The following is a 57,671-nucleotide window of genomic DNA, read 5'->3' as shown; positions in this document are numbered from 1 at the left end:
GCATTCCCCGAGAACCTCGGCGCGCTCAAGCGGCTGCGCCGGGCGGGGCTGCCGCTGGGCATCCTGTCGAATGGCAACCCCGAGATGCTCGACATCTCGGTCAAGAGCGCGGGCATGCACGGGTTGTTCGACCATGTGCTGTCGGTGGATGCGGTGCGCCAGTACAAGACCGCGCCGGCCGCCTACGCGCTGGGGCCACAGGCTTTCGACCTGCCCGCCGGGGACATCGTGTTCGTGTCCTCGAACGGCTGGGACGCGTGCGGCGCCACCTGGTATGGCTACAAGACTTTCTGGATCAATCGTGCCGGCCACCCGGCGGAGCGCCTGGACGTGGCGCCCACCGGCACCGGGCACGACCTGAACGACCTGCTGGCCTTCCTCGCCGCCTCCGGCGTCGCGGTCTGACGGACAGGTCCACCCGACAACACACCATCGCACACACAGGAGAAGACTGATGGCTATCACGCTGCCCGCGGGCATGAAGATTACCGGCGACATCCTGCCGGCCTACGAAGACATCCTCACGCCGGAAGCCCTGGCCCTGGTAGACAAGCTGCATCGCGCCTTCGAGCCGCGCCGCCAGGAACTGCTGGCTGCCCGCGTCGCGCGCGCCAAGCGCCTGGACGCCGGCGAGATCCCCGACTTCCTGCCGGAGACCAAGAGCGTCCGCGAGGGCGAATGGAAGGTGGCACCGGTGCCGCAGGCGCTGGAATGCCGTCGCGTGGAGATCACCGGTCCGGTGGAAGCCAAGATGGTCATCAACGCCTTCAACTCGGGCGCTGACAGCTACATGACGGACTTCGAGGACTCCAACACCCCGAACTGGCACAACCAGATGCAGGGCCAGGTGAACCTGAAGGCCGCCGTGCGCCGCACGCTGACGCTGGATTCCAACGGCAAGCACTACAAGCTCAACGACAAGATCGCCACGCTGCAGGTGCGCCCGCGCGGCTGGCACCTGGATGAAAAGCACGTCACCATCGACGGCAAGCGCATCTCGGGCGGCATCTTCGACTTCGCGCTGTTCCTGTTCCATAACGCCCGCGAGCAGATCGCACGCGGCGCCGGCCCGTTCTTCTATCTGCCGAAGATGGAAAGCCATCTGGAAGCCCGCCTCTGGAACGACATCTTCGTGATGGCGCAGAAGGAGATCGGCCTGCCGCAGGGCACGGTCAAGGCCACGGTGCTGATCGAGACCATCCTGGCCGCGTTCGAGATGGAAGAAATCCTCTATGAACTGCGCGACCACAGCGCTGGCCTGAACGCCGGCCGCTGGGACTACATCTTCTCGTGCATCAAGAAGTTCAAGGTGGACAAGGACTTCTGCCTGGCAGACCGCGCCAAGGTGACGATGATCGCGCCGTTCATGCGCGCCTACGCGCTGCTGCTGCTGAAGACCTGCCACAAGCGCGGCGCGCCCGCGATTGGCGGCATGAGCGCCCTGATCCCGATCAAGAACGATCCGGAAAAGAACGCGATTGCCATGGAAGGCATCATCAGCGACAAGCGCCGCGACGCCACCGATGGCTACGACGGCGGCTGGGTGGCCCACCCGGGTCTGGTCGAGCCGGCGATGAAGGAATTCGTGGCGGTGCTCGGCGACAAGCCGAACCAGTTCGAGAAGCAGCGTCCGGACGTGAACGTGAAGGGCGCCGACCTGCTCGATTTCAAGCCCGAGGCCCCGATCACCGAGCACGGCCTGCGCATGAACATCAACGTGGGCATCCATTACCTGGGCGCCTGGCTGGCCGGCAACGGCTGCGTGCCGATCCACAACCTGATGGAAGACGCCGCCACGGCCGAGATCTCGCGCTCGCAGGTCTGGCAATGGATCCGCTCGCCGAAGGGCAAGCTGGAAGATGGCCGCAAGGTGACCGCCGAGCTGGTGCGCGCGCTGATTCCGGAAGAGCTGGCCAAGGTGAAGACGCTCGTGGGTGGCGATACCAGCACTTACGACCGCGCCGCGCAGATCTTCGAGGAAATGTCGACGTCGGAAGACTTCGCCGAATTCCTGACGCTGCCGCTGTACGAGGAAGTCTGAGCCTTTTCAGGCTTGCCATGAAAAACCCCACGGTTCGCGCCGTGGGGTTTTTTGTTTGTGGCTGGGGTTGGCCACGAGGTTGGCCGGGCCGGGGAGGTCAGGCGCCCGCCACCGCGCCGTAGCCCTGGCCCCGCCATTCGATGAAGCAGAGACCATGGCCGAACGGGTCGGACAGGCGGGCCTGCCGGCCCCAGTCGAAGTCCTGCGGCCAGTCTTCGATCTCGGCGCCGGCGCCGAGCGCGCGCTCGATGGCGGCTTCAAGGTCTTCCACCACGAAGTCCAGGTGCACCGGGGTCCAGTGCCGCGCGTAGTCGCGCCGCACATCGGCCCGCGCCGTGGCCACCGTGCCGGCCTCCTTGGCCAGCAGGTAGATCGGCGCGCAGGCGCCGTGCATTTCCGCCACGCTGTTGTCGAACAGCCGGCGGCCCAGCCGCAATCCCAGTCCTGCTTCGTAGAAGCCGATGCCGTGTTCGAGGTCATCGACGTCGATATTGATCAGCAACTCCATGCCAGCCTCCTGCTTTGTGAGCGTTCTCGGGCGTGGCGGCGGCCAGTGTGCTTTTCGCTCCTGTCCGCTCCTGATGGCTGTTGATGGCTCCTGATGGTTCCTGACGCCTTCTGACGCCCTCTGACGCCTTCCTTGCCCGGGCCAGCATTGTGCGCCGGCGCTCCTGACAACAGCTGTCAGGAGTGATGCCGCCGGGACAGGATCATCGATGCGCTGCATGGCGGCTATGAGATGACTCTGAAAATGAAAGCGCGGACCGGCGCGGCGCCCAAGGAGCCTTCATAATATGGACATTCAACGAGATTGGAGAGTCAAGTTGCGTTTTGAACACCTGGTGGAGATCAATGACCCAGGCAATCCCACGCTGGAGCCGCTGACCGCCGAACAGCTGTGGCAGGGCCTGGTGCTGCGGGCCGAGTCGCCCGAGCTGTTCGTCCTGGGGCTGGAGCGCGCCGAGGTACTGGCACGGGGCGATGGCTGGCTGGACCGCGTGCTGCATTTTGGCCAGGCGACGATACAGGACCGCGTGGTATTCGAGCCACGCCGTGCAGTGCGCTACGAGACCGCGGCCACGGCCGAGCATGCAGGCGGCACGCTGTCGATGAGCATCGAGACCCCTGCGCCGGGCGCGCTGCTGGTGCGTTTCATCTATGAAACGACCCTGCCCGAGACGGATGCCAGCGGCGACGACCGCTATTCGGAGATCGTCAAGTCGGCGTACCACGAGGCAGACCTCGATACGGTGCGCAAGATCCGGGAGATCGCTCACAGCGGGCGGCTCGGGTGACGGGCGCCCAGCCGGCCGGCGGGCCGACGCGTGCCGTACTGCGCGCCCGCTACGGCGAGCGCCTGCGCTGGCTGATCCTGCTCACGCTGATGCTGGGCACGATGTCGTCCATCGTGTCATCGACCATCGTCAACGTGGCCGTGCCGGACCTGAGCCGGCATTTCCAGCTGGGTCAGGAGCGCGCGCAGTGGGTCGCGGCCAGTTTCATGATCGCCATGACGCTGTCGATGCTGCTCACGCCGTGGCTGCTGAACCGCTTCGGGCTGCGCCGCACCTTCGTCGGTAGCCTGCTGCTGCTGGGCACCGGCGGGCTGATTGGCGGGTTTTCGCCCACCTTCGGCGTGATGCTGGCCATGCGCGTGGCCGAGGGCATTGCGGCCGGCATCATGCAGCCGCTGCCCAATATCTTCATTCTGCGCGTGTTCGAAGAGCGCGAGCAGGGCAAGGCGTTGAGCCTGTTCGGCTTCGGCGTGGTGCTGGCACCGGCCATCGGGCCGAGCGTGGGCGGCTTCCTGGTGGAGACCTTCGGCTGGCGCTCGATCTTCTTCGTGGTGGTGCCGCTGACGCTGATCGGCCTGTGGATGGCGCGCCGCTACATGGCCGTGGACTCCGCGATGATCGGCGAGCGCCGCGCGCTGGACTGGCGCGGGCTGGCGCTGGCCGGCGTGGCCACGGTGACGCTGCTCAATGGTCTGGTGGAAATGCGCGAGAACGTGCCGGCCGGACTGGCGCTGGCCGGGCTGGGGGTCTTGCTGCTGGCGGGCTTCGTGGTCTGGCAGCTGCGCGCGCCCGAGCCGCTGATGGACATGCGGCTCTACAGCTATCGCCAGTTCTCGGCCGGGGCCGTGGTGGCGTTCATCTATGGCGCCGGGCTGTTCGGCTCCACCTACCTGCTGCCGGTCTATATGCAGATGGCGCTGGCCTATACGCCGTCGCAGGCGGGCATCGTGCTGATGCCGGCCGGGATAGTGCTGGCGGTGACGATTGCGGTGGCGGGGCGGATGACTAATTACATCCTGCCGCACCGGCAGGTGTCGTTCGGGCTGGCGCTGCTGGCGGCGTCGTTCCTGCTGATGGCCACCGGGTCGATGGCAACGCCCTACCTGCTGCTGGTGCTCTATGCGGTGATCGGGCGGATCGGGCTTGGCTCCATCCTGCCGTCGCTGACGCTCGGGTCGATGCGCGGGGTCGATTTCTCGCTGATCGCACAGGGGTCGAGCTGCATCAACTTCCTGCGGCAGCTTGGCGGGGCGATCGGGGTGAGTCTGGCCGGGGTGGGGCTGCAGTGGCGGCTGGCGGAGCACGGCGCGGTGCTCGGGCCGGGTGGCGATCCGGTCGCCCGGATCGCGGCATTCGACGAAACCTTCCTGGCCGTGGGCGTGGTGATTGCCACGGCGATCCTGGCCGCGTGGCGCATCCGGCCGAAGCCGCTGCCGGCCGCGGCGGGCACTTAGCTGGCGGTGCCGGCGAGCAGTTCGCCGACCAGTTCCACGTACTTCTGCTTGGCGTCGTCCTGGCTGGTGCCCTTGAGGGCTTCCCAGGCTTCGAACTTGTAGCGGCCGACGAAGTCGGTCATGCCGGGCTTGTCGCCGTGGGCGTCGCCCTCGGCACCTTGCTTGTAGAGCGCGTAGAGGCGCAGCAGCGTCATATTGTTGGGACGCTCGCTCAGGGTCTTGACGTCGATTTGGGCCTGGTCAAAGCGGGCCTGCAGGTCGCTCATGGTGTCTCCGGGTAATGAGTGGGCGTAGAAGTGCGATGATAGCCGCCGCACCGCGCCGTTTGCGGCGGAAAAAACCGAAGAAGCCTTCGGTCCGCGCGCGGCGGCGCGGTCTGCCGACGCACGCTGCCGGGTTGCCTGCCAATACAGCTTTGGCCGCGCTCCGGATACAATCGCGCCATGTCCTGGATTCTTGCTGTCGAGACCTCCACCGAGTGGTGCTCCGTCGCACTGGGGCGCGCCGCCACCGACGGCGCCCTCGAGTGTTTCTCCCGCCATGAGCATACGGGCGCGCGGTCGTCTGCGCGCGTGCTGCCGGCCGTGGCCGAAGTGCTGGCCGAGGCCGGTATCACGCTGGCCGACTGTGCCGCCATCGCGTTTGGCGCCGGCCCCGGCTCGTTCACCGGCCTGCGTACCGCCTGCGGCGTGGCGCAAGGGCTCGCCTTCGGCGCCGATCTGCCCGTGATTCCCATCAATGTGCTGACGATGTGCGCCGAAAGCGTCCGATCCGGCACTTCGCCATTGCCAGCGGACACGCGCGTGCTGGTGGCGCTCGACGCCCGCATGGACGAGACCTATGCCGCCACGTTCCGCTGGGACGCTGCCGCGATGGAATGGTCGATGGAAGGCCCGGTGCAGGTGGGGCCGCCCGAAGCCGTGGCGCGGCCCGAGGGCGCGTTCTGGCTCGCCGGCAATGGCTCGGCCGTCTTTGGCGAGCGGCTCCAGGTGGCCGCGCAGGCCAGCCGCGTGATGCCCGAGGCCATGCCCGACGCCCGTGCGGCCGTGGCGATCGGCCTCCGCGCGCTGGCGCGCGGCGAGACCATCGACGCCGCCGATGCCATGCCGATCTATGTGCGCGACAAGGTCGCCCAGACCATCGTCGAGCGCGAGGCGATTGCCGCCGAGAAAGCCGCCAAGGCTGCGGAGGCCGCCAAGGCCGCGAATGCTGCAGAAGGGGAGGCCGCGTGAGCGCCGCGCTGCTGCCCGAGTCGCCCCAATGGCCGGCCGTGCCGGTCATGCCCGAGCTTGGCGATGGCTGGGCACTGGGCCGCATGACCGCGCTGGACCTGCACGCCGTGGCCGATATCGAGCAGCGCGCCTACAGCCATCCCTGGACGCGCGGCAATTTTGAGAATTCCCTGAAATCGGGCCATATCGGCCTGACGCTCCGTGATCCAGCCAATACGCTGGTCGGCTACGCCGTGCTGATGCCGGTGGTCGACGAAATGCATCTGCTCAATATCACCGTGGACCCGCGCCGGCAGCGGCAGGGCCATGGCCGGCTGCTGCTGGCCGTGGCGCTGGCCACCGCCCATGCCCACAACCTCGGCACGATGCTGCTGGAAGTGCGCCCGTCCAATGTGGGCGCGCTGGCGCTGTACGAGGAAGCCGGGTTTGCCGAGATCGGCCGCCGCAAGGGCTACTATCCGGCCACGGCCAACGGGCGCGAGGACGCGCTTGTGCTGCGCCGGACCTGGCACGATGGCAAGGAGTCCGCATGAATCGCCGCGCGCAGTTTCTCGAAGTGCTCGGTATCCCCGCGGAATGGGTGCCGCGCCGGTTGGCCGGGGCGCCGGTAGAGGCCGCAACCCTAGTCGAAGTCGAAGTCGATATCGAGGTCGCCACGGTAGCCGTGGCTGCAGTCGGCGCTGAAGCCGCAGCCGAAATCGAGGCGTCGCTACCCACCCCGACCGCCCCCCCGCGCGTCGTGATGGTCGAAGCCCTGTCCCCGGCGCCGCAACCCGCCGTGCAGGATGAGGCCGCTCTGGCCCGGGACGCCGCCATCGCCGCCATGGACTGGGCCGCGCTGGAGGCCGCCGTGGCCGAGTGCACCGCCTGCGGCCTGAGCGACACCCGCACCAATACGGTCCTCGGCGTGGGTGACCGCCGCGCCGAATGGATGCTCGTGGGCGAGGCCCCGGGCGAGAACGAAGACCTCCAGGGCGAGCCGTTCGTCGGGCAGGCCGGCAAGCTGCTCGACAACATGCTTGGCGCGCTGGGCCTGGCGCGCGACCGCAATGTCTTTATCGCCAATGTGCTGAAGTGCCGCCCGCCCGGCAACCGCAATCCGGAGCCGGAGGAGGTGGCGCACTGCGAGCCGTTCCTGCGCCGGCAGATCGCGCTGATCCGGCCGAAGGTGATCGTGGTGCTGGGGCGCTTCGCGGCGCAGTCGCTGCTGCGCTCCACCACGCCCATCGGCAAGCTGCGCGGCACCGTGCACCAGTACGAGGGGATTCCCGTGGTGGTGACCTATCACCCGGCTTACCTGCTGCGCACGCTGACCGACAAGGCGCGCGCATGGGAAGACCTGTGTCTGGCCCGCGAGGTACACGACCGTGCGGGAGCTGAAGCCTGATCCCGCGCAGGCCATCCGCCCGGGCGGGCCGGTAGCAGCCGGCGCCGACGGGCCCGCGCCCCTGTGGCGCACCGCCGCGTCCCAGCGCGTGCGCGATCTGGCGTGGTGCTCGCTCTCGCCGCCGCTGCTCTCGCACCTGCCGGCCGGCTACGGCGCTGGCGCCGCGCTTGCCCACTGGCCGCCCGGCGCGCAGGCCGCGTGGCAGCGCTGGCTGGAGCGCGCTGACCCCGCCACACTCCCCGAAACCATCGCCGAACTGAGCGGCCACCCGGACCCGACCGGCAGCCGCAGCCTGCGTCTGGGCCGTCATGCCGAGCGTCTGCTCCATTTCGCGTTGCATCGGGCCGACGGGATCGAACTCGTCGCCGCCAATGTGCCGATCCGGCGCGCCAATGGCCATGGCATCCAGACGCTGGGCGAACTGGACGTGATCTGGCGCGATCCGGCCAGCGCGCAGACCGTGCACTGGGAAATGGCGGCCAAGTTCTACCTGATGGTGGATGGGCAGCCGGGAACGCCGCCCGACCGCCGCAACTTCGTCGGCCCCAATCTCGTCGATCGGCTAGGAGACAAGCTCGACCACATCGTCAGTCGGCAGCTGCCGCTGGGTCGCGCCGCCGAAGCGCAGGCGGTGCTCACGCATCCCATCGACCGCAGCGAGGTCTACCTGCTCGGCTGGCTGTTCTATCACGATGGCCGCCTGCCGGCCGGGCTCGATGCGCTGGGCATCGCGCCCGATCACCTGCATGGCTGGTGGTCCACGCTGGACGACTGGGCCGCACGGGCACAGGCGCACCCGGCGGCAGCCACCACGCGCTGGTGCCGGCTGCCGCGCGCGGACTGGCTCTCGGGCGCGCGCGTGCCCGAGGCGCAGACCGAGTCCGCCGCCGCGTTGCACGCAGCGCTGGCGCAACGCTTTGCCGATCCGCACCAGGCGCATAGCTGGCGGCGCGAAGCCCCGGTGATGGTCTGCGAACTGGCGCCCGCCGGGCCCGAGCAGCCCGGCATCTGGCAGGAGCGCTCGCGCGGCTTCGTGGTGCCGCCGGGCTGGCAGGCACGCGCCGTCGAGCGCGCCACGATCGACAGATCCCCTCCCGCCGCCGGCTCTCGCTAATCCATTCCGGCCGCCGCACGGCATCGCGATACTTCCCTCACGCTGTATCGGAACGTTCGCCCTGGACGTTGCGACGATGGGGGATGGAAGATGCCGGACATCGAGAAAGTCAAGACGCTCCACTGGCTCACGGATCCCGAATGGTTCCGCAAGGCTGGGCTCGAAAAGGGCGTCGGTCATGACCGACAGCACCTCGGCGTCGTCCTGGCGGCGGGCGGCGAGTTGACCATCAGCCAGATCGACATGGATTTCATGGGCGAGCTGACGCTGCGCCTGCTCAACAGCGACGGCCGCACCGAGCGCGTGTTCGCTTTCGGCGAAATGCCCCTCACGATCACGGCGCCCGCCGCCTCGGTGCCATTCATCGATACGCCGTACCTCGGTGGCGGCACGCCGCCTACGGTCTGGTACACCTGCTCGCCGACCAGCAAGACGCTCCCGGTGCTCGAAGCCGGCGGTGCGGAATCCGCGTTTTTCGGGGCGTGGGACCAGCAGGCAGCCGAATTCGCGCTGATCCAGTCACGCTACGTGCGGATGCTGGTGCCCGAGGCCGACAAAGCCACGCTCAGGACCCTGCCGGGCGGCCTCGCCGCGCTGACTGCGTACTACGACAACGTGGTTTCCACGTACAACGCCTTGTGCGGCGTGGGGTTCGATCCCCAACTGGCGACGGATCTCAACATCCACAACCTGTTCTTTATCAAGGCCGACGCGGGGGGCAGCGGCGGCGCCTACTACAGCCCGCTGTGGGCCGCATCGACCGTGGCGTCCATGTCGGCCGACTGGTTCGACAACCTGCGCACCAACTGGACCCCGCTGGAAACGCTGGGCCATGCCTACCTCGGCACCTTCATGGCGGCCGGTTCGGTCAGCTTTCTTGAGGTCTGGAACAAGCTTTATGCCGCCAGCTGGCAGGACATCACGCTGGGTGCTGCGGTGCACACGGAAGGCTGGCTCTACCAGGACGAGGCGGCCCTGTTCAGTGGCGTGATGGGACGGATCGCGAGCGGTACGCCGCTGCAGGACTGGAGCCTGCGCGAGAAGCTCTATTTCCTGATGCTGCTCAAGTACAAGGCGGGCAACACAGCATTTGCCAGCTTCAACCGGCAATACCGGACCTATGCCAACGCGCTGCCGGTGCCGCCGATCGCGCCGCCCGTGATCGACATGATGGCCGAGGTCTATGCCAGCGAGGCTGCGGTCGATGTGGCGCCATTTATCGGCATGGTGGGCGCTTCCATTACGCCGATGCGGGAGCTGCTCAATATGTTCAGCGACGCGCGGGCGTCCTATCCGCTCTACGCGCTGGTCAGCGAGGCCAGCCTGGTCCAGGCGCAGGAGACGCTCCATGCCGCGTCGCCGCTGCAACTGGTGGACTCGGTGGAGCTGCACCGCACCGGCCTGCGCGGCAGCGTGACCGTGCAATTTGCCATCGACCAGTTCGTGCAGATCTACGACGAACCGATGCTCGTGATGGAGGGGCCGAGGGAGGTGGCCTCGGTACGCGTGGTCAACACCACGATGACGTTTGCCGACATGCCGGTCGGCGTGTACACGCTGCGTGCGCCCACCGGTAAAAATCGGAAATATTCGATCGATCCGTACTACCTGATCGTCAAGGAAGGGGCGAGCACGCATGCGCTGGCGTACGCCTACAAGCAGGGGTCTGCCATCGTCACGCAGACCTTCCTGCTGCTGGGCACGGACGACGGGCTGTATGGCTCGGTCCGCGTGGACGCGCCCACGCGCCGGATCACCGTGGACCTCATGAGCAATCCCAATGTCGAGTTCATGGACGCGGTCTACATCGCCATCTCGATCCGGACAGCCGGCGGCGAGTGGGTCTACCACAAGGAGTTCTACGGCAACAGCCCGACCGCGGAATACGTCGATGTGCCGTTCGAGATCGGCTATCGGATCGAGATCCGCCATGAGGAGCCGGCGCGGCTGCGCACGCTGCCACCTGCCCCGGGACTGATTCTCCCGCAGCCGAGCAACGAATTCCTGATCACGACGCACGGGCTCGAGAACATGATGGCGACGAACAACCCGGTGGCGGACCTGCTGACGCGCATCGCCGCGGGCGCGGGGCTGGTACGCGAGCACCCGCCGATTGCCGCGGCGCCCTATGCCACGGTCAAGGACGACATCTACCTGGCCGTGATGGCGCTGCCGGAGCCGGAGCGCGCCCAGGCGTTGGTGGAGTACGCCGACGTGATGTCCCTGCAGAACACCGCGCCGGGCACCAACATTGGCAATAGCTTCCTTGTTTCGCTGAAGGGCATCAGCAACTGGACGTTCTTCACCATGACGATCGATCTGGTCCGTCTCGAGGTGCGCTTCCAGATCAACAGCGGCTCGCCGCACAGCTACTTTTCGAATACCTACGGCTATGTCAGCTTTCGCGATGCGGACAGCCGGGAGCTGTTCTCCTATGACTTCATCGGCTCCGTTTCCTCGACCGCCATGGTCCGCACCTTCCCGCTGTCCCGCTACGGTGGCGAGCAGTACTACGCGTTCAAGGAGGAACTGGGGGCGCGCAATACCATCGAGAACAAGATGCAGGGCGTCACGTGGAGCGGGTTGGCCAGCATGACGCTGGATCTGCCCGGCAACGGCGTGGTGATGAACGCCGCGCCATCAGAAATTTCCGAGGTTCCCGCTGCGCGGGGCAACCTGTTCACGTGGACGCTGCTGGGCAGCGCGGATCAGCCGGTGGCCACGCTGAACCTGGACCTGGTGGTCAATGTGCTGAGGGTGACGCTGCACGCTACCGTGCCGAATCCCGGGGAGCCGGCGCTCTATATCAGTATCGCCGTGGTTAGCCGCTACGGCGATGCCGTCTATGACATCGCCATACCGGGGAACGTGACCGTGGCGGCCGATGCCCGGACCTTCCCGCTGCAAAAGGGCTATACGGTCACGGTCTTCCACCAGGACCCTACACGCTCCCGACTGGTCAACACGGAGACGCAGGCGCGGACCACCGTGGCGGCCACGGCGCGTTACCAGACCATGCCGCGTGGGCTGCGGGCGGTGGCGTGACGCGGCCCCGAGTCCGATTGCATCCTTCCCGAGGTATCCAAGATGGCCGAAATCCTACAGACGAAATCCGTGTACACGCTTCAGGATCCGGTATGGATTCGCAACGCGGGGCTGCCGAAGGGGCTCGATCACGACAAGCAGCCGCTCGGCATCATCCTGGCGCCCGGCACCACGATCCGGCTCCGGCAAATATCGCCCGGATTCGCCTCGCCGCTGAGGCTGGGATGCTTCGGCGACGGTACGGCCCCAGTGCAGTGGGCGACGGTGGGCAGCACCTGGGTCGATCTCACCTTGAACGCGACGCTCGTCCCGTTTGTTGTGACGCCTTATGAGGCGGGCACTCCGGTGATCGAATTCGGCTACCCGTCGACGAGCAAGGTGCTGCCGATCCATCGGGCGGGCAATTCCCAGGACGCATTCTTTGCCGTCTGGGACGCGCAAGATGCCGAATTCGGGCTGATCGAGGGCGACTATCTGCGCATGCTGGTGCCCGCGCGAGACAAGGCCGTGCTCCGGGCTTATCCAGGCGGTCTCAGTGCGCTGGGCGCGTACTACCAGGACTTGCTGACCTCCTTCAATGCCCTGATGGGGGTGTCGTTCCAGCCCGAGCGCCCCACCGATCTCAACGTCAGGAGCCGCTACTACCTGGCCGCCGACGATGTGGCGTCGGACACCCAACCTGCCTACTATGGCCTGCGGACGGCAGCCACCACGTCGGCGTCGGTCGAGCCGGTGTGGCTCGACAGGCTGCCGACCAGCTGGAACGCGCCCAATGTCATCGCCGGTGGCTATCAGCGCCACTTCTCCGACAACCGTATCGCCGATCCGAACTCCGTATGGGGCAATGTGTTTGCGGCCACCTGGCAGGACTTCATGATGGGCGCCGAGGTCTACACCGAAGGATGGCTCTACCAGGGCGCGCCGGCGCTCTTCGCGAGCGTGATGGCGCTGCTCCGCAGCGATACACCGTATGAATCCTGGGATGTCCGGGCCCAGGTCTATTTTGTGATGCTGCTGAAGTACAAGGCCGGCGATGCCGCGATCAGCCGCCTGAACCAGCAGGACCGGATCCATATGAATACGCCGCCCTTCCCGGCGATCCGGCCGGCCGGATTCGACGAATTGGCCGCCGCCTGCGCCGAACGGTGTGATGTGGACATTACGCCATTTCTCGGCCTGGCCGGCGCGCCGGTGACGCCGCTGCGCGCGATGCTCAATGTGTTCAGTCACGCCCGGGCCGTCTATCCGCTCTGCGAACTGGTGACGGCGGATACGCTGCCGGCGGTGCAATCCGCGCTGCATCTGGACTCGCCCCTGCGCCTGGTCGATACCGTGGAATTGCAGGGGTCCGGTATCACCGGCAGTCTTTCCCTGCGGTTCCTGATCGACGAATTCAAGCAGATCTACGGCGAGCCACTGGTGCTGATGGAAGGCGCGCGGGAGGTGCTCCGCATTCCGGTCCGCGCGCCGGAAATGATCCTGGACAACCTGCCGATTGGCGCATATACGATCCGGCCGCCTACGGGCAAGAACCGCAAATACCTGTTGGATGCCGACTATCTGGTTGTCAAGGAGGGGGCGGCCAGCCAGTCGTTGACGTATATCTTCAAGCGGGCCTCGGGCACGATCACCCAGACGCTGGTGCTGCTCAGTGCCTACGCCGAGGTGAGCGGCAGGATTTGCGTCGATTTCACCACCATGCAGGTGCGCATCGATGTCACGGCCCAGCCGCTGCACGCCGGCGTCACGGGGATCTACGCCGCGATCGGGGTGAAGAACGGCACGGGAGACACCGTCTATACGCGGGAGATCAACAACCAGGAGGCGGCGCCAGTTCACGACGCCGTACCCTTCGAGATCGGCCACCGGCTCGAGGTGTTCGTGACGTATGCCAACCTGCTGGCCGTGGAGCCCCCTACGCCTGGGTTGCTGCCTGAGCAACAAAGCCACGCGCTGACGATCACGGCGCTGGGGCTGCAGAACGCGGCGGCCAGCAATAATCCCGAAGCGGACCTGCTGGCGCGCATCGCCGCCGGGGCGACCATCGTGCGCGAGCACCTGCCGATGGCCCATGCGCCCTACGCGCAATTGAAGGACGACCTCTACCTGGCGGTCATGGCGCTGCCGACGGTGGCGCGCACCGCGGCGCGGCGCCAGTATATGGACGTGATGTCCACGTTCAACTTCGAGCCGGACGACTACGTCGGCAACCTTTTCACCCTCACGATGAAGGGCATGTACAACATGACATTCATCACCGTGACCATCGACTTGCATGCTCGGGAGGTCCGCTTTCGCATCGTTGGAACCGACCCCCATCCATCGTTTTCGAACACGTACGGTTATGTCAGTTTCAGCGATGTATACGGCAACGAAATCTTCTCGTATGACTTTATCGGCACACGAGTGGCGACGGCCATGAACGTGGTGTTTCCGCTTTCCCCGTACGGCGGTGAGCGGTATTACTCGTTCAAGGAGGAGGCGTCCGTCGGCCGTTACCCGATCGAAAACGTGATGCAGGGGCAGGTCACGTCCGGGCTGAAGAACATGATGGCCGAGGTGCTCCCCGATGGCCTCATCACGTATGCGTCGCCATCCGAAATTTCGGCGACGCCCACCGTACGCGGGAACATGTTCCTGTGGTCATTGCTCGACGCTTCCGGTGCCCCGGTGGCAACGCTGAACCTCAGCCTGGTCTTCAATACGCTGACCGTGACAGTGCCTGCCGGGACGCACGAAGCGGGGCTGCGCGTCAGCGTGCATGTGGAGGATAAGTATCAGCAGGTGGTCTATGACCTGGATGTCCAGGGGAGCGCGCCCGTGGCTCCCGCGATGACCACCTTTGCGTTGCAGAAGGGCTATACGGTCACGGTGCTCCACAATGACCCGTCCCGTTCCCAGCTGGTCAATACGGAAACCAATGCACGGACCACGGTCGGCGAGCTCGCGCGCTATCAGACCATGCCACGCGGCCTGAAGGCCATGCCAGCATGAAAAACGCCCCGCCGGCACAGGCCGGCGGGGCGTTTTCCTGCCCGCTCGCGGGTCAGTGGTGCTTGTCCTCGCCGATCATCGCCAGCGAGTTGTGCATCTTCACATTGTGCTTGTGCAGGCGCATGACCAGCAGCATGGTGGCCGAGATGAACAGGCCCAGCGCCACGATCACGAAGCCGATTGGCGCGTTCAGCTTGATGAGCAGGGCGTAGAGGCACAGCATCAGCAGAACGGAAACATTTTCATTGAAGTTCTGCACGGCGATCGAGTGCCCGGCGGACAGCAGCACGTGCCCGCGATGCTGGAGCAGGGCGTTCATCGGCACCACGAAGTAGCCCGACATCGCCCCGACGATCATCAGGAACACATAGGCGATGGCCATGTACAGCGGCATGGGATAGCCGAGCACGTTGAGCACCACGTCCGGCATGGCGTCCTTGGTGTAGAAGGCCATGATCATGACGGTGATGCCCATCGCCACGCCGAACGGCAGCACCGACAGCGAGCGCCGCAGCGGGATCCGGGCGGCGGCCATGATCGCGCCGACGGCCACGCCCACCGCCACCACGGCCTGGAGCAGGGCGCCCTGGGACAGGTTCAGCCCCAGCGACTTCTCCGCCCACTTGAGCACGATGAACTGCAAGGTGGCGCCCACGCCCCAGAACAGGGTGGTCACGGCCAGCGAGATCTGGCCCAGCTTGTCGCGCCACAGGGCGATGAAGCAGTCGCCGAACTCGGCAATCAGCTTCACCGGGTTCTTTTCCTGTTGCGGGTAGCGCGCGCCGGTTTCCGGGATGAACACGTTGAACACCGATGCCACGAAGTAGAAGAACATGATCACCACCATGGCCGCCTCGGCCGGGGTGTTGATGCCAGTGTCCACATAGGGGATGTCGAAGCGGAGCAGGATGTCCGAGATATGGACCGAGATCAGCGCGCCGCCCACCACGGTGCCGAGGATGATCGAGCCCACCGTGAGGCCCTCGATCCAGCCGTTGGCCATCACCAGCTTCTCGGGCGGCAGCAGCTCGGTCAGGATGCCGTACTTGGCCGGCGAGTAGGCGGCGGCGCCAAAGCCCACCACGCCGTAGGCCAGCAGCGGGTGCAGGCCGAACATCATGATCGCGCAGCCAACTATCTTGATGGCGTTGGTGATCAGCATGACCTTGCCCTTGGGCATGGAGTCCGCGAAGGCCCCCACGAAGGCCGCCAGCACCACATAGGACAGCACGAAGAACAGCTTCAGCAGCGGGGTCATCCACTGCGGGGAATGCAATTCGGTGAGAAGGGCGATGGCGGCGATGAGCAGCGCATTGTCGGCCAGCGACGAAAAAAACTGCGCGGCCATGATCGTGTAGAAACCCTTCTTCATACCTTCGACTTTGTCTCCATCGCGGACGCCCGGTGCGGCGGGCAGGGGCACGCCGACCGGCAACATCGCGGCTTGCAGGGAACCTGGCGCGACGGCCTTGTCAAAGTGGGGCGGTTGCGCAACTTTCGCGCGCCTTTCGGCTTGCCTGACCGTCATTGACATATTGCTTCTCTTTTAAAACATGGCCGGAGCGTCCGGCTTTATATCACGAAACCACGACATTTCAGCACTCCGGCGGACCCGCGTTTTGACAGGAACCCGCCCTGCGGATTCCCTGAGGTGGGCGCCGGTTGTGTTCAAATATCGCCTGCGCGATGTTGCCCCGCATGTGCCGGCCGCTCCGTATTCCAGCGCACTTTCGCGCCACGCGCGTGGCGGTGCCGGCACAGTGTATGCAACATCAACGCCCGATTGCAGCGGGTTGCCGTCCGGGTCTTCCCTGATCCGGTGCATGCCGGGACGCAACCTGCACCCATAGCCAGACCATGCCAAGACCCATACACGCAGTCATCCACCAGCCCGCGCTGGCCAACAACCTCGACGTGGTGCGCCGCTACGCGCCCCAGTCCCGCATCTGGGCGGTGGTCAAGGCCAACGCCTACGGCCACGGCATCCGGCGCGCCTTTGCAGGCATGCGCGGCACTGACGGCTTCGGCCTGCTCGACCTCAACGAGGCCGTGCTGCTGCGCGACCTCGGCTGGCAGGGCCCGATCCTGTTGCTAGAGGGATTCTTCCAACCGCAGGATGTTCCCCTGCTGGAGCAATATCGCCTCACCACGGCCATTCATTGCGACGAGCAGTTGCGCATGCTCGAGGTCGCCCGGCCCCGGGGGCCGCTGGCCATCCAGCTCAAGCTCAACACCGGCATGAACCGGCTCGGCTTCCGCCCGGACGCTTATCGGGCCGCCTGGGAGCGCGCGCGGGGGCTGTCCTGCGTGGGCAGTATCGTGCACATGACGCACTTCTCGGATGCCGACAGCGCGCGCGGCATCGCGCACCAGATCGAGGCGTTCGACACCGCCACGGCCAACCTGCCGGGCGAAGCCAGCCTGTCCAACTCGGCCGCCGTGCTCTGGCACCCGCAGGCGCACCGCGCCTGGGTGCGGCCGGGGGTGATCCTGTACGGCGCGTCGCCCACGGGCGTGGCGGCGGACATCGCCGATACCGGCCTCCAGCCGGCCATGTCGCTGCACAGCGAACTGATCGCCGTCCAGGACCTGCAGCCGGGCGATACGGTCGGCTATGGCTCGATGTTCACGGCGGACCGCCCGATGCGCATCGGCATCGTGGCCTGCGGCTATGCCGACGGCTACCCGCGCCACGCGGCGGGCTGGGGCGAGCGCCCCGCGCCGGTGCTGGTGGATGGCACGCGCACCACGCTGGTCGGCCGGGTGTCGATGGATATGGTCTGCGTGGACCTTACCCCCTGCCCGAAGGCCCGCGTCGGCTCGCCGGTCACGCTGTGGGGCCAGGGCCTGCCGATCGACGAGGTGGCGGCGGCCAGCGGCACGGTCGGCTACGAGTTGATGTGCGCGCTGGCGATGCGCGTGCCCTGCACGGTGGCCACGCTGACCACGGCCGACGCCACGGCCTGACCTTTCGCCTGACCCCAGCCCGACCCCAGCCCTGACCCTTTCCCGAACCAAGGACGCCGTTTGGCCAAGACCAAGACTGTCTATTCCTGCACCGAGTGCGGCGGTACCACGCCGCGCTGGGCCGGCCAGTGCCCGCAGTGCAACGCCTGGAACACGCTCGTGGAATCCGTGGCGGATTCCGGTTCCAGCGCCGCGCGGCGCTTCCAGCCGCTGGCCAACTCGGCCGTGGTGCGCAAGCTGTCCGAGATCGATGCGGCCGATGTGCCGCGCTTCACCACCGGCATCGACGAGTTCGACCGCGTGCTCGGCGGCGGGCTGGTCTCGGGCGGCGTGGTGCTGATCGGCGGCGACCCCGGCATCGGCAAGTCCACGCTGCTGCTCCAGACGCTGGCCAACCTGGCCGGCCAGCGCCGCGTGCTCTATGTCAGCGGCGAGGAGTCCGGCGCCCAGATCGCACTGCGTGCCCAGCGGCTGGGCGTGGATGCCCCGGCGCTGGGCCTGCTGCCCGAGATCCAGCTGGAGAAGATCCAGGCCACGCTGGAGGCCGAACAGCCCGAAGTGGCCGTGATCGACTCGATCCAGACCCTGTATTCGGAGGCGCTGACCTCGGCGCCTGGCTCGGTGGCGCAGGTGCGCGAGTGCGCGGCGCAGCTGACGCGCATCGCCAAGAGCACCGGCATCACCATCATCCTGGTCGGCCATGTGACCAAGGAAGGCAGCCTGGCCGGGCCGCGCGTGCTCGAACACATCGTCGATACGGTGCTGTATTTCGAAGGGGATACCCATTCGTCGCACCGGCTGATCCGCGCGTTCAAGAACCGCTTCGGGGCGGTGAACGAACTCGGCGTTTTCGCGATGACCGAGCGCGGCTTGCGCGGCATCAGCAACCCGTCGGCGCTGTTCCTCTCGCAGCACGAGGAATCGGTGGCGGGTTCGTGCGTGCTGGTTACGCAGGAGGGCACCCGGCCGCTGCTGGTGGAGGTGCAGGCGCTGGTCGATACCGCCAACGTGCCCAATCCGCGCCGGCTGGCGGTGGGGCTGGAGCAGAACCGGCTGGCGATGCTGCTGGCGGTGCTGCACCGGCACGCGGGCATTGCGTGCTTCGACCAGGACGTGTTCCTGAACGCCGTGGGTGGGGTCAAGATCACCGAACCGGCCGCCGATCTGGCGGTGCTGCTGTCGATCCATTCGTCGATGCGCAACAAGCCGCTGCCGCGCGGGCTGGTGGTGTTTGGCGAAGTGGGGCTGGCGGGCGAGATCCGCCCCAGCCCGCGCGGGCAGGAGCGGCTCAAGGAGGCCGCCAAGCTCGGCTTCACGATGGCGGTGATCCCCAAGGCAAACGCGCCGAAGCAGAAGATCGAGGGCATCGAGGTGATCGCCGTGGACCGCCTCGAACAAGCCATCGACCGCGTGCGGCACCTGGACTGACGGATAACGGGGGGAGCATGGCGGACGCAACGGACACCCTCGACGGCGGCGCCAGCCTGGCCAAGGCCAAGCGCTCGCAGGCCGCCTATCAGGCGCTGCGCGACGACATCTTCGCATTCCGCCTGCTGCCGGGAGACCGCTTTACCGAGAACGACGTGGCGGAGCGGCTGGGCATCTCCCGCACGCCGGTGCGCGAGGCGCTGCACCGGCTGCAGGGCGACGGGCTGGTGCGCGGCTACTACCGCAACGGCTGGGAAGTGGTGCCGCTGGACCTGGCCCGCTTCGAGGCGCTCTACGAACTGCGTACCCTGCTGGAGACCCACGCCGTGACGCGGCTGTGCCGGCCCGAGGCTCCGCACCGGGCGGCCCTGGCGGCGCTGGTGCGGCAGCTTGGTGCGATCTGGCGCGTGCCCGTCACCCAGCGCCTTGCCGATGGCAACGCCGTGGCGCAACTGGACGAGGCCTTCCACCTCGCCCTCGTCGAGGCGGCCGGCAATCCAGAGTCGGCGGCGGTACACCAGCAGGTGACTGACCGCATTCGCATCATCCGCCGGCTCGACTTCGCCTTCGGCACGCGGATTTCGCTGACTTACGACGAACATTCGGCCATTCTCGATGCCCTGGAAGCTGCCGATGGCGCCCGCGCCGTGGCGCTGCTCTCCACGCATATCGAAGATGGCCGCGCCGAAGTGAGCCGGCTCACCACCGAGCGGCTCGAACAAGCCCGCACCAGCCTTGTGCGCCCCGCGCCGGCCCGGACCCCGAACGCACCCGTCCGGCGCAGGCGCTTCGGCTGATTCCCGCCTTTCCTATTCCGCTTTCCACGTGAGCATTTACCCGCCAGCCCCGTGCTGACGCGGGCTTGAGACGTTTCTTATTAGGCGAGCGTGCCCGGGCGCACGTGGTGGCACGCCTATTGCGATCCTTCTGCGCAGGAAATTTATGTATACATAAATCGCAGGAGTCGCGGAGCGTGGCATTTCATCTCAATCCGATCCGGGGAAGCCGGGGCATGGCCGTGGCGCCGCACGCGCTGGCGTCGCAGAGCGCGCTGGCCGTGCTGCGCGAGGGCGGCAACGCTGTCGAGGCGATGGTCGCGGCCGCCGCCACCATCGCCGTGGTCTATCCCCATATGAATAGCATCGGCGGCGACAGCTTCTGGCTGGTCTCCCGGCCCGGCGAGGCGCCGCGCGCGCTCGACGCCTGCGGCGCGGTGGCGGGCGATGCCACCATCGCGCGCTATCGGGAGGCCGGCTTCCAGGCCATTCCCACGCGTGGCGGCATGGCGGCCAACACCGTGGCTGGCACGGTGTCCGGCTGGCAGGCGGCGCTGGCCTGGTCGCGCGACGCGCTGGGCGGGCGCCTGCCGCTCTCGCGGCTGCTGGCCGATGCCATTGACTATGCCCGCGTGGGCGTGCCGGTCACGCAGAGCCAGTCCGCCTGCGTGGCCGCCAAGGCCGCCGAGCTGGCCGATGTGCCGGGCTTCGCCGAGACTTTTCTGATCGACGGACGCGCCCCGGCGGCGGGCACGCGCTTCCGCCATCCGCGCCTGGCCGCCACGCTGGAGCAGCTGGCGCGGGCCGGGCTCGATGACTTCTATCAGGGCGACCTGGCCCGGATGCTGGCCCGCGAACTCGGCAACGCGGGCAGCCCGCTGACCCTGGTCGACCTGCGCGCGCACCGCGCCACGTGGAAGGCGCCGCTGGCGCTGGCCCATTCGCACGGCACGGTCTACAACATGCCGCCGCCCACGCAGGGGCTGGTGTCGCTGCTGATCCTGGGTCAGCTGGACCGCCTGCTGGAGGCGGGCATGGACCCGCTCGGCCCGGACTTCGTCCATGCCTGCGTGGAGGCCACCAAGCAGGCGTTTCACGTGCGCGACCGCCATATCACCGATCCCGCCTATATGGAGATCGATCCACAAGACCTGCTGGCGCCGCCGTGGCTTGACGCCGCCGCCGCGCGCATCCGCCCGGACGCGGTGCTGCCGTGGGGGCAGGGCATGGGGCCGGCGGACACGGTCTGGATGGGCGTGATCGACGGTAGCGGCGTGGCCGTGAGCTTTATCCAGAGCATCTATCACGAGTTCGGCAGCGGCATCGTGCTGCCCGGCACCGGCGTGAACTGGCAGAACCGGGGATGCAGCTTTTCGCTCGATCCGGCCGCGCGCAACCCGCTGATGCCGGGGCGCAAGCCGTTCCACACGCTGAACCCGGCCATGGCGCGCCTGAACGATGGCCGCACGCTGGTCTACGGGAACATGGGCGGCGACGGCCAGCCGCAGTCGCAGAGTGCGGTGTTCTCGCGGATCGTCCATTTCGGCATGAACCTGCAGGCCGCCATCGACGCGCCACGCTGGCTGCTCGGCCGCACCTGGGGCCAGACCAGCGACACCCTCAAGCTCGAATCGCGCTTCCCCGACGCCACGCAACAGGCGCTGCACCGCCTGGGCCATGACGTGGAGGTGCTGGGGCCGTATGACGAAACCATGGGCCACGCCGGCGCCATCGTGCTGCAGGCCGATGGCCTCTACCAGGGCGGCAGCGATCCGCGCAGCGATGGCGGGGTGGCGGGCTGGTAGAGCCGTAGTCGAATTTTCCTGAGTTCCAACCTGCGCGAGCCCGCCATGACGACGATGACGAAAGCGTGGCCGCGTGTCTTCCTCGAAGTTCCTGTCTCAAGGAGTGGTGCAAATGCGTACCGTTGCTGATAACGCGGCCCTCGGCGTGCCGCAGGCCATGCCGCTGGCGCGCACGCGCTGGCTGCAACTGTTGCTGGGGCTCGTCTGCATGATGGCGATTTCCAGCCCGCAGTATGTCTGGACCCTGTTTACCAAGCCGCTGGCGGCCAAGCTGGGGGTGCCGCTCTCGGAATTGCAGGTCACGTTCTCGCTGCTGATCGTGCTGCAGACATTCTTCTCGCCGTTCCAGGGCGCGATGATCGAGCGCTTCGGGCCGCGCCGGCTGATCGCGGCCGGCACGGTGCTGGCCGGGCTGTCGTGGGTGCTGGCCGCCTCGGCCCAGAGCGTGGGCATGCTGTACCTGACCTATGGCGTGGTCGGCGGCCTGGGCACCGGCATCGTCTATGTCGGCGTGGTGGGGCAGATGGTGCGCTGGTTCCCGGATCGACGCGGGTTTGCCGTCGGCATGGTCGCGGCAGGCTACGGCATGGGCGCCATCGTCACCACGTTCCCGATCGCGTCGGCGCTGGCCGGCAAGGGGCTGGAGACCACGCTGTGGCAGTTCGGCCTGATCTTCGCCGTGATCGGCTTCGTGGCCTCGCAGGGGCTGCGCGCCCCGGCGCCGGGCGAGCAGCTGCCGGTGCGCGCGTCGTACACGCCCTCCAACGTGGCGGACGTGCCGACGCGCCAGATGCTCAAGATGCCGCTGTTCTGGCTGCTGTTCCTGATGATGACGATGATGTCCACCTCGGGGCTGATGGTCACCTCGCAGATGGCCGCCTTCGCCAAGGACTTTGGCGTGTCCAACGCGGTGGTCTTCGGCATGGCCGCGCTGCCGCTGGCGCTGACCATCGACCGGCTCACCAACGGGCTGACGCGGCCGATGTTCGGCTGGATTTCCGACCGCTGGGGGCGTGAAAATACGATGTGCTTCGCCTTCGCGCTGGAGGCCGTGGCGATGACGCTGTGGCTGCTCACGCGCGAGAACGCGGTGCTGTTCGTGCTGCTCTCGGGCGTCGTGTTCCTGGGCTGGGGCGAGATTTTCTCGCTGTTCCCGTCCACGCTGACCGATACCTTCGGCACCAAATTCGCCACCACCAACTATGGCTGGCTCTATATCTCGCAGGGTATCGGCTCGATCTTCGGCGGCCCGCTGGCGGCGCTGATGCACGAGCGCATGGGCAGCTGGATGCCGGTGTTCGGCGTGGCCATCACGCTGGACGTCATCACGGCGGCGCTGGCCATCGCGGTGCTCAAGCCGTGGCGCCGGCGGTATCTGGAGGGGGCTTCGGCAGCCTCGGCGGCGTGACTGCGGGCGCTGCGGCAATCCGCCGCGGCGGGTTGACGTGGGATTGACGGGGCACTGGCAACGGCGGACGGAAAATGGGTAATAATTCGGCTCGAAGCCTCTTCCGTCCCGGACCCCCCATGCAAGCCAATTCCCGTGCCTACTTCCTGCTGATCGCCGTGCTCTCGTTCGCGATGCTCGGCGCCGCGCTCTACTTCCAGTATGTGGAGGGCTACCAGCCGTGCCCGCTCTGCATCATGCAGCGCTTCGCCTTTGTCGGCATCGGCTTGTTCTCCCTGCTGGCGGCGCTGGCCCAGAACACGCGCACGCTGTGGCAGGGGCTGGGCATGCTGTCGGGCGTAGCCGGGATCGCGGTGGCGGGGTATCACGTCTCGCTGCTGCTGAACCCGAAGTCCTCGTGCGGCATCGATCCGCTGGAAAACTGGGTCAACCAACTGCCCACCGCGCGCCTGCTGCCCCAGGTGTTCTTCTCGGACGGCCTGTGCACCGCGCCGCTGCCCCCGCTGTTCGGCATCTCGATCCCCGGCTGGTCACTGATCTGGCTGGTGATCCTGACGCTGACGCTCGCGGTGGGGCTGATCCGGCGGGAGAAGAATTACCGGTGAGACGCCGGTGAGATCGAGGAAAAACGCCACCCGAGGGTGGCGTTCTTATTGGCGGGCGTCAGGTCAGGGGCCAGAACCATATTGTCGTGGCATCCCAGAAGCAAGTTGAGCCACATGCCTGATAGGCGCCGGTAACGATATCGATGTGGCCGCCCCGACCGCTCATGTAATCCGGAATATTCCAGAACGCTATAACGCCTCGCCGGCTTCCTATTGAACGCAAGGCGTCATCGCGCGGGAATATTTCTGGCGGCCCCAGGTATTGGCGTTCGGCTAGCATTCTTGCCAGTTTTGCCTGGCCAGGCTCAATGAGCTTCCCCTTGTACTTGCCTTTCTTGATGGCAATCCTGCCGTTAAGGGTGAAGCCACATTTGATGAGTGCCAGACTTACGCGGATGGCGCAGGTATTGTTGTATTCGGGTTTGGGGATAAGGTCTTCCCAGCCGATTTCTGCGAAAAGCTGCTCCTTTATGACAGTCTTTCTGCTTTGATAGTTGGATTGCACGGCCATGAACGCTGGTTTCATCGCGCATTCCTGCTAACTGGGCAGGGGAATTTTCGCTTGAGCGCGCTAGTGACAAGCGGCGCAGCGTTGCCCCGCCGGTGCTCCGGGCGAACATCCCTGATTTCGCCAACAACATACGAGTCGATTTCGCCGCGCTGCACCTTGCCAGTGTTACACCAGGCTTGTCCCTCCCCTGCATCGGCGGCGCCGGCGAGATAGCCGTCAAGATACGATTGATCCCGTAGCGTAAATAACTCAGTTCCAGTTTTGCCGTAGCGCTCCACCAACTGTTCGCCGGTCAGGCGTGGCGGAATCGGGCCGGCTGCCAAACAGGTGATGGCAGACCAGGACAGTACGGCGAAGAGAGAGATCTTCCGCATGAGCTTCCTTTCGATGTTCCGAATCCGGGATGGAAACGGTCGTCGAAGGGTGTCGCGATGGGGAAGACCGGAAGCTGACAGGGATCAAGCCGGGACCAATATCGCCAGTTTCCGAGTCTTCACGCGATCTGTTCGATCTGTTCCTGCAGTTCCAGCCAGCGCTCCTCCAGCTGTTCCAGTTCGCTGGTGACTTCGCCCTGGCGCTTCAGCATTTCCATCAGCCTGGCCTTGTTGGCTTCGGCGTAGCTGGTCTCGTCGGCCATGAAGGCGTCGATGGCGGTCTTGTCGGTCTGGAGCGCGGCCATGCGCTTTTCGACTTTTTCCAGTTCCTTGGTCAGCGGCTTGCGCAGGACGGAGAGGCGCTGGCGCTCGTCGGCTTCGGCGCGGCGCTGGTCCTTGCGGTTGACGTTGGCGCCGGCGTCCGCCGCGGCCTCGGAAGCGTGCACCGCCGTGGCGGCGTTGCGCTTGGCGGCGGCCTGCTGGAGCAGCCAGTCGCGGTAGTCGTCCAGGTCGCCGTCGAACGGGCGGATGGTGCCGTCCGCCACCAGCATGAACTGATCGGAGGTGGCGCGCAGCAGGTGCCGGTCGTGGGAGACCAGGATCAGCGTGCCTTCGAACTGGGCCAGCGCCATGGTCAGGGCCTCGCGGGTGTCGAGGTCCAGGTGGTTGGTCGGCTCGTCCAGCAGCAGGAAGTTGGGCTTCTGCCACACGATCAGCGACAGGGCCAGCCGGGCCTTTTCGCCGCCCGAGAAGGGTTCGATCGGCGCGGTGGCCATGTCGCCCCGGAAGTTGAAGCTGCCCAGGAAGTCGCGCAATTCCTGCTCGCGCACGTCCGGCGCCAGCCGCGCCAGATGCTGGAGCGGGGAATCATGGTCGCGCAGCGTTTCCAGCTGATGCTGGGCGAAATAGCCGATCACCAGCCCCTTGGCCAGCCGCAGCGTGCCGTTCATCGGCGCCTGCGTGCCGGCCAGCGTCTTGACCAGCGTGGACTTGCCCTGGCCGTTGGCGCCAAGCAGGCCGATGCGCTGCCCGTTCTGGATCGACATCGCCAGGTTGTGGAGGATGGTCACGGGCGGCTCGGCCTCGGCGTAGCCGCAATCCACCCCTTCGAGCACCATCATCGGGTTCGGCGCCGAATCGGGTTCGCGGAACTCGAAGGCGAAGCCGGCTGCCACGTGCACCGGCGCCAGCCGCTCCATCTTCTCGAGCGCCTTGACGCGGCTCTGCGCCTGGCGCGCCTTGGTGGCCTTGGCCTTGAAGCGGTTGATGAACGATTCCAGATGCGCGATTTCCTTCTGCTGGCGCGCATAGGCCGACGACTGCAGCGCCATCTGCTGGAGCCGCAGGGTCTCGAACTGCGTGTAATTGCCGCCATAACGGCGCAATTCCTGGTTCTCGATATGGACGGTGACGTTGCAGATCGCGTCGAGGAACTCGCGATCGTGGGAAATCATCACCAGCGTGCCCGGGTAGCGCGCCAGCCAGTCTTCCAGCCAGACGATGGCGTCGAGGTCCAGGTGGTTGGTCGGTTCGTCGAGCAGCAGCAGGTCGGACGGGCACATCAGTGCCTGGGCCAGGTTCAGGCGCATGCGCCAGCCGCCCGAGAACGACGCCACGGGCTGCGACACCTGCGGCAGCGTGAAGCCCAGCCCCAGCAGCAGGGCTTCGGCGCGGGCCGGCGCGGTGTAGCCGTCGGCATCGGCGAAGGCGGCGTGGGCCTCGCCCTCGGCGCTGCCATCGCCGCTGGCCTGGGCGGCGGCGATGCGCGCTTCGATCTCGCGCAACCTGGTGTCGCCATCGATCACATAGTCCACAGCCGAGCGGTCTACCGCCGGGGTTTCCTGCGCCACGTGCGCGATACGCCACTGCGCCGGCACGAAGACATCGCCACCATCCGGGTGCAACTCGCCCCGCAGCATGGCGAACAGCGTGGACTTGCCGCTGCCGTTGGCGCCGACAAGGCCGACGCGCTCGCCCGGGTTGAGCGTCACGCTGGTGTGGTCGAACAGCACCTTGGTGCCGCGCTGGAGGACTAGCTGGTCGATTCGGATCACGAGGACTGGGAGATAAGGCGGAGGACGCGCCCGGAGGCGGGCAGGCCGGCATTGTAGCGCGCCCGGTGGCCGGTCTCGCTGGCGCCGGCCGGCCCCGCGGCCCATGTCCGTATCCATGTATTCAGGGATTTCCCCTAATTCGTCACTTCCCAGTTCTCCTGGTACGGGGTTTGCGTGTAAATTTATTTACATAGACCGCCGCACCGGGAAAGTGCCTTTTCATCAAGGGGCTTTCCGGGATGGTGCGCGCGGCGCCCCGAAGCGGATCTTTCCCACCCAGACATGTCCGAAGGCCAGTCGATTTCCGAACGCATCGCCCGCAGCTTGCCCACGCTGACGCCCGCGCATCAGCGCATGGCGCAGTACGTGCTGGACAACCTGTTCCGTGCGGCGACCATGCGCATCGACGAATTCGCGACGGCCGTGAATGTGTCCGTGGCCACGGCCAACCGCTTCGCCCGGGCGCTCGGCTTCGAAGGCTATCCGCAGTTCCGCGCCGAACTCGTGCGCGGCTTCGAGGCCACGCTGGCGCCGGTGGAGCGCCTGCGCGACGAACTGTCCCGTCCGACGACGGTGGCCGAGGTCTTCGCCGCCGCCCTGGACGACGGCGCCCGCAACCTCGAAGCCACGCGCCGCGCGATCGATGCCGAGGCCTGCGAGCGGGCCGTCGATGCCATCCTCGCCGCCGAGCGCGTGTATGTGATGGGCTTTGGCGCAAGCGGCTTCCTGGCTGGGCTGCTCCAGCACGGGCTGGAGATGCACTGCCGCATGGTGACGTCGGTGTCGACGGTGGGCGGCGCGTCGCACGCGGCGCGGCAACTGTTCAAGCTCCAGCCGCAAGACCTGGTCATCGCCATCGCATTTCCGCGATACGTGACGGACAGCATGGTGCTGGCCAAGCGCGTGAAGGCCCATCGCGGCAAGCTGCTGGCGCTGACGGATGGTCCGACCTCGCCGCTGGCGCCGCTGGCAGACATCGCGCTGTATGCCAACGCTGGCAATCGTCTTTCCGCTAATTCCGACGCCACGGTGCTCGCGCTGATCGAGGCGCTGTGCGGTGCCGTGGCCTATCGCTCGGCGCGCTCCGTCAAGGCGGCCGCCGAGATGACCGAATTCCTGCTGCCCTGGCTCTATGACGCACCCGGTGCGGGCCAGCGCGAGCGGGGCGCCTCGAAATCTTCCGAATCTACTGAGTGAAAGCTGTCATGACCCAGGCTGTCATTGCCATCCACGGTGGCGCCGGCACGATTACCCGTGCCGCCATGGATGCCAACCGTGAACGCGAATACACCGCCGCGCTGGAGCAGGTGCTGCTGGCCGGCCAACGTGTGCTGGCCGAGGGCGGCAGCGCGCTGGACGCCGTGACCGAAGCGGTGCGCCTGCTTGAGGACTGCCCGCTGTTCAATGCCGGCAAGGGCGCCGTGCTGACCCACGCCGGGACGTTCGAGCTGGACGCCGCCGTGATGGACGGCGCCACCCGCAACGCCGGCGCCGTGGCCTGCGTGACGCGCGTGCGCAACCCGGTGCTGGCCGCGCGGGCCGTGCTGGAGCACAGCGAACACGTGCTGTTCGCCGCCGACGGCGCCGAGGCGTTTGCCGAGGCGCAGGGGCTCGAACTGGTCGCCCCCGACTACTACTTCACGCAGGCCCGCTACGACCAGTGGCAGCGCGCCCAGGCGAGCACCGGCATGGCCTTGCTCGACCACGACGCGGCCGCGCTGGCAGCGAAGGCGGCTCAGGCGACTCAGGCGACTCAGGTGACTGAGGCCGGCACCGACCCGATCGACCCGGACAAGAAGTTCGGCACGGTGGGCGCGGTAGCTTGCGACGCCCAGGGCAACCTGGCCGCCGCCACCTCCACCGGCGGCGTGACCAACAAGCAGGTGGGCCGCGTGGGCGATACGCCCGTGTTCGGCGCCGGCTGCTATGCCGATGACGTGGCGGCCGTGTCCGCCACTGGCACCGGCGAGATGTTCATCCGCACCGTGGCCGCCTACGATGTGTCCGCGCAGATGCGCTACGCCGGGCTGTCGCTGGAGGAATCGGCGCGCCGCGTGGTGATGGAGAAGCTGGTCGCCATCGAGGGCCGGGGCGGCCTGATTGCCGTGGATCGGCAGGGCAACGTCACGCTGCCGTTCAACACCGAGGGCATGTACCGCGGCGTGGCGCGCGTGGGCGAGCCCGTCAGCGTGCTGATCTACGGCTGATCGTCGTCACGCCGCAGCAACGCCAATTCGAAGCAATTCGAGCAATTCGTAGCACACCGCAGTAGATCGAAGTCGATCGCAGCAATCGCAGCACACCGGACAAGTCGCATGGCCAACACCTCTACGCATCGAAACCTCGTACTTCCGCCTGAACGCGTCGTCGCGGTGGACAACCTCTCCGTCCGCTTCGCCACCTCGGAGCGGACCGTCGAGGCCGTGCGCAACCTCTCTTTCCACGTCGATCGCGGCGAGACGCTGGCCGTGGTGGGCGAGTCCGGCTCGGGCAAGTCGGTCACGTCGCTGGCGCTGATGCGGCTGGTGGAGCATGGCGGCGGCAAGATCGCCAACGGCAGCATGCTGCTGCGCCGGCGCAGCGGCGAGGTGCTGGACCTGGCCCGCGCGCCCGATGCCGCCCTGCGTTCCGTGCGCGGCGCGGACGTGGCGATGATCTTCCAGGAGCCGATGACCTCGCTGAACCCGGTGTTCCCGGTGGGCGAGCAGATCGCCGAATCGATCCGGCTGCATCAGGGCAGGAACAAGGCCGCCGCGCGCGCCGAGGCGCTGCGCATGCTCGAACTCGTACGCATTCCTGAAGCGCGCCGCGTGCTGGACCGCTTCCCGCACCAGCTCTCCGGCGGCATGCGCCAGCGCGTGATGATCGCCATGGCGCTGTCGTGCAAGCCGGCGCTGCTGATTGCCGATGAGCCGACCACGGCGCTGGACGTGACCATCCAGGCTGAGATCCTGCAACTGATCCGCAACCTCCAGGCCGAGATGGACATGGGCGTGGTCTTCATCACCCATGACATGGGCGTGGTGGCCGAGGTGGCCGACCGCGTGCTGGTGATGTATCGGGGCGAGAAGGTCGAGGAGGGCACCTCCGACGAGGTTTTCCACGCGCCGGCCCACCCGTACACGCGCGCGCTGCTTTCCGCCGTGCCGAAGCTCGGGGCCATGACCGGCAAGGACCTGCCGGCCAAGTTCCCGCTGGTGCAGGTGAACGACGTGGCCGCGCCCGAGGCCGAGGTGCCGCAGGACACCGTCCACGCCGGCGCCGAGCCGATCCTGCGCGTGCGCGACCTGGTCACCCGCTTCGATGTGCCCGGTGGCCTGTTCGGGCGGGTCACGCGCCGGGTGCACGCGGTGGAGCAGGTCAGCTTCGACCTGTACCCGGGCGAGACCCTGGCACTGGTGGGTGAATCGGGCTGCGGCAAGTCCACCACGGGCCGCTCGCTGCTGCGGCTGGTGGATGCGCAGAGCGGCACGATCGAGTTCGCCGGCCAGAACATCAGCCAGATGCAGGGCCCGGCGCTGCAGGCACTGCGCCGCAATATCCAGTTCATTTTCCAGGACCCGTTCGCCTCGCTCGACCCGCGCGTGCCGGTGGGCTACTCGATCATGGAGCCGCTGCTGGTGCACAAGGTGGCCAGCGGCCGCGAAGCCGAAGCCCGCGTGGCCTGGCTGCTCGAGAAGGTGGGCCTGACGCCCGCCCATGCCTCGCGTTATCCGCACGAGTTCTCGGGCGGGCAGCGCCAGCGCATCTGCATTGCACGGGCGCTGGCCCTGAACCCCAAGGTGGTGGTTGCCGACGAGTCGGTTTCAGCCCTCGATGTGTCGATTCAGGCGCAAATCGTCAACCTGATGCTCGACCTCCAGCGCGAGCTGGGCGTCGCCTTCCTGTTCATCTCCCACGACATGGCCGTGGTGGAGCGGGTGAGCCACCGCGTGGCCGTGATGTACCTGGGCCAGATCGTCGAGATTGGCCCGCGCCGCGCGATTTTCGAGAATCCGCAGCACCCCTATACGAAGAAGCTGATGTCGGCGGTGCCGATTGCCGATCCGGCGCGCCGCCATGTGAAGCGCGAGCCGCTTTCCGATGAAATCCCCAGCCCGATCCGTGCAGTGGGCGACGAGCCGGTGGTGCAGCCACTGGTGGCGGTGGCCGGCAGCGGCGCGCACGGGCACTACGTGGCCCGGCACCCGGTTGGCGGCGCGTATTAAGTCTTGAGTATTGAGTCTTGAGTCTTGTCATCACGCAGTACCGATGATTTTTTTCCAACAGGAGAAGAGAAATATGTCTACCCGTATGGTTTCGCCGCGCCTGATCGCCGGCGCCGTGGCGATGAGCGCAATTGGCGCGATGGGCATGCTGGGCGCGACCCCGGCGTTCGCGGCCAAGGACGCCGTGATGGCCGTGTACTCGACGTTCACCACGCTCGATCCGTACGATGCCAACGACACGCTGTCGCAGGCAGCCGTGAAGTCGTTCTACCAGGGCCTGTTCGGCTTCGACAAGGACCTGAAGCTGGTCAACGTGCTGGCTGACAGCTACGACGTGACCAAGGACGGCCTGGTCTACACGATCAAGCTCAAGAAGGGCATCAAGTTCCACGACGGCACCACCTTCGACGCCACCGCCGTCAAGGCCAACCTGGACCGCGTGACCGATCCGGCCAACAAGCTCAAGCGCTACACGCTGTTCAACCGCGTGGCCAAGACCGAGGTGGTAGACCCGGCCACGGTCAAGATCACGCTGAAGGAGCAGTTCTCGCCGTTCATCAACGTGCTGGCCCACCCGTCGGCCGTGATGATCAGCCCGACCGCGCTGAAGAAGTACGGCAAGGAAATCGCCTTCCACCCGGTGGGCACCGGCCCGTTCGAGTTCGTCGAATGGAAGCAGACCGACTACCTGAAGGGCAAGAAGTTTGCCGGCTACTGGAAGACGGGCTATCCGAAGATCGACACCATCACCTGGAAGCCGGTGGTGGACAACAACACCCGCTCGGCCGTGATGCAGACCGGCGAGGCGGACTTTGCGTTCAGCATTCCGTTCGAGCAGGCCGCCGTGCTGAAGGCCAGCCCGAAGGTGGACCTGATCGACGGTCCGTCGATCATCCAGCGCTACGTGTCGTTCAACACCCAGGTCAAGCCGTTCAACGACCCGAAGGTGCGCCAGGCCATCAACTACGCCATCAACAAGGACGCGCTGGCCAAGGTGGCTTTTGCCGGCTACGCGGTGCCGGCCCAGGGCGTGGTGCCGCCGGGCGTGGACTTCGCCGAGAAGCTGGGCCCGTGGCCGTATGACCCGGCCAAGGCCCGCGAGCTGCTGAAGGAAGCCGGCTACCCGAACGGCTTCGAGACCACGCTGTGGTCGGCCTACAACCACACCACCGCGCAGAAGGTGATCCAGTTCGTGCAGCAGCAGCTGCAACAGGTGGGCATCAAGGCGCAGGTGCAGGCCCTGGAAGCCGGCCAGCGCGTGGAGCGCGTGGAGTCCGTGCAGAAGCCCGAGGATGCCGGCGTGCGCCTGTACTACGTGGGCTGGTCGTCGTCCACGGGCGAGTCGGACTGGGCGCTGCGCCCGCTGCTGGCCTCGGAATCGATGCCGCCGAAGCTGCTGAACACGGCGTACTACAAGAACGACCAGGTCGATGCGGACATCGCCGGCGCGCTGCGCACGACGGACCGCGCCGAGAAGGCCAGGCTGTACAAGGACGCCCAGGAACGGATCTGGAAGGATGCCCCGTGGGCGTTCCTGATCACGGAGAAGGTGCTGTTCGCACGTTCCAAGCGCCTGAGCGGCGCCTACGTGATGCCTGACGGCTCGTTCAACTTCGACGAGATCGACATCAAGCAGTAAGCGGTTTGCTCCCCGCTCTTGCTTGCGGGAGTGGGGAGTACATCAAGACGGCGCCACCAAGCGCCGCCGAAGTGGTAGCTGTAGTCGCGGTAAGCAGTCCTTACAGTCGTACGCAGTAAGCCGTGTTGGCCGCCCGCCCGAGATGCGGGGGCATGGGCGGGTGGCCCGCGTTCTCAATTCCTGGTAGCCAGATGCTGAATTACTTCCTCAAACGATTCCTGGGCGTGATCCCGACACTGCTGCTCGTGGCAGTGCTGGTGTTCCTGTTCGTCCACATGCTGCCCGGTGACCCGGCGCGGCTGGCCGCCGGCCCGGAGGCCGACATGGCCACCGTCGAGCTGGTGCGCAAGGACCTGGGGCTGGATCGCCCGATGCCCGAGCAGTTCGTGCGCTTCTTCACCAACGCGCTGCAGGGGGAATTCGGCACCTCGCTGCGCACCAAGCGCCCGGTCTCCGAGGAGATTGGCGAGCGCTTCCTGCCCACGCTTTACCTGACGCTTACGTCAATGGTCTGGGCGGTCATCTTCGGCATGGCCATCGGCATTGGCTCGGCCGTGTGGCGCAACAAATGGCCGGACCGGCTCGGCATGACGCTGGCGGTGTCTGGCATCTCGTTCCCGGCCTTCGCGCTCGGCATGCTGCTGATGGAGGTCTTCTCGGTGCAACTGGGCTGGCTGCCGTCGATTGGCGCCGATAGCTGGAAGCACTACATCCTGCCTTCGCTGACGCTGGGCGCCGCCGTGGCCGCCGTGATGGCGCGCTTCACGCGGGCCTCGTTCATCGAGGTGCTGCAGGAAGATTTCGTGCGTACCGCCCGCGCCAAGGGCGTGCGCGAGACCGTGGTGGTCATCAAGCACACGCTGCGCAACGCGATGATCCCGGTCGTGACGATGATGGGCCTGCAGTTCGGCTTCCTGCTGGGCGGCTCCATCCTGGTCGAGAAGGTGTTCAACTGGCCCGGCCTGGGCCGCCTGCTGGTGGACGCCGTGGAAATGCGCGACTACCCGGTCATCCAGGCCGAGGTGCTGCTGTTCTCGCTCGAATTCATCCTGATCAACCTGGTGGTGGACATGCTCTACACCGTGATCAATCCCACCATCCGCTACAAGTAAGAGGCCGGCATGACTGAGCTTTCCACGCCCGCCGCGGCAGCGTCCCCGATTACCGCCCCCGAGGCCGTCCGCACGCCCTGGACCGAGTTCTGGCGCAAGTTCCGCAAGCAGCACCTGGCCCTGGTGGCCGGCGCCTTCGTGCTGATGCTGGTGGTGATTGCGGTGCTGGCGCCGTACATCGTCCCCTACGACCCCGAGAACTTCTTCGACTATGACGCGCTGAACGCCGGCCCGTCCGCCGCCCACTGGATGGGGGTGGACTCGCTGGGCCGCGACATCTTCAGCCGCATCCTGGCCGGCACGCGCATCTCGCTGGCGGCCGGCTTCTTCTCGGTCATCATCGGCGCCATCGTCGGCACCGTGCTGGGCCTGCTGGCGGGCTACTACGAGGGCTGGTGGGACCGCATCGTGACCCGGCTGTCGGACGTGCTGTTCGCGTTCCCCGGCATCCTGCTGGCCATCGGCATCGTGGCCATCCTCGGCAACGGCATGACCAACGTGATCTTCGCCGTGGCGGTGTTCAGCGTGCCGGCGTTTGCGCGGCTGGTGCGCGGCAACACGCTGATGCTCAAGGGGCTGACCTATGTGGAGGCGGCCAGGAGTATCGGGGCGTCCGACTGGACCATCCTGATGCGGCACATTCTGCCGGGCACGGTGTCGTCCATCGTGGTGTATTTCTCGATGCGGATCGGCACGTCGATCATCACGGCCGCCGGGCTGTCCTTCCTGGGCCTCGGCGCCCAGCCGCCCACCCCGGAATGGGGCGCGATGCTCAACGAGGCGCGCGCCGACATGGTCACCGCGCCGCACGTGGCCATCTTCCCGAGCCTGGCCATCTTCCTGACCGTGCTGGCGTTCAACCTGCTCGGCGACGGGCTGCGCGACGCCCTCGATCCGAAGATCGACCGCCGGTGAAACCCGCATGACCGCCAACGCGCCCCCCGTGGTCGGCAACCTGCCGGCTGCCGCCCGCAACGCGATCACCGATGTGCCGGGCGTGAGCGTCGGCCATCGCACGCTGGCGGACGGCGCCTGCCAGACCGGCGTGACCGTGATCCGCCCGCACGCCGGCAACGTCTACACCCACAAGGTGCCGGCGGCGGCCGTGGTGCTCAATGGCTTCGGCAAGAGCATCGGGCTGGTGCAGGTGGAAGAACTCGGCGTGCTGGAGACGCCCATCGCGTTGACCAACACGTTCGGCGTGGGCACCGTGGCACAGGCGCAGATCCGCGCGGCGATTGCGGAGAACCCCGAGATCGGGCGCGGCTGGCCCACGGTCAATCCGCTTGTCTTCGAATGCAATGACGGCTACCTGAACGATATCCAGGCGCTGGCGGTGCAGGAGGCCGACTACGCGCAGGCGCTGGCGGCTGCCGGGGCCGAGGTGGCGCAGGGCGCCGTGGGCGCTGGGCGCGGGATGTCGTCGTTCGGGGTGAAGGGCGGCATCGGGACGGCATCGCGCATGGCCGGCGGGTATACCGTCGGCGCGGTGGTGCTGTCGAACTTCGGCACGGCCGAGTCGCTGATCTATGCGGGCGAAGCCGTGGGCGGCAGGCTGGCGGAGCGTCTGGACCAAGAGAAAGGCCCGGAGAAGGGCTCGATCATCATGGTCGTGGCCACCGATGCGCCGCTCGACGCCCGGCAACTGCGGCGCCTGGCGCTGCGCGCCGGCACGGGCCTCGCGCGTACCGGGTCGGTCTTCGGCCATGGCTCCGGCGACATCGCGCTAGCTTTTTCCACGGCCTACACCGTGCCCCATCTGGCCGATGTGCCGATGCCTGCCGTGCCGATGGTCCACGAATCGCGGCTGGACCCGCTGTTCCGGGCTGCAGCCGACAGCGTGGAGCAGGCCATCGTCCATGCCCTCTGGCACGCCCAGCCGGTGACGGGCCGCGACGGCCACCACCGCGCGGCGTTGCGCGAGTTGCTGCCGGACCTCTCCGAGACCTGATATGAAGATCCTGATTTCCGCCGACATCGAAGGCGTGGCGGGCGTATTCCACGCCGAGCAGACGCGCGCCGGCAACGGCGAATACGAGCGCGCGCGCGCCTGGATGACGGCCGAGGCCAACGCGGCCGTGCAGGGCGCGTTCGCGGGCGGCGCCACCGAAGTGCTGGTCAACGACTCGCACGGCGGCTTCCGCAACCTGCTGCCGGACCAGATCGATCCGCGCGCACAACTGGTGCTCGGCAAGCCGCGCTACCTGAGCATGATGGCCGGCGTGGAGCACGACTGCGACGGCGTGTTCATGATCGGCTATCACAGCCGCGCGCAGGGCCGGGGCGTACTGGCGCACACCATCAACAGCAGCGCCTTCGCGCGGGTCTGGTTCAACGGGCTGGAGCTGGGCGAAGCGGGCATCTACGCCGCGCTGGCCGGCGAGTTCGACGTGCCCGTGCTGCTGGCCAGCGGCGACGACGTATTCATCGCCGAAACCCGGCCGCTGATGCCCTGGGTGCGCTACGTGCAGACCAAGACGGCGGGCGGGCAGGGCAGCGGCACCACGCTGTCACCGGCGGCCGCGCGCGATGCCATCGCCCACGCGGCGGAGGCCGTGACGCGCAACGCCATTGCCCATCCCGAGGCCCGCTGCCTGGAACTGGCCGGCCCGGTCAACTGCCGGCTGCAAACCATGTCCTCCGCCTACGCCGACCTGTTTTGCCAGTGGCCGACCTTCGAGCGCGTGGACGGCGTGACGCTGGCCTTCACGGCGCCCACCGTGCAGGCCGCCGTGCGCATGCTGAACTGCTGCTCGGCCATGGCCTTCATGCTGAAGTAACGATAATTGGTGGCGGCGGGGCGCGCGGTGCGACAATAGCGCCCGTTCCCCGGATTTACCCCTCGTCACCATGAAGCAGGCCCTGCCCGGCGGCTGGATTCCCGTTCGCAAGGATTTCGTCGATCCTGCCGCCACACGCTGCCATGCGCGCAGCGCCAAGGGCGGCCGTCACCACGGCTTTCCCGAGGGCCACGCCTACATCCTGCGCGGGCCGGATGGCCACGAATACCCCTTCGGCGCCGACTGCGCCCGCGCGGCGCTGGCCGAGCCGGCCGGGCTCGACCAGATACCCGACTACACCGAGCGCGACGCTGTGCCGCGCCTCCCCGATTTCACCGACGTGCCCCCGCCGCGCCGCAGCCGCAAGGCCACCGCCGCCGAGCAGGAACTGGCCCGCCGCAACGCCGCCACGCGCTACGTGGTGCTGCGCATGGAGAAGGTGGCCGCCGTGCCGCGCGTGCAGCCCACGGTACGCTTCCCGGCGCTGGAAGACCTCTATCAGCAGATCGCACAGGGCGGGGCGCTCTCCAGCGCACAGGTGACCCGCGTGCTGGCCATCGAACGCAGCGCCGCCACGCCAGCCAAGCTCCGCATGCTGAACCTGCTCGACGTTTACACCGCGCACGTGAAGCTGGAACGCCTGATCGCCGCCTCGAACAACCTCGACAACATCCGCTTCCTGCGCAGCCTCCACGACTGGCTGGCGCGCCACCTCGTGCTATCCACGGCGCAACTCGACGCCGCCGGCATTGTCATGCATCCCCACGCGTTCCGGTCCGCCTGGCCGACTGCGGGTGGGGAGGGGGAGTTGTTCTAGGGGGCGCAGGCGCGGGCCTGCAAATCCCACGATTGAGGGGGGTGCCTCCCTCGTCGGTGGGGGAGGCACGGGGCGGGGGCTCGGACGCCTTGCGACAAGCTGCAATACTCCGCATCGACGGATAACGGCATGCTGCGCATTATCTTTAACCTCATGTCCTGATGTAACTGGCTTGGGGCGTGGGATGCCGGGTATACGCGCATCGTCGTGCGCAGTGCGGCCTGAATTTAATTTCGTTTATTTCTCCCTTAAAAATTCCGAAACTGCATCAAATCGCAACGTTGCACCCCGCCCACGCAGCGGGCATTTTTAGCCGATCGGCTATTTGAGGCAGATCCTGCCTTTGTTATCTTCCGGCCCCGAAAGCCGCTGCGCTCGTCGAGCGTGCGGCGCAGGAAAAGAAAGAAGGGAGTCGGTCGTTGTATCGAGTACGGGGGGTTCTTGCCCGGCTGCCGCGTGGGGCTGCCGGATGGGTCACGGGGCTGAGCCAGTTCGCGCTGGCCGCGCACTGCCTGGCCGCCGGCGTTGTGCCGGACGGTGGCACTGCCACCACAGCCGTCACGGGCGCCGATGGCCGCATCACGGTTGGCGTGGCCGGCGCTGTGGGCGGCGTCTCCACGAATACCTATCGCGAATTCAACGTGCCACGTGCCGGGGTCGATCTCGACAACTCGGCCGCGCGCGCGCGCACGCACCATCCTCAACCAGGTTACCGGCACCAACCCGTCGCTGCTGGAGGGCCAGCTTAGCGTGCTGGGCCCCCGCGCCAACGTGGTGATCGCCAACCCCAACGGCATCAGCGTCAACGGCATGGTGGTGCGGAACATGGGCAACCTGGCGCTGACCACGGGGCAGGTCACGTTCAACGATTTCACGGTCAATGGGCAGTTGCAGCGCAACCTCGTGCTGAACACGCGTCAGGGCGCGATCGACATTGGCCCCGGCGGGCTGTCCGGCACGCTGCTGAACCTGGAGTTGATCGCCAAGCAGCTGCGTATCGCCGGCAAGGTCGAGAACCTGTATGCCGATGCGAACGCACGCGTCCGCGCGATGGTGGGTGACAGCCACGCCGAGATCGACGCCAGCGTTTCCCCCACTGACAACCTGTCGCCCTGGATTGCCTACACCGCCCCGTCCGCCACGCAGGGAAATGGCATCGCGCTCGACATCACGGCTGCCGGCAGCCTGATGGCGGGCCGCATCGAACTGATGGTGACGGACCAGGGCGCTGGCGTACGGCACGCCGGCGCGGCTTACGCAACCGCCGGCGACTTCGTGGTGTCGGGCAGCGGCGACCTGCGGCTGGCATCGGGCCGCATCGAGGCCCATCGCGATGTGGTGGTGGCCAGCGGCGGCTTGCGGGGTACGGGAACCGTGGAGGCGGGGCGGCACGTGTCGGTGGCCTCGGATCGTGTGGAGTTGGCCAACGCTGCGATCCGGGCCGGCATCAAGGGCACCGGGGACATCGTGATTGGCGCCAACGGCCAGCGCCATACCGAGCCGGTAAAGCTGGTCGATACGACATTCGATGCCAGCGGGGGCATCGGCCTCTTCGACGCCGGCACGGTCATGCAATTGACCGGCACGCGTGCCACGGCGGGCGGGCACCTGATCATCGGCGCCCGTGACGCGGCACTCGATGGCGCGGTGCTGACATCCTTGGGCGGGGCCGCCAACATCGACGCCACCGGGCATTTTGCCCTGCGCGACAGCGACATCCTGGCTGCCACCGACATCAGGCTGCACGCCGGATCGATCGGGCTTGAGTCGGCGGCACGCCAGTCCACCGCCGTCGCCCGCAGCGGTGGCGTGCTCGTGCAGGCCGATGGCGACATGGTCAACCTGGGCGCGCTGGTGCAGGGCCAGACGCGCATCCAGGACGCGGATGCGTCACTCGGCGCAGTCACGGTGTTGACTGGAGGCTCGCTCCGCAACGAATCGACGCCAGATTCCCTCGGCATCCTGTTCGGCGTCAACGACGACGTCGTGGTGCGCGCCGGCGGCGACGTCATCAACCGCCATGCGCGGATGCTGTCCAACGCCTGGCTCGAAGTGACCGCTGCCGGCGACCTCGTCAACGAAATCACCAAGACCGATGGCGCCAGCGCCGAGCAGCCCGTCATCGGCGCATCCTCCGGGCGGCGCTGGCTGGTGCTGTCGAAGCGCAGCAATACCTTCGATATCGACTACGGAGCGGTAGACCGCCCGGACCAGGCCGCCTACCTGCTTTCCGAGACCGGCACCACGCTGAGTGGGCGTAATGTGATCAATACCGGAGGCAACATCTACGCCAACAACGGTTCGATCGTCGTCAAGGCGGTCGATACGTTCCGGACCGAAGGCGTCACCAGCGGCGCCGCCCATCTTTCGCGCACGTGCATGATCGTGTGCCGGACTTCGGCCTCCTCGACGACAACCGTCAGCGGTGGCCTGCTGTCCGCCGGCGAGGACATCGACATCACGGCGGGCCGCGTGGCCGAGAATATTGGCGGGCGTGTGCTCGCGGTGGGCGACCTCTCGGTCAACGCGCCGGTAACTTATGCCACGGGCGTTACCGGCTACACGGCGATAGCCCGGGACCGCGGTTTCAAGGTGTTCTTCGGCGACACCTGGGCGCGGCTTTACGCCATGGACGTGGGTGGCAGCTGGATGGCGACGGGCCGCACGCGCCTGAGCGGCGACGCCGTGATCGATGGCGGCAGCCTGGACGGCGAGGTGACGGTGGCCGGGAACACCACGGTGGTGCGGCCCAGGCAGCAGGACCCGGTCAGCATCGAAAGCCATGTGGGGCTGACGTCATGGGCATGGCGCTGAGCACCCGGCACGCAGTGGCATTGGCGGCAGCCTGGACGGCCGCCACGGCAGCCTGGGCGCAGGCGCTGCCGCCGGGCCCCATCGTTCCGGAAGACCCCGCGCAGCGCCTGCTGCGGGAGCAGCGCCAGCGCGACCAGGAGCGCGAGGCCACGCAGCCGCCGGCTCGCATCGACAGTGGTGCCGTAGTGGCGCCCGACGCACGCGTCGAGGATGTAGCGGAGACCTCCGCCACCTTCGACATTGCGCGGATCGACGTGGTGGGCAACACGGTGCAGTCCGATGCCGAAGTCGCGGCCATTACCGCGCCTTTCGTCGGCCGGGCGCTTGGCACGAACCGGATCAACCTGCTGCTGCGCCGCTTTACCGAGGCGTTCGTGGCACGCGGCTTCATCACCACGCGCGCCTACCTTGGCGAGCAGAACCTCGCCAGCGGCGTGCTGGTGGTGACCGTCGTGACGGGGAAGGTGGAAGCCTTCCAGCTCAACGGCCGCACGCTCCGGCCCGGCAGCGCGCCGCTGTTCGATACGGTGGGTGGCGGCTGGGTGACGGATGCGGGTACGGCCTGGCAGTTTCCGGGGCCGGGCGACACCCTGCGCCTGCCCGATCTGGAGCAGGGCGTAGACCAGCTCAACCGCCTGCGCCGCAATCGCGCGGAAATGCAGATCCTGCCGGGCCAGACCCCGGGCGGGTCGGTCGTGGCGCTGACGAATCCGCCCGGCGACCGCTTCCGCTTCAACGCCGGCGTGGACAACTATGGCAGCCGCAGCACGGGCATCGCCCGCACGCGGCTTGGCATGGATGCGGACAACGCGCTGGGGCTGCAGGAATCGTTCTCGGCCAGCTTTGTCGGCACCACCGACACCAATGCCGCCGTGGCTTCGGCGGTGCTGCCATTCGGCTACAACACGTTCAGCTACACGGCATCGCTGTCGGAGTACCAGAACACCATCGGCGATACGGCGCTGCTCTACGGCCGCAGTATCGGCCATACCTTTGGCTGGAACCGCGTGATTACGCGCGGGCAGACCGGCCGGCAGGCGCTCGACTTGACCCTGACGTGGCGCAAGAGCGAGCGCGATATCAACAACCTGCAACTCGATCCGCAACGGCTGACCGTGCTGCGCGCCGGCTGGAACGGCCTGTGGCGCTTTGCTGCCAATGGCATGCAGGGCTATGTGACGGCCGATGCCGGGTACTCGCGTGGCCTGACCTCACTGCACGCCACGCGCGATCCGTCCGATATCCGCCAAGACGAGGCGCACGCCCAGTTCAACAAGCTCGATGCCAGCACCACGCTGCAATTGCCGCTCCCGCCGGTAGCCGGCGGCGCGGTGCTGGCGTGGCGCGCCCAGCTCACGGGCCAATGGACCAACGTTGCGCTGTTCGGCTCGGAGCAGATCTACGCCGGGGGCATGAGCACCGTGCGCGGCTTCCGGGAGGGCGTGATTGCCGGGGATCGCGGCGCCTATCTGCGCAACGAACTGGCCTGGGCCAATGCGCCCGTCGTGGCCGGCATCCGCATCGAACCCTATCTCTTTCTCGACGGCGGCGAGGCCCAGTACGTGGCCACCCGCCAGTGGCAAGCCGTGGCTGGCGCCGGGGCCGGCGTTCGGCTGTCGGCCCAGTGGGCCGGCCAGACGCTAAGCGGCGAACTGCTGGCGGGCGCGCCACTGGCCCAACCCGCGAACCTCGGCCCCAAGCGGACCGTCTTGCTGGCCACGCTGAACTGGATCTACTAGGAACCCAAACCATGCAACCGATTCTCTCCCGCCTCGCTGCCGGCGCCGTCCTGGCACTCGGCCTTCATGTTGCCTACGCCGCAACGGTCAATGGCGTGACGATCTCCGACGCCGCCATCGTCGAGGCGACAAAAGCGGCTGGCCTGCCAGACACGCCCCAGTCGCGCGAGGTGATCAAGCAGCAATTGATCGCGCGCGAGCTATTTCGGCAGGAGGCCAGCAAGGACAAGGCGCTGGAAGCTCGCCCGGAGGTGCAGACCCAGTTACGGGAAGCCCGCAACCAGATCCTGACGCAGGCATGGCTCAAGGATCGGATCAAGCCCGAGCCGGTGACCGATGCGCAGGTCCGCGCGCGGTACGACGCCATCGTGGCGTCGCTGGGTGCCATGGAGTACAAGGCGCGCGTGATCGAGCTGGCCGACGACGCGGCGGCCGACAAGGCGCTTGCCCGGATCAAGGCCGGCGAGGACTTCGCCAAGGTCGCCCAGGACGTGAGCCTGGCGCCCACCCGCGCCGGCGGCGGGGCGCTGGACTGGGTCAGCTTCAAGGTGCCCGCGCAGGAAGGCCGTACGCAAAGCCTGCCGCTGCCGCTTGCCGAAGCCATTTCCACGCTCCCGGCGGGCGGGGTGAGCCCGAGCCCGGTCACCTGGAACGCCCGCCGCTATCTCGTCAAGGTGGACGCCTTGCGTCCGACGCAGGTGCCGTCGTATGACGCGGCGGCACCGGGCATCCGGCAGGCCCTGCAGGCGCAGGCGCTCGAACGCGCCACGGTGGCCCTGGTCACCGGCCTGCTGACCAAGGCAAAGATCACCCAGTGACCTGCCGCCATCGTCAGTAACCCCGTCATTGCCGCCGCCCCCTGGAAGAACTCGTAGGAACGCCATGCAACGCGACCGCTCGGCCACGCCGTCCGTCTACGCCCTGAACATTCACGCCCCGACCACCGCGACCGTCCCGACGGATACGCGGGTGCCAGCTTCGCTGGCCGAGCGGGGCCGGCGCAGCCTGCTTGCGCGGGCGGTGGCGGCGACGGTGGCCGTCACGTTGTGGCTTGGGCCGGTGCAGATCACCCTGCAGCAGGCCCGGCAGGCGGCGGGCGCGCTGGCGGCGGGGGCGACGGACGTCGATGCGCTGGCCGTGCACGGCGGTGCCGTGCGGCAGGGGTTGCTGCGCTGGGCGGTGTCGAAGCTGCCGGTGTTGCTGCGCTTTGGGCCAGCAGAGGCGCTGGCCGCACCGATTACCGATCCGAACGCGCCGGTACGCTTCACGCCATCGATTTCGGTGACCACGGGGCCTGGGGCACCCGATGGCGGTGTGCCGGTCGTCGGCATTACCACGCCGAACGCGCAGGGCATCTCGCTGAACCAGTATCGGACGTTCGTGGTCGATCCCATCGGCCTGATCCTGAACAACAGCGCAACCGGCGGCGGCGCTTTCCTGGGCGGGCAGGTCGCCGGCAATGCCAACCTGGCTGCGTCAGGGCCGGTGCGGCTGATCGTCAACCAGGTCACCAGCAGCGCGCCGGCGCAAATCAACGGCACCGTGGAGATCTTCGGCGCAGCGGCGGGCCTCGTGATTGCCGCGCCCGGAGGCGTCTACACCAATGGCGCGGGGTTCACCAACACCAGCCAGGTGACGCTGACCACCGGCACGCCGCAATGGCTGTCGGCCGCCGGCACCGCCACGAGCTTCGACACCGCCGCCACGGCCGGCTTCCTGGTGGAGGGCGGCAGGATCCAGATCGGCAATCCCACGCCGGGCAGCGCTGCCACGGGCATCGAGGGCACGGTCGGCAATATCAGCCTGATTGGCGAGTCGATTGGCATCGACGCCGCGCTGAACGCAGGCAAGCAGATCAACGTGGTGGCCGGCCGCCAGATGGTGACGCCGCTGGGCGATGGCTTTACTACCGCAGCCGCCGGGACAAACAACGCGGCTTCCAATACCAGCGCGAGCAACGGGCTGGCCATCGACGCCACAGCGTTCGGTGCGATGAACGCCGGCCAGATCCGGATCATCAGCACGGCGGCGGGCGTGGGTGTGCGTGCCGATGGCAACCTGGCGGCATCGTCCGGTAACCTGACCATCGATTCGGCTGGCAACCTCAAGGTAGGCAGCACCTATGCCAAGCAGGCGGCGGCGCTCAATGCGGGCGGCGCGATCGTGGCGTCCGGCAATGGCCAGGCGGAAGCGGGCTACACCGCCGGGGCGGGTGGGGATGTCACGCTGGGCGGCACGCTGGAGTCGGGCCGGGCGCTGACCGTGACGGCTGGCGGCGCGATCAACGGGGCCGGCGGCGTGAAGGCCGCGGAGGCGGTGACGCTGGATGCCGGTGCCAGCGTGGACGTAGGCGGTGCCGTCAGTGGCGCCACCGTGCTCGTCAAGGCGGCAGGGCAGGATGGGCGCGGCGATATCCGGCTCGGCGGCGACGTGACGTCGCCGGGCGCGATCCGGTTGCAGGCGGCACGCGACACCCTGATCGACGGCAACGCGGTGTCGGCCGGAGACCTCGACCTGGCATCGCAACGCAACCTGACGATTCGTGGCGCGGCCGGCAGTACGGCGGGCAACGTCGCGCTGACGGGCGTCACTGGGAGCGTAACCACCAGCGGCAACGTGGTGTCGCCGGGCACGCTGACGGTGACGGCTGGCACAGACGCCGTGCTGGGCGGGCAGGTGCTGTCTACCGGTGCGCTGAACGTGCGGCGCAGAACGGCAGTATCAGCACGAGCGGGGAGATCGGCAGCAATGCGGACCTGACGCTGACCGCTTCCCGCGATGTCACCGTGGGCGGCCAGGCGCAAAGTGCCGGCGACACCCGCATCCGCGCGACGCAAGGCAATGTGGCGATCCAGGGTGCCCTGACCAGCGATGGCGCGGCGGACATCCGCGCTGGCGGAAGCGCCGTGGTGGCGGGAAGCTTGTCCAGCGGTGGCAATACGACGCTGACGGCTGCGGGTGGATCGGCGACCGTTAGCGGCGCGCTGACCAGCCTCGGCAACGCCACGGTGAGCGGCGCGCAGGACGTGACCATGTCGGGCAGCACGCTTGTGGGCGGCAACCTTGGCGTCGCAGCGGGCGGATCGGCGAATGTGAGCGATCTGACGTGGATTGGCGGCGACGCCACGCTGCGCGGCAATGACGTGACGATCGGCGCGGCGGCCGCCGGCAATGGCAACGCGGTGAACCGCAAGCTGGACGCCGCCGCCACGCGCGCGCTGACCCTGACCGGCAGCAGCACGGGCACGAACGTCACGTTGAGCGGGGCAACCATCGTCAACCAGGGTGTCACCGCTGCGGTACAGGCCCTGAACGTGGGAGGCGGCACCGTCATCAATGCCGGCACGATGGCCGGCAACACGGCCGCGTTCAACGTCGGCAACCTGACGAACCGGGGCACCATCGGCGGCCAGACGGTGGACGCCACGGTGACGGGGGCGCTCGACAATGCGTACGGGCTGATTGCCGGTGCGCAGCGCCTCGACGTGACCGCGGGCACCCTGGCCGCGAACCAGGGCGGCACGCTGTTCGCGGGCGACCTGACCGGCCAGAGCCCGCTGACGGGAAATCTCGGCTTCACGATTTTGGGTGGCAACGGCAGCTTCAATAACGCGAGCGGCCAGATCCTGGCGGGCAACAACCTGACGGTCAACGCGCTGAACCAGGTCTTCGACCCATCGGCAACGAGCACCGGCAGCCTCAACGCCAACGGCACGCTGACGCTGGGCGCGCTGGCCATCAACAACACCGGAACCTGGACCGTGCCGGGCGGCAGCGTGGTGCTCAATGCCAGCCAGGGCATCACCAACAGCGGCACGATCCAGAAGGCTGGCGACCTGTCATTGGCAACTGGCGGTACGTTGACCAACACGGGGCAGATTGTCGGTGGCAGCAACGTCTCGCTGTCGGCCGGCAATCTGTCCAATACCGGCACGATGCATGCCAACGGCAACCTCGCGCTGGACGGCAACGTCACCAACCGTGGCGTGGCGGAGGCGCTGGGTGACATCGTCGTCACGGGTTCGAACTACGACAACACGGGCGCGAAGACCCAGGCCAATCGCGACGTGAGGATCGACATTGGCGGCACGGTGTCGAACACCGGCGGCGTGCTCGGCGCGAACCGCGACATGCATATCGCTGCCGGGGCGGTCGTCAATGACCGGACCGGGCCGGTGGATGCCGGCAGCACGACCGGCAAAGTGACGAACGACGCGCTGCTGGACTCCACGGTGATCGGCAGCTATCGGCCATTGGCGGGCGGCTATTGCGATACCTGTACCGGCAACGAACTCGGCAACCCGCTGGATATCCGCATCGGCGACCTGACACGGACTGCTGACAGGACGTCGATTTCACCGGTCATCGGCTACGTGCCGTACTACAGCGGTGGTGACGCTGGCGTGGTCTACCTGCCCATGTGGCACGTAGGTGCCAACGACCCCGTGCCGGGAAATCCGCTGGTGGCCCTGCCTACGGTGGACCGCACCATTGTCATCCAGACGGATGGCGTAGCCGGCCAGATCATCAGCCGGGGCAAGCTTGACATCGCCGCCGCTTCGCTCTCCAACAAGGGCGGTGCGATCTCGGCGGGCGGCGACCTGACGCTGAACGTGGGTGCACTCGATAACGGCCGATCCGCCACGCTGGTCAGCAGCGTGACGGACCAAGTGAATGCGGGGGAACTGAGCGCGTTCCTCGCGCAGCTCAAGAGCATTGGGGAGCGTGTAGACGGCACCATTCCCGGCACGACCCAGACGGTGTTTGGCACCCCCTCGCCGGGTTGCCAGGGCGATAACTGTGGCGCGCCGCCGGTGACGGCGTTTCCGATGAACATCGGAACGGCGGCAGATAACTCGGCCGTCAGCGCGCCCACCCAGTCATCGACCATCTACCAGCTCGGCAAGGCCGGCCAGATCACGGCAGGCGGCAACCTCGCCCTGACGGGCACCGGTGACCTGACCAATGCCGGGGACTTGGCGGCGGCGGGCAAGGTGACCATCACCACGCCCGGCACGTTCACCAACCAGGGTGTCCATGACATCCAGGTGAGCACCCGCCAGGGGTGCCTGCCCGGTGCCGATTGCCCAGACGACAGCGCGCCGACCGTTCAGTCGGTCACGTGGCAGCAGACGCCCAGCACGGTGGCGGCGGGCCAGACGCTGACCATCAACGCGGCGAACGTCAGGAACCTGAGCGGCACGCTTGCCGCGCAGGGCAACGTGGCCATCACCGCGGGCGGCACGGTCACGAACCAGGCTGGCGCCATCCAGTCGCTTTCGGGCGATGTCTCGATTACGGCGGCGTCGCTGGTCAATACCTCGCTCGACCCGGTGCAACTGCACAAGAGCTACGGCGGCCAGAATCCGTCCTATGCGGGCGGCTGCAACCCCGGTGGCACCTATGGGAACAGCCAGTGCGCCGCGACGGAGGATGCAGCGGCGGGGCCGGCGGCGGTCATCAGCGGTGCGCGCGATGTCTTCATTCAGGGCGGCAGCGTCAACAACCACGGCGCGCTGATCAGCGGCGGCCGCAATGTCAGCGTGCAAGCCACCGGCGGCGTGGACAACACGGCCATCGCGCTCAATGCGGATTGGGTTGGTCGCTGGCAGGAAGACCGCAGCGGCGGCGACCGCTGGCACGATACCGGCGGCCGGGCCGCCATCGGAAACATTGCCTCGGGCATTCAGGCCGGCAATGCGCTGTCCGTGAATTCGGGCGGCCAGATCGTCAATACCGGCAACCTGATGGGCGCGGCGGTGGACATCACCGGTGCCGCGATGGTCAACGGCATCACAAGCCCGAACCAGCCGACGCCCCCGGCGGCCCCGCCGACTCAAGTCATTTCACTCGGCCCGCCGCCGGTGCCGGCTGGCTCGCTGCCGGCCGCGACGCCCACGGCGGACCCGACCGAACCGTGGCAATTCACCCCGGTCATCGTGGCGACGCCTGCCGCGCCCACGGCGGGTGGGCCGGCCACCGTTGACTGGCACTTCAACGCCAAGCCCGACGGCACGCCGCTGACAGCGCCGACGAACACCGGCGGCCGTGCCCAATACGTCAACCCGAACCCGGCGACGGGCGTGCTGGCCGGGGTGACGCCGGATAGCCTGCTGGGCCAGTTGCCGCCGGAACTGCGGCCGGGCAACGTCACGTTCTACTACGACCCGTACACCGAATCGCAGAAGTTGAATCAGGCCGCGTTGCAGCAGACGGGGCAGGACAGCTTCGTCAGCGGGCTGGCATGGGACAGCCAGAACAATCTCTCGGTCGATGACCAGGAGAAGCTGGCGCTGTACAAGAACGCGGCGGACTACGCCAAGGAACACAGCATTGCGCTGGGCACGGCGCTGACTGACGAACAGGTGCACGCGCTGGACAAGCCGATGCTCTGGTACGTGGAGCAGGCCGTCCCGGACCCGCGCTGCACGGTGGCCAGCACGGCCTGCGGCAGCGTGAATGCGCTGGTGCCGCAGGTTTATCTGCCGGACGGCTACGCACAGGTGCTGGCGACGCCCAACGGCGGCGTGATCAGCGCGCAGAACGTCAGCCTGGACATCGACGGACAACTGCGTAACAGCGGCCAGATCACGGCCGGGGACCTGCTGCAGGTGAAGGCGGGCAGCCTTGACCTGAGCCCGAACGTGGTGGACATCGGCACGAATGCGTACAAGGCGCAGGGCGGCTGGAATGTTGTGACGGGCACGGTGGTGCAGCCGGGCGGCTTCCTGTCGGCGATGCGCATGGACATCGACGCCGGCATGATCCACGCGGTGAACGACGCCTTCCGCATCACCCGTGCCGACGGCACCGTGGACGAGGAAGCCAGCGCGGCACTGGTGGCGCAACTGAAGGAGAGCCTCGGGCTGAACTACACCGAGGACACGCTCCAGGACGACATCCACACCCGGTTTATCAAGGAAAAGAAGGGCTTCGGCATCATCGGCCAGATCGTGGCGATGGTGGCTGCGGTGGCGATTTCGATTGTTACGGCAGGGGCGGGGGCGGCGCTGATGGGCGTAGCCATGGCCCAGATGACGGTCGCGCAGGCAATGATTGCCGTGGCCATCGATGCAGCCATCTCGGCCACGCTGTCGAGCATGGTGACCCAGGTGCTCACCACGGGCTCGCTGAACATCGGCGCAGCGCTGAAGGCGGGCGTTGTGTCTGGCATGACAGCTGGGGCGACCCGAGGCATTACAGCGGGATTTAACCTCGGTGACACCGGTATTGGTAGCTTTGGCGACAATCTTGCCCAAGGTAATTGGGCGGCGATGCAGGATAGTGTCGTCAATTACATGGAGGCAACCGTCGTCCGGTCAGCGGTCAGTGCTGGCGTGAATACGATTGCTTATGGCGGGAGTTTTGGGCAGGCGTTTACGGGTGGGCTGGTAAGGGATGCGGCGGCGCTCGGGGCCAACGGCATTGGTGTGAATGCACCAGGCATTGGCATCCCGGGATCGGATCCATCGACCATTCTGACCAATGTATTGGGGCATGCGCTCGTGGGTTGCGCTGCGCAAAGCCTGACGGGTGGTGATTGCGCAGGAGGCGCGATTGGTGGCGCGGCGAGTGCTATTGCGGCGCCGTTGATTCGGGACGAGGTCTACGCGGGCAGCTATGTCGTCAACTACAGCGATGACAAGGTTCGGCAGGCTCTGACGGTTGGGCTTGCGACGCTGATTGGAGGAGCAACTGGCGCGCTGTTGGGGCGTGACGTAACTTCGGCCGGGTTGGCTGCGCAGAACGAGGCCATCAATAACGCGACCAGTGCCGCGATGGTCCCGAAGCCGGCGCCCAGTGGGCCTGGCGGCACTGCCTTCCCGAACAACGGCCCGCAAAAGTCCGACCCGTTGACCAACCCGCTGGAAGCGGAGAATGATGGTGGTCCGATTGGGACGCCGAATAATGGGCCGCAGGGTTCGACGCTGATTGGGACGCCGAATGTCGGGCCGGTGGGAGCGACATTGTTGTCGAATCCCGGGTGCGTGCTGATGCCGGTCATATGTGCTGGGCTGACGGCAATTGCGCAGGTTCAGAACGATGCTGGGTCGTTGTGGTCGTCAACGGGTTCAAAAACCGCTGTCGAAAATGCCTATAGTCACTGGGATAAGCACATGACCGAATTCCCGGAGTATAACAATTCTGTTCAATATGTTCGTGGAGCACAGATTTTCGTTGCAACTCCTCCGCCAGGAACGTTAGCTATAAGTCGTTCTAATGGTGACACGGTTCTATATAATCCGAACACCAATACACTCGCAGTAAAGGGGGCGGATGGATCGCCGAAAATTATGTTTAGGCCGGATCCGGCTCAACACGGATATCCGACGAACTTGGACTACTTCAATGCACAAAAAAGATAATGGCTGTCGAGTACGTGGATATATGTTGGATTTTCGCCCATGGGGTGATGATGGGTGTTCTCCAACGTGGGAGATTTGCCCTTGCTGCGGAACAGAATTCGGATATGAGGATTCCACGCCGGAAAGCGCTAGAGCGAGGCGAATTAAATGGATCTCCTATGGGATGAAATGGTTTAAGGAGGGGGAAAAACCAATGGGTTGGGATTATGAGAGTCAGTATGCCAACATTCCCGATAATTTTAGGTAGATGATTTGTCCACGAAGCCTACCAGGTCTCATGAATCGCCACCTACCAGGGGGTTACCTTCCTTGGGGAAGAGCATTACGCCCCGCTTTCCAACGCAGTTCCCATCTGGCGGCTTCTTCTTCGTGAATCGTCCGGCTTGTAAGCACGTCGCCTCGGCTGCCACCGAGACGGAAAAGACGCTCAGCTTTGTGCTCGATTCCGGGAAATCAAGTATGTGCGTAGTTGGCCATCGTCGGGTCTGATGGTCGGTCGCTTGGTACTGGAACTGGAAACGCCGGAAAAAGCCAAAGAGGATCTCGCCTCGCTGAGCTACACGGGCGATCAGGTCAAGACGGCCGCCAAGTAACAGAAGTCGTTGGGAGGATGCTGGCTTCGGCATCCTCCACGGCAAGGCCCTGGCACACCCCCAGAAAATGGCGTTAAATAAACAAATCCCCACTCCTCACCAGGCCCCGCCATGCCTGCCAGCGCCAGCCCCATCGCCCGCTGTTTTGCCCTGAGCTACGCGGAAGCCAGACAGAAATTCCTCACCGCAGCGCGCCAGGCCGGCGCCACGCTGACTGAATTCCCCCATCCCACCGAAACCGGTAGCGAAGGCGAGGTACTTGCCATCGATGTTGCGTGGATCGGCGCCGTCGATACCTCGCGCGTATTAATGAGCACTTCTGGCACGCACGGCGCCGAAGGGTTTTGTGGATCTGGTGCGCAGGTGGCATTGCTGGGCGATACCGCGCTCCACGCGGAGTGCCGTCAGGCCGGCTTCGCGCTGTTGTTGGTCCATGCGGTGAATCCGTACGGGTTTTCACATTTGCGGCGGGTCAATGAGGATAACGTCGATCTGAATCGCAATTTCATGGATTTCGATCAACCCCTGCCGACGAACGCGCCGTATGCGGAGGTGGCGCCGTTGTTGCTGCCAGCGCACTGGCCGGCGTCGGATGCGGATCAGGCCGCGCTGATGAAGATTGCGGCCGAGCGCGGCATGGGGTGGTATCAGGCAGCGGTCAGTGCCGGGCAGTATCACGATCCGGGCGGGCTCTTTTTCGGCGGGCAGAAGCCAACCTGGAGCAACTACACGCTGCGGCGCATTCTGGCGCGCTTTGGCACGGACCGGAAGGTGCTGCGTTGGATCGACATCCACACCGGTCTTGGCCCGTGGGGCTATGGCGAGCCGATCTACATGGGGCCGGACGATCCCGCGCAAATCGCCAGGGCCCGCGAGATCTGGGGGCCGTGTGTGACGTCGATCTACGACGGCTCGTCGACGTCGGCCAACCTCACGGGGTTGGCGTGGCAGGCGGTGCCGCAGACGCTCGGCACCATCGACTATGCGGGCATCGCGCTCGAATTCGGCACGCTGCCGCTGGCGGAAGTCCTCGATGCCCTGCGGGGCGACCACTGGCTCCACCGCCACCCCGAGGCCGACGAGAACCAGCGCGCGCTGATCAAGCATGCAGTCTGGCGGGCGTTCTACGGGGATGCTGACGACTGGCGCGACGGCGTGGTCGCGCAGGTGTTGGAGGCGGTGCGGAAGGGCGTGGGGATCGCCTAGCGGTGCATCGGCAAGCTACGCCTGCGCGCCGCTCTGTTCCACGAGCCAATTCCGGAACGAGCGTGCCGCCGCCGGTTCCACGCGGTCGCGCGGCCAGACCGCGTAGTAGCCGCCGCCCAGCGAGGCGCTTGCATCGCAGGCCCGCACCAGCACGCCAGAATCCAGGCAGTTGTCGATCATGTGCCGCCAGCCGAGTACGATGCCCTGGCCCTCGATGGCCATCTGCACGAGCACCGGATAGGAGTTGACCACCAGTCCATGTTCGATGCGCGGATCGCGCAGGCCATTGCGTGTGAGCCACGTGGGCCACGACATCCACTGCCGCTGGGCGTCTTCGAGCACCAGCAGTGTCTCCTTCGGCAGGTCGGCCACGGCCAGCTTGCGGCCGTGCAGGTAGCTGGGCGCGCACACGGGAAAGACCTCTTCGTCATACAGCCGCCGCGCGGCCAGGCCGCTCGGGGCGCCTTCGCGCAGGTAGTAGAGGGCGATATCGAAGTCCGTGCCGGCCAGCGAGGCCAGGCTGTCGTTGACGATGAGGCGCACCCGGTAGTCCGGATGCTGCGCGCGGAATGCCGCGAGCCGGGGCGCCAGCCACAGCACCGCCACGCCGGACGAGCAGGCCACCGACAGCTCCACCTGCCCCTTGCGCTTCATCACGTCTTCCGTGGCCTCGGCGCAGGCCACCAGCAGGCGCTGCACCTGCTCGGCGTACTGCTGGCCGGCAACGGTCAGCCGCAGCGCGCGCGGTTCACGTACGAACAGCTTCTTGCCGAGAAAGCGCTCGAGTTGCGCCACCTGCCGGCTGATGGCGCTTTGGGTCAGATGGAGTTCGGTGGCCGCGCGCGTGAAGCTGCCATGGCGCATGGTCGATTCGAAGGCGACCAGGCAGGGCAGGGGCGGCAGGGGTGTGATGCGCATGGGGGAACGAAAACATGGCGGCAGGAGCCGCCATGATAAGTCCCACGCCGGGCGGCGACACGTTTTACCGTTCGCCACCCGTGTCCTGCACTAGCGAGGTGCCTGATGCACCCGGCCGGCCTGCATGACGAGCCCGATGCGGGCATTGGGGCCGGCCAGCACGCCGATATCGGTGAGTGGGTCGCCGTCCACGGCAATCAGGTCGGCCAGCGCGCCGGCGCGTACCGTGCCGAGTTCCCCGTCGCGCTCGAGGATGGCAGCCGCGATGGAGGTGGCCGAGCGAATCGCCTCGAGGTTGCCGAGCAGTTCCGCGCGGATGCGGAATTCCTCGGACTGGTACTGGTGCATTTCCCCGAGCAGGTCCGAGCCGAAGCCCATCTTCACGCCGGCTTCGGCGTAGATGGCCAGCGAATCGCGCCCGGCCTGACGCACGGTCTCGATCTTGGCGACCGAGTCGGCGGGCAGGCCGAGGCGTGCGCCGTCGCGCGCCAGCGCGTCGTAAGTGATCAGGGTGGGCACGACAAAGGCGCCGTGGTCGCGCATCACGCGGGCGGCGGCGGCATCCACGAGGTTGCCGTGCTCGATGGTCCGCACGCCGCACCGCACGGCGCGGGTGATGGCGCGGCCCGTGTAGGCGTGAGCCATCACGTAGGTCTGGGCGGCCTCGGCCTCCGCCACGATGGCGCGGATCTCGTCCTCGCTGTACTGCGTGTTGCCGATGGGGTCGGTCGGCGACGCCACGCCGCCCGATGCCATGATCTTGATCTGCGTGGCACCCTTCTGGATTTCCTCGCGCACGGCCAGGCGCACGGCATCGACACCATCCGCCACGCGGGCGATGGCGCCGGCACGGAAGGCGCACGAGCAGGGCTCGAGCGTGTCCGAGCGCGGCCGGAAGTCGCCATGGCCGCCGGTCTGCGAGAGCGCCTTGCCGGACGGGAAGATGCGCGGACCCGGAATCAGCCCGGTGGCCACGGCCTGCGAGAGGCCCCAGTCCGCCCCGCCGGCATCGCGCACGGTGGTGAAGCCGCGCTCCAGCATGCCCCGCATGATCGGCATGGCGCGGAAGGCCACCAGCACGTTGGGCTGCACCGCGTTCACGCCCAGGTTGGCCAGCGAGGCCAGCACATGCACGTGGCAGTCGATCAGGCCCGGCATCACGGTCTTGCCGGTCACGTCGATCACAGTGGCCTGCGGCGCGTGGATGGGCGTGGCCGAGACCTCGACGATCCGTTCACCGTCGATCAGGACATCATGGCGCGCCAGCACCGTGCCGCGTGCGGGGTCGAGGACGTTGCCGCCCTGGAGCAGGATTTGAGTCATGAGGCTGTTGCGGAAAGACTTCCGTTCAATGCTTGCGAAGATAGGCGGGCTCGCGCACCAGACGCGTGCCAACGAAGCTGATGGCGGCGGCAATCATCACGTAGAAGGCCGGTGCCATGGTGCTGCCCGTGGTGGCGATCAGCCACGTGATGAAGAACGAGGCGAAGCCGCCGAAGATCGTCACGGCCATGTTGTAGGCCACCGAAAGCCCCGTGGACAGCACCTTGGCCGGGAACAGCTCCGAGAAGGCAGCCAGGATCGGGCCGGTATAGGTGGCGATCAACACACCGAACACCACCTGGAACACCAGCAGCGAGGCCAGCCCCGGGGCATGGTTGATGTAGGCGAACATTGGCCAGGCCAGCACGAAGATCAGCGCGGCGGCACCGGAGAGCAGCCCACGGCGGCCGATGCGGTCCGCCAGCAGGCCGACGATGGGCGCGAACACCATGATCGCCAGGCCCCCGGCCATGCCGGCGACAAAGCCGGTGGATTGCGGCACCTTGAGCACCTTCACGGCGTAGGTCGGCATGTAGAACAGCAGCACGTAGGTGCAGACCGTCCACAGGATCACCATCGAGAAGCTGGCGGCGGTCTGGCGCGGGTAGTCGCGCAGCACCTCGGTCAGCGGCGAGTCGGTCTTGTCGGTGGCCTCGCGGAAGGTGGGCGTCTCATCCAGATGATGGCGGATGTAGTAGCCCACCGGGCCAATCACCATGCCGAGCAGGAACGGCAGGCGCCAGCCCCAGCTATTGAGGGCCTCGGTGCTCAGGGAAGCCGTGACGAAGGTGCCCACGGCGGCGCCGAGCAGCACGGCCACGCCGATGCTGGCCTGGATCCAGCTCGAATAATAGGCGCGCTGGTTCTCCGGCGCGTATTCGGTCAGGAAGGCGGTGGCGCCGCCCATCTCGCCGCCGGCGGAGAAGCCCTGCATGAGCCGGGCCACCACGATCAGCAGCGGCGCGAACAGGCCGATCTGGTCATAAGTGGGGGCGATGCCGATCAGCGTGGTGCCCAGCGCCATCAGCAGGATGGTCAGCGAGAGCGCGGCCTTGCGGCCCACGCGGTCGGCGTAGATGCCGAGGATGATGCCGCCCACGGGGCGCATGAAGAAGCCCACCCCGAAAGTGGCCACGGCCAGCAGCAGTGACGACAGGTCGTCACCGGTGGGGAAGAACAGCCTGGCGATGATCACGGCGAAGAAGCTGTACACCGTGAAATCGAACCATTCGAGCCCGTTGCCGATCACCGTGGCGATGATGGCGCGGCGTCGCTGGCTGGCGGCGACGCGGGGTTGGTCGGCCGCATAGGCGGGGGCGCTGGCTTGCATGTCTCTCTCTCCCTTTCTGGCAGTTGAGGCCGATGTTAGGGGCGCCACGATGACGCGAGAAACGAAATCTGCGCATGCGGCCATGACGTCAGCGCATGCATGGGCTGTGCCAGGCCCTCCCGGGTTCATGGTAGGACGGCTTGTTATCGCGCCCGCTGGTGTAGTACAACGCCTCCGGGGACCCGAGCCCGAAATCCCCCATCATGAAGCTGCCGCCTTCGACCCGGATCAGGTCCTTCAACACCTTGCGCTTGAGCTTCTCTACGCGTTCCTCGATGCTGCCTTCCGTCAAGGCCAGCAGCTCAGCTGTGAGTGCCGGAGGCTGCTGCAAGATCGGCGCGTCCTCGCCCGGGTCTTCCGACATGATGGGCTGGCGTGGTGGGTGGACATCGGTCAACGCTGAGACCGGCTGTTGTGCGCCCCCGAAGAGGAGTGTCAATCCGGCAGCAATGGATCCTATCGTTCTGAACTGCATTCGGGCCTCGCTGGTGTCATCGCGACTGTGCTACAGCACGGTCGATGTTCACGACACAGCGAACAGTGTGCGATACGTTGAATCCGGGTCCAATGGCGCCCGTTCGGATGTCTTTTCCAGTCATCATGGGATCGCGCTTAAAGCGCTTGATGTTGAGGCCAGAGATATAGTCGCCCCCCGAATATCCCCGAATTGAACGCAAGGATCCGGTCGGCGGTCCCTTCGGATCGTGCTCGGGGCTGACGCGGTACCAGTCCTCGTCATACCAGTCCTGCATCCACTCCCATCCGTTGGCGTTCATGTCATATAGCCCGAGCGGATTGGGCGGGAAGATCCCCACCGGGTACAGCATGGCTCGGGTCACAGAGGACGGCTCATGAGGGTCGGTGTCAACAATGGGTTTCATTCGTTGGGCCTGATCATAGGTATCAATATTCCGGCCGAAATCGATATGCCCGTTGTCCGTCGCCCAGAGGAAGTTCTGGCCACGGCTACGGGCGGCATACTCCCATTGCGCCTCGCTCGGCAAACCGAAGGGCAAGCCAATCTGCTCGCCTAGCCATTGGCAATAGTCCCTGGCCTGCTGCCAGTACATGCCGGCCGGTATCAACGGATGTGCTACAGCGCGGTCGATGTTTGCCACACAGCGAACAGTGTGCGATACGTTGAATCCCGGCCCGATGACACCCGTGAAACTGTCCTTTTTCGTGATTATGGGATCCCGCTTAAAGCGCTTGATATTGAGGCCAGAGATATAGTCGCCCCCCGAATATCCCCGGATCGAACGCAAGGTTCCGGTAGGTGGCCCTTTCGGATCATGCTCGGGGCTGATGCGGTACCAGTCCTCGTCATACCAGTCCTGCACCCCCGCGAACGCGCCGGCGGAAGCATCGAGCGTGGCAACGTCGGCCTCGTCCTTGGTATTGATGGAAACCGTCTGCTTCCTGCGGGCCTTCTTGCCTTTGCGGCCTCGCTTGCCGGCGGCTTTCGGCATGTTCTTGTCCAAAGGCGAGACTTCGATCTTCATGGCCAGTTCGGCGGCAATGCTGGCGCCCACCACGCCCGACACCTCCACGGTGAGCCGGCAACGGCCCGCAATCAGCTTGAATGTCCTGCCGTCGCCATCAGTAACGGTCCACAACCAACCGTCCTTGCGTGGAAAGAAGAGGTCGAGCTTCGCCTCAGCCTTGGCAAAGTCCACGGCGGCGTGACCCTCGGCCTTGACGCTGAGACGGCGATCCATCACCGACATGTCGCCGTTGAGACTGCCGCCATAGGAGAAGCGCATCAGCTGGGCACCCGCGCCAAGCTCGATGTCGGCAATCTGCGCCGCGTCGTATGAAGCCGATCCGCGCCGTTCAAGCTGATGCGCCTGGTTCCAGTTATCTGCCCACTGGCCCAGCGTGATGCTTGCGCCACCCTCCAGATCTTCGCCAAACAGCGTTTTGGGCGTGATGGTGGTCTGTTTGGCGACCTGCTCCTTCACATAGGTGTGCAGCTTTGCCTTGTCCAGCCTTCGCTTCCCGTTACTACCCTTTTTGTAAACTTCGGACCATTTTGTCTTGTCGACGTCCTTGAGCTTCGGCCATTTCGGTTTCAGCTTGCCGGATTCCACGTAGACCAGTTTCTCCGGCATTGTCTTTGGCCACTTGGCGAACTGCCGCAGGCCATCCGCGGATTTGACCGACGCAATCTTTTTCTTGAACGATCCATCGTCGAAATTTCCCTTCGTATCCTCTGCTGCCTTCCTCCGTTGCTCCTTCCGGTTGTCATGCTTCAAGGCGATCAACTCGACAAGCTTCTTGCCGGCCCCGGCTGCGCTCTGCTTGTCTTCCTTTGGCTTCTCAGGCGCATCGGATGC

Annotated in this window: 43 protein-coding genes and 1 pseudogene (1 of these 44 running past the window's edge); 33 read left to right on the top strand and 11 right to left on the bottom strand. The window is 66.6% G+C overall.

All coding sequences use genetic code 11. The features are described 5' to 3' along the window. Positions 1–405, top strand: partial view of a haloacid dehalogenase type II gene (locus AB4120_RS22690; protein WP_441642879.1) — the 3' portion only. The gene continues 297 nt to the left of window position 1, outside the view; the window shows 405 of its 702 coding nt (coding positions 298–702); the start codon falls outside the window, past its left edge; its stop codon occupies positions 403–405. Positions 406–454: 49 nt separating this feature from the next. Further along, positions 455–2,041 (top strand): malate synthase A, encoded by a 1,587-nt coding sequence (gene aceB, locus AB4120_RS22685; protein WP_441642878.1) that lies wholly within the window; start codon positions 455–457, stop codon positions 2,039–2,041. Between the two features lie 97 nt (positions 2,042–2,138). On the opposite strand, the gene AB4120_RS22680 is transcribed toward aceB, so the two are convergent. After that, on the bottom strand, positions 2,139–2,549 hold the full coding sequence (locus tag AB4120_RS22680; RefSeq protein ID WP_441642877.1) for a VOC family protein: 411 nt from the start codon (positions 2,547–2,549) through the stop codon (positions 2,139–2,141). A 316-nt stretch (positions 2,550–2,865) separates the two neighbouring features. Here AB4120_RS22680 and AB4120_RS22675 point away from each other — a divergent pair, with 316 nt between their 5' ends. Beyond that, a complete protein-coding gene (locus AB4120_RS22675; RefSeq protein WP_149135800.1) occupies positions 2,866–3,336 on the top strand; it encodes an SRPBCC family protein in 471 nt (156 codons plus the stop codon). Further along, on the top strand, positions 3,333–4,790 hold the full coding sequence (locus AB4120_RS22670) for a DHA2 family efflux MFS transporter permease subunit (protein ID WP_149135801.1): 1,458 nt from the start codon (positions 3,333–3,335) through the stop codon (positions 4,788–4,790). The genes AB4120_RS22675 and AB4120_RS22670 overlap by 4 nt, the downstream gene beginning before the upstream one ends. On the opposite strand, the gene AB4120_RS22665 is transcribed toward AB4120_RS22670, so the two are convergent. Continuing rightward, positions 4,787–5,056, bottom strand: a complete 270-nt coding sequence (locus AB4120_RS22665) for an acyl-CoA-binding protein (protein WP_144200608.1) — start codon at positions 5,054–5,056, stop codon at positions 4,787–4,789. The genes AB4120_RS22670 and AB4120_RS22665 overlap by 4 nt on opposite strands. 177 nt (positions 5,057–5,233) lie before the next feature. Here AB4120_RS22665 and tsaB point away from each other — a divergent pair, with 177 nt between their 5' ends. The 6 genes from tsaB (at position 5,234) to AB4120_RS22635 (ending at position 14,562) form a co-directional block, all read left to right on the top strand. Further along, positions 5,234–6,022 (top strand): tRNA (adenosine(37)-N6)-threonylcarbamoyltransferase complex dimerization subunit type 1 TsaB, encoded by a 789-nt coding sequence (gene tsaB / locus AB4120_RS22660; protein WP_149135802.1) that lies wholly within the window; start codon positions 5,234–5,236, stop codon positions 6,020–6,022. After that, entirely contained in the window at positions 6,019–6,555 is a 537-nt protein-coding gene (rimI, locus tag AB4120_RS22655; protein ID WP_392388484.1) for a ribosomal protein S18-alanine N-acetyltransferase, read from the top strand. The genes tsaB and rimI overlap by 4 nt, the downstream gene beginning before the upstream one ends. After that, entirely contained in the window at positions 6,552–7,409 is an 858-nt protein-coding gene (locus AB4120_RS22650; protein ID WP_441642876.1) for a uracil-DNA glycosylase, read from the top strand. Before rimI ends, AB4120_RS22650 begins: the two co-directional genes overlap by 4 nt. Next, complete coding sequence (locus AB4120_RS22645) at positions 7,390–8,523, top strand: DUF1853 family protein (RefSeq protein ID WP_149135803.1); 1,134 nt, start codon at positions 7,390–7,392, stop codon at positions 8,521–8,523. The genes AB4120_RS22650 and AB4120_RS22645 overlap by 20 nt, the downstream gene beginning before the upstream one ends. Before the next feature lie 90 nt (positions 8,524–8,613). Next, positions 8,614–11,568: a putative mucin/carbohydrate-binding domain-containing protein gene (locus AB4120_RS22640; protein ID WP_441642875.1), complete on the top strand. Its 2,955-nt coding sequence runs from the start codon at positions 8,614–8,616 to the stop codon at positions 11,566–11,568. A 42-nt stretch (positions 11,569–11,610) separates the two neighbouring features. Next, positions 11,611–14,562: a putative mucin/carbohydrate-binding domain-containing protein gene (locus AB4120_RS22635; protein WP_441642874.1), complete on the top strand. Its 2,952-nt coding sequence runs from the start codon at positions 11,611–11,613 to the stop codon at positions 14,560–14,562. A 52-nt stretch (positions 14,563–14,614) separates the two neighbouring features. Here the strand turns inward: AB4120_RS22635 and lplT are convergent, their stop codons facing one another. Next, a complete protein-coding gene (gene lplT / locus AB4120_RS22630; RefSeq protein ID WP_441642873.1) occupies positions 14,615–15,934 on the bottom strand; it encodes a lysophospholipid transporter LplT in 1,320 nt (439 codons plus the stop codon). Between the two features lie 485 nt (positions 15,935–16,419). On the opposite strand from lplT, the gene alr reads away from it, so the two are divergent. The 6 genes from alr (at position 16,420) to AB4120_RS22600 (ending at position 23,551) form a co-directional block, all read left to right on the top strand. Then, entirely contained in the window at positions 16,420–17,529 is a 1,110-nt protein-coding gene (gene alr, locus AB4120_RS22625) for an alanine racemase (protein WP_441642872.1), read from the top strand. A 60-nt stretch (positions 17,530–17,589) separates the two neighbouring features. Continuing rightward, complete coding sequence (radA, locus tag AB4120_RS22620; RefSeq protein WP_144200592.1) at positions 17,590–18,957, top strand: DNA repair protein RadA; 1,368 nt, start codon at positions 17,590–17,592, stop codon at positions 18,955–18,957. 17 nt (positions 18,958–18,974) lie between these two features. Further along, positions 18,975–19,754 carry a GntR family transcriptional regulator gene (locus AB4120_RS22615; protein WP_441642871.1) on the top strand — a complete coding sequence of 260 codons (780 nt, stop codon included), beginning with the start codon at positions 18,975–18,977 and terminating at the stop codon, positions 19,752–19,754. A gap of 215 nt (positions 19,755–19,969) precedes the next feature. Continuing rightward, positions 19,970–21,538 carry a gamma-glutamyltransferase family protein gene (locus AB4120_RS22610; RefSeq protein WP_441642895.1) on the top strand — a complete coding sequence of 523 codons (1,569 nt, stop codon included), beginning with the start codon at positions 19,970–19,972 and terminating at the stop codon, positions 21,536–21,538. A gap of 112 nt (positions 21,539–21,650) precedes the next feature. After that, the gene (gene oxlT, locus AB4120_RS22605; protein WP_441642870.1) at positions 21,651–22,946 is read left to right on the top strand and encodes an oxalate/formate MFS antiporter; all 1,296 of its coding nucleotides are present in this window, start codon (positions 21,651–21,653) and stop codon (positions 22,944–22,946) included. A 119-nt stretch (positions 22,947–23,065) separates the two neighbouring features. Continuing rightward, positions 23,066–23,551, top strand: a complete 486-nt coding sequence (locus AB4120_RS22600) for a disulfide bond formation protein B (RefSeq protein ID WP_149135809.1) — start codon at positions 23,066–23,068, stop codon at positions 23,549–23,551. A 58-nt stretch (positions 23,552–23,609) separates the two neighbouring features. Here AB4120_RS22600 and AB4120_RS22595 read toward each other — a convergent pair whose 3' ends face one another. The 3 genes from AB4120_RS22595 to AB4120_RS22585 form a co-directional block, all read right to left on the bottom strand. Continuing rightward, on the bottom strand, positions 23,610–24,077 hold the full coding sequence (locus AB4120_RS22595; protein WP_441642869.1) for a T6SS effector amidase Tae4 family protein: 468 nt from the start codon (positions 24,075–24,077) through the stop codon (positions 23,610–23,612). Further along, a complete protein-coding gene (locus AB4120_RS22590; protein ID WP_149135811.1) occupies positions 24,074–24,436 on the bottom strand; it encodes a Rap1a/Tai family immunity protein in 363 nt (120 codons plus the stop codon). The genes AB4120_RS22595 and AB4120_RS22590 overlap by 4 nt, the downstream gene beginning before the upstream one ends. 119 nt (positions 24,437–24,555) lie before the next feature. Beyond that, positions 24,556–26,490 carry an ATP-binding cassette domain-containing protein gene (locus AB4120_RS22585; RefSeq protein ID WP_441642868.1) on the bottom strand — a complete coding sequence of 645 codons (1,935 nt, stop codon included), beginning with the start codon at positions 26,488–26,490 and terminating at the stop codon, positions 24,556–24,558. A 282-nt stretch (positions 26,491–26,772) separates the two neighbouring features. Here AB4120_RS22585 and AB4120_RS22580 point away from each other — a divergent pair, with 282 nt between their 5' ends. The 17 genes and pseudogenes from AB4120_RS22580 to AB4120_RS22500 all read left to right on the top strand — a co-directional run bounded on the left by AB4120_RS22580 (position 26,773) and on the right by AB4120_RS22500 (position 51,764). Beyond that, on the top strand, positions 26,773–27,687 hold the full coding sequence (locus tag AB4120_RS22580) for a MurR/RpiR family transcriptional regulator (protein WP_441642867.1): 915 nt from the start codon (positions 26,773–26,775) through the stop codon (positions 27,685–27,687). An 8-nt stretch (positions 27,688–27,695) separates the two neighbouring features. Beyond that, positions 27,696–28,697, top strand: coding sequence for an isoaspartyl peptidase/L-asparaginase family protein (locus AB4120_RS22575; protein ID WP_441642866.1), 1,002 nt, complete (start codon positions 27,696–27,698; stop codon positions 28,695–28,697). A gap of 108 nt (positions 28,698–28,805) precedes the next feature. Further along, positions 28,806–30,698: a dipeptide ABC transporter ATP-binding protein gene (locus AB4120_RS22570; RefSeq protein WP_149135814.1), complete on the top strand. Its 1,893-nt coding sequence runs from the start codon at positions 28,806–28,808 to the stop codon at positions 30,696–30,698. A 73-nt stretch (positions 30,699–30,771) separates the two neighbouring features. Further along, positions 30,772–32,337, top strand: coding sequence for a glutathione ABC transporter substrate-binding protein GsiB (gene gsiB, locus AB4120_RS22565; protein WP_144203490.1), 1,566 nt, complete (start codon positions 30,772–30,774; stop codon positions 32,335–32,337). A gap of 191 nt (positions 32,338–32,528) precedes the next feature. After that, positions 32,529–33,449, top strand: a complete 921-nt coding sequence (gene gsiC / locus AB4120_RS22560) for a glutathione ABC transporter permease GsiC (protein WP_149135815.1) — start codon at positions 32,529–32,531, stop codon at positions 33,447–33,449. Between the two features lie 9 nt (positions 33,450–33,458). Beyond that, positions 33,459–34,364: a glutathione ABC transporter permease GsiD gene (gsiD, locus tag AB4120_RS22555; RefSeq protein ID WP_144203488.1), complete on the top strand. Its 906-nt coding sequence runs from the start codon at positions 33,459–33,461 to the stop codon at positions 34,362–34,364. Positions 34,365–34,371: 7 nt separating this feature from the next. Continuing rightward, the gene (locus AB4120_RS22550; RefSeq protein ID WP_441642865.1) at positions 34,372–35,400 is read left to right on the top strand and encodes a DmpA family aminopeptidase; all 1,029 of its coding nucleotides are present in this window, start codon (positions 34,372–34,374) and stop codon (positions 35,398–35,400) included. 1 nt (position 35,401) lies between these two features. After that, a complete protein-coding gene (locus AB4120_RS22545; RefSeq protein ID WP_149135817.1) occupies positions 35,402–36,229 on the top strand; it encodes a M55 family metallopeptidase in 828 nt (275 codons plus the stop codon). Positions 36,230–36,299: 70 nt separating this feature from the next. Next, positions 36,300–37,046 (top strand): hypothetical protein, encoded by a 747-nt coding sequence (locus tag AB4120_RS22540; RefSeq protein ID WP_441642864.1) that lies wholly within the window; start codon positions 36,300–36,302, stop codon positions 37,044–37,046. Positions 37,047–37,465: 419 nt separating this feature from the next. After that, positions 37,466–37,795, top strand: a complete 330-nt coding sequence (locus AB4120_RS22535) for a hypothetical protein (RefSeq protein ID WP_262389581.1) — start codon at positions 37,466–37,468, stop codon at positions 37,793–37,795. Continuing rightward, complete coding sequence (locus tag AB4120_RS22530; RefSeq protein WP_441642863.1) at positions 37,695–39,860, top strand: filamentous hemagglutinin N-terminal domain-containing protein; 2,166 nt, start codon at positions 37,695–37,697, stop codon at positions 39,858–39,860. Before AB4120_RS22535 ends, AB4120_RS22530 begins: the two co-directional genes overlap by 101 nt. Beyond that, positions 39,851–41,599: a ShlB/FhaC/HecB family hemolysin secretion/activation protein gene (locus AB4120_RS22525; protein WP_441642862.1), complete on the top strand. Its 1,749-nt coding sequence runs from the start codon at positions 39,851–39,853 to the stop codon at positions 41,597–41,599. The genes AB4120_RS22530 and AB4120_RS22525 overlap by 10 nt, the downstream gene beginning before the upstream one ends. 11 nt (positions 41,600–41,610) lie before the next feature. Beyond that, positions 41,611–42,417, top strand: a complete 807-nt coding sequence (locus tag AB4120_RS22520) for a peptidyl-prolyl cis-trans isomerase (RefSeq protein WP_441642861.1) — start codon at positions 41,611–41,613, stop codon at positions 42,415–42,417. 64 nt (positions 42,418–42,481) lie between these two features. Next, complete coding sequence (locus tag AB4120_RS22515; protein WP_441642860.1) at positions 42,482–44,359, top strand: filamentous hemagglutinin N-terminal domain-containing protein; 1,878 nt, start codon at positions 42,482–42,484, stop codon at positions 44,357–44,359. Positions 44,360–44,385: 26 nt separating this feature from the next. Next, the gene (locus AB4120_RS22510; protein WP_441642859.1) at positions 44,386–49,965 is read left to right on the top strand and encodes a hypothetical protein; all 5,580 of its coding nucleotides are present in this window, start codon (positions 44,386–44,388) and stop codon (positions 49,963–49,965) included. Positions 49,966–50,319: 354 nt separating this feature from the next. Next, a pseudogene (locus tag AB4120_RS22505) lies at positions 50,320–50,558 on the top strand (DUF2846 domain-containing protein); the annotation flags it as partial. 111 nt (positions 50,559–50,669) lie between these two features. After that, positions 50,670–51,764, top strand: coding sequence for a M14 family metallopeptidase (locus AB4120_RS22500; protein WP_441642858.1), 1,095 nt, complete (start codon positions 50,670–50,672; stop codon positions 51,762–51,764). A 15-nt stretch (positions 51,765–51,779) separates the two neighbouring features. Here the strand turns inward: AB4120_RS22500 and AB4120_RS22495 are convergent, their stop codons facing one another. The 5 genes from AB4120_RS22495 to AB4120_RS22475 form a co-directional block, all read right to left on the bottom strand. Continuing rightward, on the bottom strand, positions 51,780–52,682 hold the full coding sequence (locus AB4120_RS22495; RefSeq protein ID WP_149135826.1) for a LysR substrate-binding domain-containing protein: 903 nt from the start codon (positions 52,680–52,682) through the stop codon (positions 51,780–51,782). 90 nt (positions 52,683–52,772) lie between these two features. Then, a complete protein-coding gene (locus AB4120_RS22490) occupies positions 52,773–54,005 on the bottom strand; it encodes an amidohydrolase family protein (protein ID WP_441642857.1) in 1,233 nt (410 codons plus the stop codon). 25 nt (positions 54,006–54,030) lie between these two features. Next, complete coding sequence (locus AB4120_RS22485) at positions 54,031–55,335, bottom strand: MFS transporter (protein ID WP_441642856.1); 1,305 nt, start codon at positions 55,333–55,335, stop codon at positions 54,031–54,033. Positions 55,336–55,423: 88 nt separating this feature from the next. Next, a complete protein-coding gene (locus tag AB4120_RS22480) occupies positions 55,424–55,699 on the bottom strand; it encodes a hypothetical protein (protein ID WP_149135829.1) in 276 nt (91 codons plus the stop codon). Positions 55,700–55,826: 127 nt separating this feature from the next. Then, on the bottom strand, positions 55,827–57,671 hold a 1,845-nt coding region (locus tag AB4120_RS22475), incomplete at its 5' end, for a formylglycine-generating enzyme family protein (protein WP_441642855.1).

This window comes from Cupriavidus sp. 2KB_3 (assembly GCF_052115685.1).
Classification (GTDB): domain Bacteria; phylum Pseudomonadota; class Gammaproteobacteria; order Burkholderiales; family Burkholderiaceae; genus Cupriavidus; species Cupriavidus campinensis.
This window is presented reverse-complemented; position numbering and strand designations above follow the sequence as displayed.

What these genes read in the sequence shown, in the direction of transcription:
- aceB (WP_441642878.1), top strand. Translation starts at nt 455, where the DNA reads ATGGCTATCACGCTGCCCGCGGGCATGAAGATTACCGGCGACATCCTG.
- AB4120_RS22680 (WP_441642877.1), bottom strand. Translation starts at nt 2,549, where the DNA reads ATGGAGTTGCTGATCAATATCGACGTCGATGACCTCGAACACGGCATC.
- AB4120_RS22665 (WP_144200608.1), bottom strand. Translation starts at nt 5,056, where the DNA reads ATGAGCGACCTGCAGGCCCGCTTTGACCAGGCCCAAATCGACGTCAAG.
- tsaB (WP_149135802.1), top strand. Translation starts at nt 5,234, where the DNA reads ATGTCCTGGATTCTTGCTGTCGAGACCTCCACCGAGTGGTGCTCCGTC.
- AB4120_RS22650 (WP_441642876.1), top strand. Translation starts at nt 6,552, where the DNA reads ATGAATCGCCGCGCGCAGTTTCTCGAAGTGCTCGGTATCCCCGCGGAA.
- AB4120_RS22640 (WP_441642875.1), top strand. Translation starts at nt 8,614, where the DNA reads ATGCCGGACATCGAGAAAGTCAAGACGCTCCACTGGCTCACGGATCCC.
- AB4120_RS22635 (WP_441642874.1), top strand. Translation starts at nt 11,611, where the DNA reads ATGGCCGAAATCCTACAGACGAAATCCGTGTACACGCTTCAGGATCCG.
- lplT (WP_441642873.1), bottom strand. Translation starts at nt 15,934, where the DNA reads ATGAAGAAGGGTTTCTACACGATCATGGCCGCGCAGTTTTTTTCGTCG.
- alr (WP_441642872.1), top strand. Translation starts at nt 16,420, where the DNA reads ATGCCAAGACCCATACACGCAGTCATCCACCAGCCCGCGCTGGCCAAC.
- AB4120_RS22615 (WP_441642871.1), top strand. Translation starts at nt 18,975, where the DNA reads ATGGCGGACGCAACGGACACCCTCGACGGCGGCGCCAGCCTGGCCAAG.
- AB4120_RS22610 (WP_441642895.1), top strand. Translation starts at nt 19,970, where the DNA reads ATGGCCGTGGCGCCGCACGCGCTGGCGTCGCAGAGCGCGCTGGCCGTG.
- oxlT (WP_441642870.1), top strand. Translation starts at nt 21,651, where the DNA reads ATGCGTACCGTTGCTGATAACGCGGCCCTCGGCGTGCCGCAGGCCATG.
- AB4120_RS22600 (WP_149135809.1), top strand. Translation starts at nt 23,066, where the DNA reads ATGCAAGCCAATTCCCGTGCCTACTTCCTGCTGATCGCCGTGCTCTCG.
- AB4120_RS22595 (WP_441642869.1), bottom strand. Translation starts at nt 24,077, where the DNA reads ATGAAACCAGCGTTCATGGCCGTGCAATCCAACTATCAAAGCAGAAAG.
- AB4120_RS22590 (WP_149135811.1), bottom strand. Translation starts at nt 24,436, where the DNA reads ATGCGGAAGATCTCTCTCTTCGCCGTACTGTCCTGGTCTGCCATCACC.
- AB4120_RS22580 (WP_441642867.1), top strand. Translation starts at nt 26,773, where the DNA reads ATGTCCGAAGGCCAGTCGATTTCCGAACGCATCGCCCGCAGCTTGCCC.
- AB4120_RS22575 (WP_441642866.1), top strand. Translation starts at nt 27,696, where the DNA reads ATGACCCAGGCTGTCATTGCCATCCACGGTGGCGCCGGCACGATTACC.
- AB4120_RS22570 (WP_149135814.1), top strand. Translation starts at nt 28,806, where the DNA reads ATGGCCAACACCTCTACGCATCGAAACCTCGTACTTCCGCCTGAACGC.
- gsiB (WP_144203490.1), top strand. Translation starts at nt 30,772, where the DNA reads ATGTCTACCCGTATGGTTTCGCCGCGCCTGATCGCCGGCGCCGTGGCG.
- gsiC (WP_149135815.1), top strand. Translation starts at nt 32,529, where the DNA reads ATGCTGAATTACTTCCTCAAACGATTCCTGGGCGTGATCCCGACACTG.
- gsiD (WP_144203488.1), top strand. Translation starts at nt 33,459, where the DNA reads ATGACTGAGCTTTCCACGCCCGCCGCGGCAGCGTCCCCGATTACCGCC.
- AB4120_RS22550 (WP_441642865.1), top strand. Translation starts at nt 34,372, where the DNA reads ATGACCGCCAACGCGCCCCCCGTGGTCGGCAACCTGCCGGCTGCCGCC.
- AB4120_RS22545 (WP_149135817.1), top strand. Translation starts at nt 35,402, where the DNA reads ATGAAGATCCTGATTTCCGCCGACATCGAAGGCGTGGCGGGCGTATTC.
- AB4120_RS22540 (WP_441642864.1), top strand. Translation starts at nt 36,300, where the DNA reads ATGAAGCAGGCCCTGCCCGGCGGCTGGATTCCCGTTCGCAAGGATTTC.
- AB4120_RS22525 (WP_441642862.1), top strand. Translation starts at nt 39,851, where the DNA reads ATGGCGCTGAGCACCCGGCACGCAGTGGCATTGGCGGCAGCCTGGACG.
- AB4120_RS22520 (WP_441642861.1), top strand. Translation starts at nt 41,611, where the DNA reads ATGCAACCGATTCTCTCCCGCCTCGCTGCCGGCGCCGTCCTGGCACTC.
- AB4120_RS22515 (WP_441642860.1), top strand. Translation starts at nt 42,482, where the DNA reads ATGCAACGCGACCGCTCGGCCACGCCGTCCGTCTACGCCCTGAACATT.
- AB4120_RS22500 (WP_441642858.1), top strand. Translation starts at nt 50,670, where the DNA reads ATGCCTGCCAGCGCCAGCCCCATCGCCCGCTGTTTTGCCCTGAGCTAC.
- AB4120_RS22495 (WP_149135826.1), bottom strand. Translation starts at nt 52,682, where the DNA reads ATGCGCATCACACCCCTGCCGCCCCTGCCCTGCCTGGTCGCCTTCGAA.
- AB4120_RS22490 (WP_441642857.1), bottom strand. Translation starts at nt 54,005, where the DNA reads ATGACTCAAATCCTGCTCCAGGGCGGCAACGTCCTCGACCCCGCACGC.
- AB4120_RS22485 (WP_441642856.1), bottom strand. Translation starts at nt 55,335, where the DNA reads ATGCAAGCCAGCGCCCCCGCCTATGCGGCCGACCAACCCCGCGTCGCC.
- AB4120_RS22480 (WP_149135829.1), bottom strand. Translation starts at nt 55,699, where the DNA reads ATGTCGGAAGACCCGGGCGAGGACGCGCCGATCTTGCAGCAGCCTCCG.